Genomic DNA, 46,048 nt, shown 5'->3' on the forward strand with positions numbered 1-46,048 from the left:
CGCCGCAGCGTCTCAGCCAAAGATGTCGGTTGTGATCCCGGCATACCAGCCCAGGCTTTCCTCATAAGTTGCCTTGCGCAGCGCCGCATCCTCGCCAGTCTGGCTGATGAAGCTTTCCACGCTGGCGATCTTTTCAGGCGTCGGCGCGTAGGATGCCCCCACCTTCACCCCGTCGTCGGGCGCGATCAGCGACCAGCAGGTGTTGGAGTATTTCGCCGGGAAGGCTTTTGACCCGGTCAGTTCCGACCGGATCACCATTGCCGCCACCTTGGCCTGACTGTTGGCCGAGAAAGCCGATTTCGGCATGTCGCCCTGATTGCTGGCATCACCCAGAATGAACACATTGGCGTCGATTTTCGACTTCATGTTATCGGGCACAACCGGCGCCCAGTCACCCTCGGTCACACCCGCAGCGGCGGCGATCACACCCGCCTTCTGGCCCGGAATGACGTTGCAGACATCCACCTTTTCGGCGCTGCCGTCGATCACCACCTCCATGGTGTCGGGCCGCACCTCCACAGCGGCGCCGCCCATGTCGGGGCCGATCCACTCCACCATACCGGTATAATGCTTCTGCCAGCCTTCCTCGAACAGTGCCTGTTTCGAATATTTGTCTTTCGGATCAAGGATCAGGATTTTGGCAGTCGGGTTGATCTGGCTCAGCAGATGGGCCACCATCGACACCCGCTCATAGGGGCCCGGCGGGCAGCGGTAGGGGTTAGGGGGGGCAACCATGCAATAGGTGCCGCCCTGCGCCATCGCCTCGATCTGCGCTTTCAACAGTTGCGTCTGCGGCCCGGCCTTGTAGGCGTGCGGCATCTTTTCGGCTGCCTCAAGGCTCCAGCCCGGCACGCTGTCGTCGCGGAAGTCGATCCCCGGCGCGATCACCAGCCGGTCGTAGGTCAGCGTGTCGCCGCTGTCGAGGCTGACGGTGCGGGCATCGCGGTCAACCCCGGCGGCACGGGTGCGCGCAATGGTGATGCCGTAATCCGACGCCAGCTTGTCATAGCGGTGTTCCAGCGTCGAAAACTCGCGGAAGCCGCCGATGTAGAGGTTGGAGAAGAAGCAGGTGGTGTAAACCTCTTGCGGTTCGACCAGAACCACGTCGATCTCGCCCTTGCTGTCCTTGGCCAGATAGCGCGCAATCGTGGCGCCGCCCGCGCCACCGCCAATCACAACCACGCGGGGCTTGCCCTGCCCCAGCACCACAGGCGCATAAAGCGCCGCCGTGCCCGCCGCTACCGTTCCCAGAAAAGTCCGTCGTTTCAAAAGCATGGTCTTCCTCCCGGTTGCTCGCCGTGCTCACTCCTCCAGCGTGGCGAAATAGGCGGCCAAGGCCGCAATCTCTTCGTCCGACAGCCGCCCCGCCATCATCTGCATCACCGGATGGGGCCGCAGCTTCTGCTTGTAGGCATGAAGCGCGATCACGAAATCCTCTTCGGGCCAAAGCGTGATCGAGGGAATGCCCTCATCCGCGCCCGAGGCCTGATGACAGGTCTGGCATTCCGACGACAGATATTCCCCCCAGGCCGGATCACCCTCCAGCGCCAGCACCTCGGGCGACAATTCGGGGATCACCCGGCGCGCGGTCGGCTGGGCTTCGGGAATGTCTTGCGGGCGGTCGGAAAAATCGCGCAGGAACGAAATCAGGTCTGCCCGGTCAACCGGGTCTTTCAACCCCTTGTAGGTCATCCGCGTGCCCGACACGAGCGATTTCGGGTTTTCGACATAAACCTCAAGGGTTTCCCAGGTCCAGGTCAGACCGTCATTGCCCATCCGCGCCATGCTTTTGGAATATTTGAAGCCCGGCACCGTCCCCGCGCGGCGACCAAAGATGCCGGTCAGCGGCGGCCCTATGCGGATTTTTGCGCCGGGGCCGATTTCGTGGCAGCCCTTGCACTGGTTCCAGAACCCCGCACCGCGCTGGGCATCGCCAAATCGTTCGGCGCGAACCCCGGCGGGGCTCGCGCCGTCCTGTGCCCGTGCCGCGCCGGTCAGCGCAAGAATTGCGACGAGAGCAATCAGACCCCGCCGCATCCTCTCACCCCCCGTGCGAGGCGATATAGGCGATCACCGCGTCGATATCGTCCTGCTTTTTCAGGCCGTTGAAGGCCATCTTGTTCTTGGGGACAAAACCTTTGGGGTCGCGCAGATAGGCCGCGATATTGTCAGGCGTCCAGACCAGCCCACCGGCCCCCGCCTCTTGCATCGGCTTGGAGTATTTGAACCCTTCGATCGTTCCCGCCTGACGGCCGACAATGCCGGTCATGATCGGGCCGGTTGCGTTTTTCGCTCCTTCCCCGATCTTGTGGCACGAGGCGCAGGTCTTGAACACCTTTTCCCCCGCCGAAATCAGCGCCGGATCGGTCGAGATGGTGTAGCCCGCCGCAACCGGGGGCTTGGCCACGGCCACCGACACCGGCGCCGGAGAGGCCGCCGGTTCCGGCGCAGGTGCAGCCGCCGCGATCAGGGTTGCCGCATCGTCGGTCGGATCGTCGGGCGTCACATCCAGCACCGCGGCGCGCATCGTGACCTCGGCCTTTTCCTTGCAGTTTTCCATGCACGGCTCGACCGTAAAGGCCGGCACCTCAGTCTGATCGCGGTCGTCGAAAAAGAACCCCTCGGCGTTCGGCAGCACAACCTCGGTAAAGTTCTCGCGGCTCAGGACGAAGTCGTCCTCGACCAGATCGTTGTTGTAAAGGATGTAGGCGACGATCGCATAGACCTCGTCGGCGGCCAGCGTCTGGGCCTGACCAAAGGGCATGGCGCGATGCACATAGTCGAACGCGGTGGACAGATAGGGCCAATAGGATCCGATCGTCTTGTCGGGGTCGTCGCGGTCCAGCGTGCCCTGCCCGCCCGAGAGTTTCGGCCAGTTGTCCACACCTTCGCCAAATTCGCCGTGGCAGACCGCGCATTTTTCAGAAAACAGCTCTTCGCCATCGGCCACGCTGCCCGAACCTTCCGGCAGGCCCTGCCCATCGGGGCGCACGTCGATATCCCAAGCGGTGATCTCTTCGGGCAGGGCTGCCCGCCCCAGACCGATCTTTTCGGCCATGGCCGGCCCAGCCAGCAGCGTGCTGGCCAGCAGGACATTAAGAAATCTCGACATTTTCCGCACTCCCGTCGGGTTTGACCCACCAAGTCGCAATCCCGTTGTTATGATAGACCGAATTCACCCCCCGGAAGGCGCGCAACTGGTTCTTGGTGGGCTGAACATAGCCGGTCGAATCCACCGCGCGGCTTTGCAGCAGCAACTCGGACCCGTCCCAATCGAATTCGTAATAGAAACGATGCATCGACTTATCCAGGGACGGGCCATCCATCCGCGCCGGAAACCAGGTCTTGCCACCGTTCAGCGTGACATCGACCCGCGGGATCGTGCCGCGGCCCGACCAGGCCACCCCGGTAATCACCGTGCGGCCTGGGCCGTGGGTGATCGGGGCCTGCGGGCTGGGGTTGGTGATGACGGATTTGGCGTCCATCACCCAGGTCCAGCGACGCGAGCGGCCATCTTCCATCGTGTCGGTGTATTTCGAGGTTTCCTCGCGCTGTTCCCAAGGCTGGTCGCCCACTTCCAGGCGGCGGATCCATTTGATCCACATGTTGCCTTCCCAGCCCGGCACCACCAGACGCGCCGGATAGCCCTGTTCCTTGCGCAGCATCTCGCCGTTCATCTTGAAGGCGATCATGCAGTCATCCAGCGCCTTTTCCATCGGGATCGAACGCGTCATCCCCGAAGCATCGGCACCTTCGGCCAGCAGCCATTTGCCTTCGGTCTTGACCCCGGCCTCGGCCAGAATGTCTTTCAGCATCACACCGGTATACATGACGTTATGGATCATGCCGTGGGTAAACTGGCAGCCGTTCAACTGCGCGCCGGCCCATTCCATGCCTCCGTTAGCGGCGCATTCCAGAAAGTGGATCTTGTTCACCCGCGGAAACCGCATCAGATCGGCAAAGGTGAACACCAGCGGCGTTTCCACCAGACCGTTGATCATCAGCCGCCAGTCGGATTTGGCGATCTCGGCCGCGCCGCCGTGGTGGCGTTCAAAGCACAGACCGTTCGGGGTGATGATTCCGTCCAGTTCGTGCAGCGGGGTAAAGTTGATCGACGAGGCGGTTTCCGCCGTCAGCCATTCCACATTGCGCCGGATCACATGCTCTTCAAACCGTATCGGCATTCCGTAGGGGGCAACATCCACCCCGTCGCCCAACTGGCTGGCCCAAGGCTGCACCTCGGTGATCAGCGGGTCAGGGCCGCTGGCACGCGCGGCGGTGCCAAGCGCGGTCAGCGCCCCGCCCGCGGCCAGACCTGCGCGCAAAAAGCCGCGGCGGCTGGTGCCTTTGTGGGACATCTCGTCCATGAGATCCTCCTTCGTCTGGCGCCGCTCGGGCGCGCGCGTTCTTGGCTTTTGGCAACGGCTCAGGCGCCGCTGACCACGACAGAAGTATTGGGTTGCAACCGCACCGTGCCGATCTTGCGGATATGCGCCTCGACCACATCCCATATCTGCGGGCCCTCGGTGCCCTCGTTCACGCTGGCCCAGCCCGCGACGGTGTAGGTGCGCGCCGGGTCGATCGCCTCGCCGCTGCGCAGAACCGTCATGTTCGATACCCGGCTGCCGATGGGCTTTGACACGTCAATGGCGTAGCCCATGCCGCCGATCCGCACCATGTCGCCGCCTTGTTGATAATAGGGGTCGGTGTTGAAGATGTTGTCGGCCACGTCTTCCAGAATTTCGTGGATGCGCGCGCCGGTCATCTCGGTCCGGTAGGCTTGGCCGTAGGTCATCGAGGTGGCGTTGTGGATATCCTCACGGGTGATCGGGTCGCCCGGCAAGAGGCTTGGCCCCCAGCGCACGCCGGGGCTCATGGCAATCTCGGCGTCGCGTTCCGACAGCAGCGCCTCGCAGATCAGATCGTCCCAGGTGCCGTTGAAGTTGCCGCGGCGATAGAGCAGGCTTTCGGTCTGGCCCACGACCGTTTCCAGATCGGCCTTGTAGGGTGCGCGTTCGCCGTCGATCAGCGCGGCCATTTCGGGGTCGGGGGTGATGACATCGGCAAAGATCGGGATCAGCTTGTGCCGGAAACCCATCATCCGGCCTTCGCGGACATCCAGATCGACACGGCTGACGAATTTGCCGTTCGAGCCGGAAGCGATCAGGATCGTCTCGCCCACCAGCACCGGTTCGGGCAGCGCGTCATGGGTGTGGCCGGTCAGGATCACGTCGATCCCGGTAACGCCCGCGGCCATCTTGCGATCCACGTCAAAGCCATTGTGGCTGAGGCATACGACCAGATCGACACCCTCGGCCCGAACCTCATCGACCACCGCCTGCATCCGTTCCTGCCGCACACCAAAGCTGTATTCGGGGAACATCCAGCCGGGGTTGGCAATCGGCATATAGGGGAAGGCCTGCCCGATCACCGCCACCCGCACACCGCCGGTTTCAAAGATCTTGTAGGGATCAAACGCAGGTTCGTCCCATTCGGCGTCAAAGATATTGGCGCCCAGGAAGGGGAAGGGCAGCGCCTCGACAAGTTCCTTGACCCGATCAGACCCCAGCGTCCATTCCCAATGCGAAGTCATCGCCTCGACCCCCAGCGCGTTCATGACATTCACCATGTCCTGCCCGCGGGTTTTCAGCGAGGTATAAGACCCATGCCAGGTGTCGCCACCGTCCAGCAAAATGGAATTGGGCCGTTCCGCCCGGATCGCCTTGACCACGGTCGCCACCCGGTCCATGCCGCCCATCTTGCCATAGGCACGACCCAGAATTGAGAAATCCTCATAGGTCAGCGCATAGGCCTCGGGGCTGCCGGGGGTGAGGTTGAACATCTTGATGAAGTCCTTGCCCACCACATGCGGCGGCAAGCCCTTGGCGGCACCGACGCCCAGATTGATTTCCGGTTCGCGGAACCAGATCGGTTTCAGTTGCGCATGAATGTCGGTGATGTGGATCAGCGTGACATTGCCGAAGGCATCGAATTGCAGCAACTGGTCCTGGGTCAGCGCCTGCTGCGCGGCAACCCGCGCCCAGTTGCCCATCCCCGAGCCTGCCAGAATGGCCGAGGCCGCAACGCTGGCCTGAAGAAACTCCCGACGGGAAATCATGCGCCTTATTCTCCTGCTATCGTGCAAGACGCTGCGGGCCATCCCGCGCGTTGCCTGCCCGGCTTGCCGGGTCATCTTTGAAAAACCGGCGCGGGGTGCGCGTTCAGCCCCCGCGCCGCGATGGCCTCAGGGGCGAACGCCCGCGCCCTCGATCGCAAGGCCCACGCCACGCGAGGCGACGTAAAGCTCCAGCGCCTTGAACTCGGGGCTGCCCGCCTCAAAGGTTTCGGCACGGGTATCCCGCACACAGCCCACGAACCGCTGATGGATTGAAACAACGCCCGCATCCTTCAGACGATAGACCGGGAAGGCGTTGATATGGCCCTGGCTCAGGTGGTCGGCCCGGATCATGTTGCCCCAGTTGTCCTCGTGACAGTTGGCGCAAGACATTTCCAACTGACCGTAGCGGGTATAGTAAATCTCGCGGCCTTGTTCCCAATAGGGTTTGGACGGGCCGTCGATGTTGACAGAGATCGGCATCCCGCGCGACTGAATCGACAGCGCAAGCGTCATCGCCTTCATCTTGTCGCTGTTCCACTTCAGCTTTTCAGCGCCCATCCGCTCGGTGCGGCAGGCGTTGATGTATTCCTCAAGCGACCACAGATCGCCCGCCTTTTCGTTGTATTTCGGCATCGCGGCGCGCACACCGGCCATGCTCTCGATCTCGTGGTGGCATGTGGCGCAGGATTTGCCCTCGGTGCCCTCGACCGTATCCCAGGCCTCAAGGCCAGCATCGGTAAAGACCATCGCGGGGTTGTCGAAATCATCCATCTGCATCGCGCGGGTTTCATCCTCGCGGAACAGCCAGCCCGAATACAACTCGGTCAGGTGCCCATCCAGATAGGCGGGCGCCGTGCCGCGGGTGGGAATGGTGATCTCGCCGTTCACCACCAGCTCCGCATCCGGGTGCGGATCGGCCAGCGCCGGGGTCATCCCCAGCGTAACCGCCCCCAGCGCGAGCGCCGCAATTGTCGTTCTGCTTTTGCGCAGCATCATTTTAGCTGATCCTCCCTGGGTGAAGCCCCGCCCCGTGGGGCGGCGCCAGTCCTTGGTCCGCGCTCCCCGACGCGGCGCGCGCCTCAGGCGACTTCGATCGGCTTGGCGTCTTCGTAGACCGAGCCGTCGTCGTCATACCAAGTGAACTTGAACTCACCCGAAGCATCGACCTTGGCGTCAAATTCAATGTAGGGGTTCGTCGAGATCGCCGGCTCCAGCGTCACGTCAACCACGCTCACCCCGTTGAATTCACAGGTAAAGCGGTTGATGATCGAGCGCGGGATCAGGTTGCCGTCCTTGTCCTTGCGCTGCCCCGATTCCATCGGGTGGCTGATCAGGGTCTTGAGCGTGACCACCTCGCCAGCCGCAGCCTTGGAGGGAACTTTCACGCGCGGTTTGACATTTTCTGCCATGATATTCTCCTGTCTCTGACTCAGCCGCCGCAGCCGCCGATGGTGACCTTCACCGTGGACGATGCCTGCACAAAGCTGCCATCCGCCATCTTGGCCACCGCGATCACGTCCTGCGTCTTGGACAGGCGGATCCGGGTCGATGCCATTTGCGAGCCGGCCGCAGGGCCAAAGTTGAAGGTGCAAACCGCAGGCGTCGGGTTGCCCGCCGCCAGCAGCATGATCGCCACAGCGCCGGGCGCATCGACCGACACCGGAACGGTGTTGCCGTTTTCGGCAATTTCGGGCGCGGTCAGGGTGATCCCGCCGGTGCCTGCCGCCGCGCCGCCGGTAAAGGCCGCAATCGCATCCTCGGCCGCGGCGGCAAGGGCGGGCACCGGCAGCATCGTCACCGCAACCCCGCCAAGCGCCAGCCCGAGGGCCTCACGTCTGGAAAACTTCATCGTCATCTCCTCTCGAAAGCTCGCGCCGTCACTCTTTGAGCGTCAGCAGATAAGCGACCACATCCTCAATCTGCTGCGCCGACAGGATCGGCGGCAGATCGGCAGGGGCGGCCTTGCCGGTGTAGGCGTTACCGGGGCGAATGAACCCGCTGGTCTTGTACATCGCGGGCATTTCGGTGCCCTCGAAGGTCTTTTTGCTGTCCACGACGATGCCGCGCAGTTGCGCCTCGGTATAGCGGCTGGCCGCGCCATCCAGCGCGGGGCCGATGTTGCCCTGGAACTGCACGTCAGGCATGGTGCCGATCAGATGGCAGGCCACACAGTTGCCCAGGGCATTGGTGGTCATGATCTTCTTGCCGGACTCAGGATCACCCGGCTGATCCGCAAGCGGCTGCGCGATGGCGCCTTCTTGCCAGACGATATCGGCAGGGGCGATTTCAGCCCAGGTCTGCCCGGCAAGAACTGTGACCGCACAAGCGGCAAACACGGCGTGGCGTAGCATAGAAACCCTCCCGTTTCTTCTCCCGACTCATTGGTAACGGAGTGCGACAGTTTCACGCAACATGTAATTCTGACATATGAATACGTTGCTGCGACGCGGCATCGCCCTATGTCAGTTGCCCGTCATGCGGCTGGCCAGATATTTCTGGAAGTGCTCGCCGCTGTCGTAGCCATGATCCTTGACCCAGGTCAGCAACGCGCTGGTCGTGCCCTTGCCAAAGGCGCCCGGCATCGTGACAACAGCGGCCTCGGCGGCGCCCGCCCCCTCTTCGACCGCTTCAGGCAGGAACATCATGGTCGGCGTGAACATCACGCCCCAGCGCACCGCCATATCCTTTTCCGGCAGTTGGGTGCCGTCGAAATCGGTCACCGGCACATCGCCAAACAGGTTCATCTGCACGACAAAGTAATTGTCCTCGATCAGCTTGGTGATTTCCGGGTCGGGAAACACCTCTTCGTGCATCTTGGTGCAATAGATGCAGCCGCGCTGTTCAAAGATCACCAGCAGCCGCTTGCCCTCGGCATTTGCCTCGGCCAGATCCTCGCGCATGTCCTTGAAGGTGTCGCGCATCCAGGGCGTCTTGTGCAGCCCGTCGTCGCCCAGTTGCGCAGCCCCCACCGGCAGCGCCAGTGAGATGGTCGCCGCAAAGGCCATCACATAATTCCGCATGGTCTCCTCCCTTGCCATGGTCAGCCCAGCGATCCCGCGCCGGGCAGGTATTTTATCATCAGATCGGCGATCAGGCTCAGCGTATCGGTGGCGATCAGGATCGCGAACACGATCAGCATGACACCCATCGCCTTTTCCACATAGCCCAGTTTTGCGCGGTGACGGTTCATGAAGGCCAGAAACGGGCGCGCGAAAAATGCCGCCAGCACGAAGGGCGCGGTCATACCGATGCCGTAGACGAACAGCAGGGCCGCGCCGCGGCTGATGTCGCCCATTCCCGAGGCCACCATCAGAATTGCCGCCAGCGCCGGGCCGACGCAGGGTGTCCAGCCAAAACCGAAGGCCAGCCCCATCACATAGGCGCCCAGCACCGTGGACGGGTCGGACTTGGCCTCGATCCGAGCCTCGCGATACAAAAAACCGATCCGCAACACACCCAGAAAATGCAGCCCGAATAGGAACAGGATCGCCGCGGCCACATAACTCAGCGGTTCCATCCACGCCCGAAAGGCCTGCCCCAGCGCGGTCGCGCCCATGCCCAGCAGCATGAAGATGGTCGTGACCCCCATCGCGAATGCGATCGAGGACCAGATCAGCCGCCGCTGCGCCCCCGGCGCAATCGCACCGCCCCCGCGCAACTCGGACATCGAGATCCCGGCCATATAGCTCAGGTAGAAAGGCACCATCGGCAAGATGCAGGGTGTCAGAAACGACAAGAGCCCCGCGAGAAAGGCACCCCGAAAGTCGGGTCCATCAACATCAGTTCCCCCCAAAGTCCGGGCCTGCCTTGATCGGGGCAGGCAAACACATTACGATCTTCATATGTTAAAAGGGGTGCGTCAATGATCCGCATTGCGTTCACGACCCTGGCCTTGGGTTTTTACCTGTTCGGGGCGGTCGCGGCACAGGCGCAGGCCTTTCGCCTGCTGATGGTGGAACAGGCCGGATGCACCTATTGCATCCGCTGGAATGACGAGATCGGACCGATCTACCCCAAGACCGCCGAAGGCGCGATTGCCCCGCTGGAACGGGTCAATCTGCGCGGGCCATGGCCCGAAGGGTTGGTAATCGGCGCACGTCCGGTCTTCACGCCGACCTTCCTGATCCTTAAAGAAGGGGTCGAGGTCGGCCGGATCGAAGGCTATCCGGGCGAGGATTTTTTCTGGGGCCTTCTGGGGCAGGCGCTGCGCGAGGCAGGGGCCGAGGTGCCAGAGCCGTCAGACTTGCGGCCCCAGCCCTGACCGGGGCCGGGGCAATCAGCCGGGCGGCACCAGAACCGCCCCAACACGAGGGACAAGGCTTGGCCATGGCACAAGACGGGCACAGCGACGACACCCCCGACACCGCCACCGAGGCGGACCGTTGCGCGGCGCTTGACGCCGACGAACTGACCGGGCGCGCGCAGGATGCGTCGCATTTCCTCAAGGCGCTGGCGCATGAGGGGCGGCTGATGATCCTGTGCCATCTGTCGTCGGGCGAAAAGACCGTGACCGAGCTGGAAAACCTGCTCGCCTCGCGGCAGGCCGCGGTCAGCCAGCAGCTTGCGCGGCTGCGGCTGGAGGGGTTGGTGTCGTGTCGGCGCGAGGGCAAGGCGATCTTTTACACGCTCAGCGAACCCAAGGCGGCGCGAATGATCGAACTGATCTATGAAATGTTCTGCGCCCAGCCGCACAGCGCCCAACCGGCGGCCTGATCGGGTCAGCCCCGGCCCAGAACCCGCAGCACCGAACGCGCCGCGCGCAGGCCAGGCGCCTCGCCGCCCGCGCCCAGCCGCTGCATCGTCACCTCCATCGCGGCGTGCTGTGCGGCCACGGCGACGGGGTCGTTCAGCAGCCGTGCCAGTTCGGCTGCGATCGGGCCGGGGCGGCAGGCGCGGCCCAGAAATTCAGGGATCGCGCGCGTCTCTGACACCAGATTGACCAGCGTCACCGTATCGACCCGCAGCAGCCGGCCCAGAATCAGCCGCGTCAGCGGCGCCATGTCATAGGCGATCACCATCGGCGTGTGATTGGCGGCCAGTTCAAGGCTGACTGTTCCGCTGGCCGCCAGTGCCAGATCGGCGGCGGCAAAGGCGGCGCGCTTGTCCTCGGGCGCCTCGATCACGATTGGCGCCACGGGCCAGCGCGCGGCCATCTGCCGCACCATTGCTGCAACGCCGCGCACCGTGGGCAACACCACGCGCAGCCCCGGTTCGCGGTCGCGCAGCCGCATCAGCGCCTCGTCAAAGCGCGGCGCCAACCGCGCCACCTCGCCCCGCCGCGATCCGGGCAGGCACAGCACCAACGGCTGATCGGGGCCGATCATATGGGTTTCTCGAAAGGCCACAGCCTGATCGGGGGTGGCGCGCGGCGCGGCCACCACCGGATGCCCCACGAAATCGCAACTCATGCCCGCGGCCTGCATATAGGGCGGCTCGAACGGCAACAGCGCCAGAACATGGTCGATGACCTGCGCCATCTTGGCGGCCCGTCCCGGCCGCCAGGCCCAGACCGAGGGCGCGACATAGTGGATGGTTTTCAGCCGCGGATTGGCTGCCCGCGCCAGCGCCGCCACTCGCAGGCAGAAATCGGGGCTGTCGATGGTGATCAGCGCATCGGGCGTCAGATCGGCCACGGCACGCGCGGTCTGCGCGATGCGCGCCTTGAGCGCGCGATATTTCGGCAGCACCTCCCAAAGCCCCATCACCGACAGTTCTTCCATCGGAAAGCGGCTTTCCAGACCCTCGGCCTGCATCAGCGGCCCGCCGATCCCGTGAAATTCGACCCCCGGATGCAGCGCCTTCAACCCTGCCATCAGCGCCGCCCCAAGGCTGTCGCCCGAGGCTTCGCCCGCGATCAGGAACAACCTCAGCGCGCCCAAAGAAACAGACCCTTCGCCTGTGCGCTGGCAATTGTGGCGGCACGGTCCAGCAGCAGCACGCCGCCCGCCTCCCAGGCGATGCCGCCAAGTCCCGCGGCGGCGGCGCGCGCCACGGTTTCGGGACCGATGGCGGGCAGGTCAACCCGCCGGTCCTGGCCCGGCTTCGGTGCCTTGTAGAACAGGCCGCGCGCACCGGCGGGGTTCGGGCGCAGGCGGGCGTGAAGTGCGGCGAAATCCAGCATCGCATCGGTGCCGGGCAGCGCCTCGACCGCCAGACACAGGCCCTGGGCCACCACCGCGCCCTGCCCCACATCAACCGCCCCCAACGCTGCCACGATCCCGGCGGCGCGGGTGGCATCGGCATCGTCCGCAGGCGTGGGCGCACCGCACAAAACGCCCGGCCCCGGCACCAGATCGGGGGCGATCGCATCGGCGCCCACCACCTCAAGATCCCACTCCTCAAAGATCCCGATCACCGCGCGCAGCGCCGCATCGTCGCCCGCCTGCATCGCCCCCAGCAGGCGCGGCACCAGCGTGGCGGTGCGCGCATCGAACAGCTCAGGCTCCAGCCGGGGCCGCCGGATGCCCCCGGCAAAGACCACGCGTTTGACCCCACGCTCGATCAGGGTTTCAAGAAACGGCACCAGCCGCTCGATCCGAAACCGGATCGGGTCAGCGCCCGGCACCTCGCTCGGAAAACCCTCCAACTCGGCCAGCACCACCGGCCCGGCGACGTCAGCCAACAGCCGGGGCAGCGTGCCGGTGCCCGCGATGATCGCCAGATCGGTCATTTCGGCGTCAGAAAGCTGCGATCCGACGGACCGAGGATGAAATCGAGCACCTCGCGCACATGATCACCACCCGCACCTTCCTCGGCCAGACGGCGCGCATTGTCGCGGAAATTGCCATCCCCCAGCGCCGCGTAAAGATCACGCAGCGCCGCAATCTCGGCCCGGTCCACCCCGCGCCGTTTCAGCCCCACAAGGTTCAGCCCGTCCAACTGGCCGCGCGGCCCCTGCACCAGACCATGCGGGATCACGTCAGCCGTGACCATCGTCACCGCGCCGATGATCGCGCCGCGGCCGATCCGCACCCATTGATGCACCCCCGACAGGCCACCCACGATCACGTCATCTTCCAGAACGCAATGCCCGGCTACGGCGGAATTGTTCACCAGAATCACACGGTTGCCGATCTGGCAATCATGCGCGACATGAGCGCCCGCCATGAACAACCCGTCATCGCCAACCTGCGTCACGAACCCGCCACCCTCGGTGCCGGTGTTCATCGTCACATGCTCGCGGATGCGGTTGCGCGCGCCGATGATCAGCCGGCTCTGCTCGCCGCGGAATTTCAGATCCTGCGGCACCTCGCCAAGACTGGCGAAGGGAAAGATCACCGTATCCTCACCCACCTCGGTTGCGCCGGTGATCACCGCATGCGATTTGACCTCGACCCGCGCCGCCAGCACAACCTGCGCCCCGATCAGGCAGAACGGCCCGATCCGGCAGCCCGGCCCGATCACCGCGCCGGGTTCGACAACCGCCGAAGGATGGATCTGCGCGCTGAGGGCGATGCTCATCTCTTATCCCTGCAAATCCATCATCGCGGTAAATTCCGCTTCGGCGCACAACTGGCCATCGACCATGCCGCGGCCCTCGAATTTCCAGATCTTGCCGCCACCGCGCTTGACGGCCACGTGCAGTTCCAGCACGTCGCCGGGGCCGACCTTGCGGCGGAACTTGCAGGCGTCGATGCCCATGAAATAGGTCAGCAACGGCTTGTCGATCACGTTCAGGCTGATGCCCACGACCACGGCCGAGGTCTGCGCCATCGCCTCGACGATGGTCACACCCGGCATGATCGGCATCGACGGGAAATGGCCCTGAAAATGCGGCTCGTTGAAGGTCACGTTCTTGATCCCCACGGCGCCCTTGAACGGCACGATGTCGCGCACCTTGTCGATCAGCAAAAACGGGTAGCGGTGGGGAATGATCCGCTGGATCAGCAGGATATCGGCTTCGGTATGGGGGGCGGGTTCGGTCATGTCCGGCCTTTCGATGAGGTGCAGCCCAAGGCCGCGCTTTGCGACTTGCTACCGCCCTGCCCGGCTGTTGGCAAGGCGCGCTCAGTCCTCGGTGGCGGCGGGTGGCGCGGCCTCGGGGCCAGCGCCCAGCGTCGCGTCGATCCGGGCCACCAGATCATCGGTCACGTCGATCGCTTCGGCGGCCAGAAACACCGCCTTGCGTTCCAGAATCGCCACCGCACCGCGCTGAGCCATCACCGCGCCCATCACCGGCAGGGCCGCCTCGTAAAACGCAGCCCTCTCCGCCTCGGCGGCGCGCGAAATGTCGCGGGATTTGGCATCCTGCGCCCGCCGGATACCGGTAACGCGGGCGTCAAAGGCATCGGCTTCGACCCGGAAATCCTCGGGTTTCATGCTGGTCCGGCGTTCGGTGAGCGCCTTTTCCTCGGCGGTCAGACCTTCGGCGATGCGCTGGTTTTCAGCCTCCAGCGCGGCAAGGGAGGCCCGAAACTCGGCCGAGACGCGCTTGCCCCAGGCGCTTTCGCCAAACAGCCGCTCTTGTTCGACGGTCAGCACCGGGCTGACCAGCACGACAGGCCCCCGCCCCTCGGGCGCCTGCTGGGCCAGCGCGGGGCTGACCAGCAGCAAGGCAAGCACCGCAAGGACCGGGGCCAGACGCATTACGCCGCCTCAGAACGTGGTCGAGATGGTCAGGTCGAAATTCTGTTCAAGGTCATAGTCTTCCTTGACCAGTGCCTTGGAGAAGTTGAAGCGCAGCGGACCAATGGCAGTGGTCCAGTAGACCGAGAAGCCGACCGACGAACGCCAGTTGAGACTGTCGTCCACCTCTGCCACGCCAGCGGTATCATCCAGCCCCCAGACCGAGCCCACATCCCAGAACAGGCCGCCGGTGATGCCGTATTCCTCGGGCAGGCCGATCGGGAATTCGGCCTCCAGCCGGGCGACGGCGAAATAGTTGCCCCCGAGCGCGTCCTCGTTCGGCGCGCCCAGATCGCGCGGGCCAAGGCCATTCGGCTCAAAGCCGCGGATCTTGCCGTTGCCGGTAAAGCGGTCGATGATCCGGCTTTCACCGTTCAGCATGTGCAGCGCACCGCCCTCGACCTCGGCGCGCAGCGTGACCTCTTCTTGCCAGACCTTGGTCTGCGCCCGCGCCAGCGCGGTGGTGCGCACCGATTCCACATCGCCACCCAGACCGGCAAAATCCTGCCCGAAGCGCAGCGTCACCGCCGAGGTCGGGTTCAGCCCGGTCAGGCGCGAGTTGTAGCTGTAGGTATACCCGACCGCCGAGGTATACAGTTCGCCCATATCCTGTTCTCGCGACAGGATCGGCGACGAGCCGGTCGCAGGCGGACCGGCATCATAAGGCTCCACGCTATACAGCTTGCCAGCCGACAGTTCATAGCGCAATTCCAGCCGCCCGGTTTCCGAAATCGGGAATTCAATCGACGGCGAAATCCCCACAAAGCGCGTGGAATAATCGGAATTGTCGCTGTCAGAGGTGTTGTAATAGGTGTTGAACCTGAACTTCAGGTCGCGGCCAAGAAAGAACGGCTCGATGAAGGTCAGCGACGAGTTCACGTTGTCGGTGCCGCTGGAAATGTTCACGCCCAGAAACTGACCGCGCCCGAGGAAGTTTGATTCCTGAAGCGACACGTTGACCCCCACCCCGGAGGATACGCCATAGCTGAGACCAAAGCCCAGCGAGCCGGTCGGCTGTTCCTCGACGTTGACATCAACGACGACCTGATCGGCGGCGCTGCCCTGCCGGGTTTCGACATCGGCCTTGGAGAAGAAACCAAGGGCGCGGGTGCGTTCGGCGGCATTGCGAATCTCGCGCGGGTTGAACGGATCACCCTCCACCGTGCGGAATTGGCGGCGCACGACCTGATCCAGCGTGGTGGTGTTGCCCTCGATATCGATCCGTTCGACAAACACGCGCGGGCCGCGGGTCAGCGCCAGTTGCAGATCCAGCGTCTGGTTGCGGTCATTGCGGGTCAGACGCGGCTCCACGCGGATAAAATTAAGCCCCTTCTTCAGCGCCAGCGCCTCCATCCGGGTGATCGCATTGTCGATCGCCAGCGGCGAATAGGTGGTGCCGGGGCGCAATTTGACCTGGCTCTGGAACTCGGCGGCATCAACCCCCTCGATCTCGCTGACTGCGCTGACCGAGGCAAAGCTGTAGCGCTGGCCTTCGCGGACGTTGAAGGTCATGAAGAAGGCATCGCGTTCGCGCGTGAACTCTGACGCCACGCCCGACACCTGCGCGTCGATATAACCGCGCGAGCGATAGAAATCGACGAGCAACTGGCGGTCGAATTCCACCCTTTCGGCCACGAATGTGTCGCGCTGGATGATGCGGCGGAACAGGCCCGCCTGTTTCGTGCCCAGCACCTGACGCAGCCTGCGGTCCGAAAACGCGCGGTTGCCGGTGAACGAAATCCGCTCCACCTCGGTCACGGTGCCTTCGCGAATTTCAAAGGCAACGTCGATGCGGTTGCCATCACGACGGATCACCTTGGGATCGACGCGCGCGGCCATCCGGCCCGACTGGGCATAAGCCTCGACGATCTTGCCCGCATCGGCCTCGACCTGCGAGGGGGAATAGACCCGGCGCGGTTGCGAGGCGATGATCTTGGCCAGATCCTCATCCTTCAGGCGCTTGTTGCCCTCAAAGTTGATGATGTTGACGGTTGGATATTCCTGCACCCGGATTACCAGCGTGCCACCCTGCGGGACGATTTCGACCGTCTCGAACAGGCCCGAGCCCTGAATGCGCTGATAGGCGTCGTTCAGATCGCCCGCGCTGATCGTGGCGCCGCGGGAAATCGCCGCGTAGGACAGAACGGTGGCAGGTTCGATCCGGTCCAGCCCCTCGATCTTGACCTGATCGAAGCGATAGGATTGTGCCGCAGCCACATCAGGAAGCCCCGATGACAGCGCCGCCAGCGCCAGCAGGAAAACAACCGAGCGAATCTGCCGCGACGGCGTGTTATGTCCAGCGCGGCCCAACTGCTGCCCGATTGCCATCATCTTCTCCCCGAACAGATCACAACTAGTTGTCGAACTGACTACCGGGAAACCCACCGCTTGTCAAAAGCGCCGCGCATCCCCCGCCCTGAAAGATCGCAGCTGCGACAGCCCGACCACACCCCGGCCTCAAGGGCAGAACAGATCGTTGCTCAGCCCGAAGGCCATCAGCATCAGGATCAGCGCCAGACCCACCGTCATCAGCGCGTTCAAAACCCGATCCGAGGGCGGTTTGCCCGTCACCGCTTCCCAGGCGTGAAACACCAGATGCCCGCCATCAAGAACCGGGATCGGAAACAGGTTCAACAAGCCCACCGCCGTCGAAAGCACCGCGATGAACCAGATGAAATTGCCCGCCCCGGTCGAGGCCGCCGCCGCCGAGGTTTCGGCAATGCCCAGAGGGCCGCGCAAGTTGCAACTGGAAATCGCGCCGGTGATCATGTTCCACAGCCCCGATAGCGACGACACGATGATGAACCGCACCTCGCCCACCGCATCGCCCGCAGCCTCCAGCAGACCCGTGGGACGGGTCTGCGGCGCAAAAAAGAAATTGCCGTTGGCGCCCATCAGAAACCGCGTTTCAAAGCCACCATCGCGCAGCGGCAGATCGGTGGATCGTGGGGTCAGCGTCACGGTCATCGTCTCGTCCGCGGCCATGCCGGGGCGCCAGATTTCCAGCGTCATCGGCTGCCCGCCCGAGGCGCCGACCGCGTTCTGCAACTCGACAAAGCCGTAGATCGGCTTGCCTTCGGCGCGGACCAGCACATCACCCGCCTTCAGCCCCGCATCCATCGCCGCCGATCCGGCCCCGATCCCGGCCAGCCGCGCCGGATAAAGCACCGGCCCCGGCACCGTGATCTGCTGACCCGCCCGTTCAACCAGATAGTCGAACAGCGGCGCAGGCGGCAGGCTGCGCATGGCCTGATCAAGCGCCTCATAATCGGGGGTCGGCATCCCCTCGACCGCCAGGATGCGGTCGCCAACCATCACCGCGCCGCTGCCGCCCGGCAGGTCGAACAGGCTGCCCACCTCGGGCCGGTCGGTTGCGGTGCCGCTGTAGAGGAAAACGCCGGTAAAGATCGCCAAAGCCAGAATAAAGTTGAACACCGGCCCCGCCGCCACCGTCGCCGCCCGCGCCCACAGCGGCGCGCCATGCATGGTGTGGCGACGATCTTCTGGCGACAGGGCCGCCATTTCGGCCTCGTCGGCCTTGGCGGATGCGGCGTTGGCATCACCCAGAAACTTCACATAACCGCCCAGCGGCAGCAGCGCCACCTGCCAGCGGGTGCCGTGCCGGTCAACCCGGCTGAACAGCCGCGGACCAAAGCCGATCGAGAACACCTCGGACCGGATACCCGACCAGCGGCCCACGATGTAATGACCGAATTCATGGACCGTCACGATGATCGACAGCGCAACCACAAAGGCCGCGATGGTGTAAAGCAGGTTGCCGAAATCCGGCAGAAGGCCGATCAGATCCACGGATTATGTCCTTGTGTCGATGATCTGGCGCGCGACGCGGCGCGCCTCGGCATCCATGTGCAACACATCATCAAGGCTGCCGGGCGCCTTTCCAAGCCCCCCGCACGATGACAACTGCGCGAGCGTCTCCTCGACCACCGCCGCCATGTCGAGAAAGCCGATGCGACTTGCGATGAAACCGTCCAGCGCACATTCCTTGGCCGCGTTGAACGCGGCCCCCGCCAACCCGCCGGTTGCCATCACCTCACGCGCCAGACGCAGGGCGGGAAAACGGTCCAGATCGGGCGCGCGAAAGGTCAGTCGGCCGATCTGCGCCAGATCGAGCCGCGCCACCGGCAGGTGGCTGCGCTCGGGCCAGTTCAGTGCGTAGCCGATGGCGTGGCGCATGTCGGGCGCGCCCAGATGCGCCATCAGCGCCCCATCGGCAAAGCCAACCAGCGCGTGAACCAGCGATTCCGGGTGAACCAACACCTCGATCTTGCTGGCGTCGACGCCAAAGTATTCATAGGTTTCAATAACCTCTAGCGCCTTATTGAACATCGAGGCGCTGTCGATGGTGATCCGTTGCCCCATCGCCCAGTTGGGGTGGGTCGAGGCTTCGGCGACGGTGGCCTTGGCCAGTTTCTCGATCGGCCAGTCGCGGAACGCCCCGCCCGAGGCGGTGATGATGATGCGTTCCACCGCCGCCATGTCTTCGCCCACAAGGGCCTGAAACACGGCGGAATGTTCGCTGTCCACCGGCAGGATGCGGGCCGAGTGCGCCCGCGCCTCGGCCAGCAGCAGCGGGCCCGCGGTGACAAGGCTTTCCTTGTTGGCAAGGGCCAGCGTGGTGCCATGGCGCAGCGCGCGGAAACCGGGCACCAGACCCGCGGCCCCCACGATGCCCGACATGATCCAGTCGGCCGGGCGGTCGGCCGCCTCGATCAGCGCCTGCGCGCCTGCCGCGGCCTCGATGCCCGTGCCCGCCAGCGCCTCACGCAGCGCGGGCAGGCAATCGTCATAGGCGGTGACGGCTACCTCGGCCCCCAGCGCGCGCGCCTGCTCGGCCAACCGCGCCACCTGCCGCCCGCCGGTCAGCGCCACGACCTGCGCCGCCTCGCGCCCGCCCTGCCGCATCAAAAGGTCGAACGTGCTTTCGCCGATAGAGCCGGTGGCCCCGAAAACCGTGATCCTGCGCATCTGTCCGCCTGTCAAAATCCACCCCCCGGCAGCGGCACCGAGCCGAAAAAGCCCAGAACCAGCACTGCCACCACCGCACCTGTCAGCGCATCGAACCGATCCAGCACGCCGCCATGGCCGGGGATCAGCCCCGAGCTGTCCTTAACCCCGTTGCGCCGCTTGATCGCGCTTTCTGCGATATCGCCCATTTGTCCGGCAAAGGCCACCGCCGCCGACAGCGCCACGATGCCCCAGCCCGCCAGCCCTGCCGCCGCAAAGCCCGCCCCCAACACCGCCGCCGCCAGCCAGCCTGCGACCGTGCCCGACCATGTCTTTTTCGGGCTGACCTTGGGCCAGAACTTGGGCCCGCCAAAGGTGCGGCCCGCAAAATAGCCCGCCACATCCGACACCACGACGACCGCCACCAGCCACAGGATCGCGGCCACCCCCAACCCTTCGCGCAAGGCGACCAGACCATAGCCCGTCAGCATCACGGCAAAGGCATAGCCCAGCACCACCGCCCGGTCACGCCGCGGGCGCAGCGCGGCCACAAGCCCCGGCAGCGGCAACAGCACCAGCGCAAAGGGCGAGTGCAGCGCCAGCACCGCCGCCAGAACGCCCGCCCCCAGCGCCCCCAGCGCCCGCGCCTCGGCGGCGCGGTCGGGTGCGGTCATCCGCGCCACTTCCCAGATCATCAGCCCGGTGACGGCAATAGCCAGAACCGCAAACCACAGCCCCCCGGCCCAGATCGCCGCAGCCCCCACCGCCAGCATCGCCACGCCAGAAATCGCGCGCGCCCGCAGATCGCCCCATTGCCCGGCGGTGCTCATGCCTTCACCACCCCGCCGTAGCGCCGCTCACGCGAGCTGAACCGCGCAAGTATCGCAGCCATCTCGGCTGCGGTGAAATCGGGCCAGAGCGTCGGCGAAAATTCATACTCGGCATAGGCCGCCTGCCAGGGCAGAAAGTTCGAGGTGCGCGCCTCGCCCGAGGTGCGGATGATCAGATCCGGATCGGGCAGATCGGCGGTATCCAGCCGCGCCGAAATCGCCGCCTCTTCCACCTGCGCGGGCGCGATCCGGCCCGCGGCCACATCCTCGGCCAGACGGCGCGCGGCGCGGACCAGCTCATCGCGGCCGCCATAGTTGATCGCCACGGTCAGGTTCAGCCGACTGTTGCCCGCGGTGCGCGCCTCGATCCCGGCCATCAGTGCCTGCAACCGCGGCTCCAGCCGTTCGCGCCCGCCGATGAAGCGCACCCGCACACCTTCGGCCGAAAGCCGGTCTGCCTCGGACTGGATGTAGCGGCCGAACATGCCCATCAGGCCGATCACCTCTTCGGTCGAGCGTTTCCAGTTCTCGGTCGAAAAGGCGTATAGCGTCAGCCAGCGGACGCCCAGATCGGGGCAGGCGCGCACGATCTGGCGCACTCGTTCGGCACCACGTCGATGGCCCACCAGCCGCGGCCAGCCGCGCAGCTTGGCCCAGCGACCGTTGCCATCCATGATGATGGCCACATGTTCGACGCCATGGCCCGAAGGCTGCTCCACCAGCTCCCCCGCGCCCGAGACATCCTTTGCAGCCATCGCCACGCCCTTTCCGAAACCTGCACCACCAGCCACCGTAACCCGGCAGGGTTAACCAGACCCTGCCGCCGTCCGAAGGCTCAGACCTGCATGATCTCGGCCTGCTTGGCCTCCAGCGCCTTGTCAACCAGCGCGATCATCTTGTCGGTCAGGCTTTGCACCTCGTCGGACCAGAATTTCTGATCGTCTTCCGACATGCCCGCGGCCTTGGCCTTCTTGATCTGGTCCATGCCGTCGCGGCGCACGTTGCGGATCGCGACACGGGCATGTTCGGCATATTGCGCGGCGACGCGGGTCAGATCGCGGCGGCGTTCCTCGTTCAGCTCGGGGATCGGCAGCATGATGATGGTGCCGTTCAGTTGCGGGTTGATCCCCAGCCCCGAATCGCGAATGGCCTTTTCGGCCTTGTTCACCAGAGCCTTGTCCCAGATGTTGATGGTCACCATCCGCGGTTCCGGCACGTTGACGGTGCCGATCTGGTTCAGCGGCGTGGGCGAGCCATAGGCATCGACCATGATCGGCTCCACCATCGAGGCCGAGGCGCGGCCGGTGCGCAGCGAGGCGAATTCGTGCTTGAGCGAACCCATCGCCCCGTCCATCCGGCGCGAAAGGTCGTCGATGTCGATCTCGAGATCGTCGGACATGAAACAGTTCCCGTCTTGATTATGGCATGAATGCGGGCATTCGCGGCGTGTCTAGCGGGTTTGCGGGGCGTTGGCCAGTTGACGCAGCGCCCCACCCCGCCATGTCAGCCCTGAACCCGCGTGTAAGTGCCCTGCCCCGACAGGATGCCGCGGAAGCCGCCCGGCTCATCAAGGCTGAACACGATGATCGGCAGGTTGTTGTCGCGTGCCAGCGCAATGGCCGAGGCATCCATCACCCCAAGGTGCTTTTGCAGCACCTCGTCATAGGTGACGGTGTCATAGCGTTTGGCATCGGGAAATTTCTTCGGGTCTTTGTCATAGACCCCGTCCACCTTGGTGCCCTTGAAGATCGCCTCGCAGCCCATTTCGTTGGCGCGCAGTGTGGCCGCCGTGTCGGTGGTGAAATAAGGGTTGCCGGTGCCCGCTGCAAAGATGCAGACGCGCTTCTTCTCCAGATGGCGCACGGCGCGGCGGCGGATGTAGGGCTCGCAGACCTGATCCATCGGGATCGCCGAAATCACGCGGGTATGGATGTTCAGCGCCTCCAGCGCGGCCTGCATCGCCAGCGCGTTCATCACCGTGGCCAGCATCCCCATGTAATCGGCGGTGGTGCGTTCCATCCCCTGCGCGCTGCCCTGCAACCCGCGAAAGATGTTGCCGCCGCCGATCACCATGCAGATTTCCACGCCCAGATCACGGACAGACTGCACCTCGCGTGCGATCCGCGCCACTGTGGGCGGGTGCAGGCCATAGCCCTGATCGCCCATCAGCGCCTCGCCCGAGATCTTCAGCAGAACCCGTTTGTAAGCCACCTTCGGACCGGTTTCGTCGGTCCCGCTGTCAGCGCCCATGCTTGCCCCATATGACTGTTGTAACACCCGCGCAAAATGTCGGAAAAGGGGCGCAGGTTCAACCGCCCCTTTGGCGCAAATTCCGCCCGCCATCGGCGCAACAGGGCAGACCTTTGGAAACATTCGACAACATAGACCCGGCCCGGCATGTCGTGCTGGCAGGCCCCACCGCCAGCGGCAAGTCGGCGCTGGCGCTGGCGATTGCGCGGGCGCAGGGCGGCGTGGTGGTCAATGCCGATGCGTTGCAGGTCTGGTCGTGCTGGCGGGTGCTGAGCGCGCGGCCCTCACCCGAGGATGAGGCCACCGTGCCGCATCTGCTCTATGGCCACCGCGCGCCGGGACAAGATTATTCGGTAGGCCACTGGCTGCGCGAGGTGGCGGGGCTGCTGGCCAGCGGGCAGCGGCTGATCGTGGTGGGCGGCACCGGGCTTTACCTGACCGCGCTGACCGAAGGGCTGGCCGAAATCCCCGCGACACCGCCTGCGGTGCGCGCGCTGGCCGACCGGCGGCGGGCCAGCGAAGGCGCCGCGGCGCTGCTGGCCGAACTTGACCCCGAGACGGCAGCACGGATCGACCCGCTCAACCCCGCCCGCATCCAGCGCGCCTGGGAGGTGCTGGCCGCCACCGGCCGCGGGCTTGCCCGCTGGCAGGCCGAAACCCCGCCGCCGCTGCTGCCGCCGGCCACCTGCACCGCGCTGCTGATCGAGACCGACCGCGACCGCCTGGCCGCCCGCATCGAGGCGCGGTTCGACGCGATGCTGGCCGCCGGCGCGCTGGAAGAGGCGCGCGCGGTGCTGCCAATCTGGGCGCCCGCCGCGCTTTGGTCCAAAGCGATCGGGGCGCCGGAACTGATCGCGCATCTGCGCGGCGAGATCACGCTGGCGGCCGCGACCGAGGCCGCCAAGGCTGCCTCGCGCCAATATGCCAAGCGGCAACGCACCTGGTTTCGTGCCCGGATGAGCGGCTGGCACAAGATCATGCGGGGCTGACAGGCACCGGCCCGTTTCCGCCCATATCGGCAAAAACGGCTTGGTTTCAAAGGGCTTCGCACTTATCCTGCGCCCCGTTGCCGTCGCATTTCCCGCCCCCTCCGCAAGGTTGCCCTGCCGTGAAGCTGTTCACCGGAACGCCCCTGTCGCAATTTGCCCCGGCGCAGCCGCAGCCTGTGGTGGCTGCCACATCCGCGCCGCGCGTGGTTCTGGCCCTGCCGGAACCCCCTTCGCGGGTGCGACTGATGCCGGTGATGCGGCTGGCGGCGGGCGGGCGCTGGCGGGTCGAGGCGATGCGCGCGCTGTCAGAGCCGCTGCTGTTGTGGTTCACCCGTGGTCAGGGCCGCATCACGCTGGGCGGATCGACCCGCGGCTATGGCACGCATAACGCGATCTTCATTCCCGCAGGCGTCATGCACAGCTTTGATCTGGCGCCGCAATCGCATGGCACGGCGCTGTTCTTTGGCGCGGGCACCGATGTCGCGCTGCCCCCCTCGGCGCAGCATCTGCGCATTCGCGAGGCCGGGCCGCAGGCCGAGCTTTCGGGCATTCTCGACCAGATCCAGCGCGAACTGGACAGCGCCCGCCCCGGCGCCGAACGGGCGGCACAGCACCATCTGGGCCTGCTGTCGGTCTGGCTGGAACGCCAGATCGCGGCCCAGGCCGACGAGCCGCGCGCGATCCCCGCCGCGCGCCGCCTTGCCGCCCGCTTTACCGCGCTGCTGGAACGCGATTTCCGCTCGGGTCATGGCGTGGCCGACTACGCCGCCGAACTGGGCGTGACACCGACGCATCTGACCCGCGCCTGCCGCGAGGCCTGCGGTCGCACCGCCTCGGACCTGTTGCAGGACCGCAGGCTTTATGAGGCGCGGCGCCTGCTGGCCGAAACCCGCGCGCCGGTCAAGGCGATATCGGAGGGGCTGGGCTTTGCCAGCCCTGCCTATTTCACCCGCGCCTTCCACGCCCGCATCGGCAAGACTCCGTCAGCCTTCCGCAAAGGCGTCTGAGGCCCCTTTTCGCCGCAGCCCGGACGAATTACATCGACGTCAGACCCTGCCGGAGACGATGATGGAAAAAGCGATTGAACGGTTCCTGTTTGCCAGCCGCTGGCTGATGGCACCGATGTATCTGGGCCTTGTGGGCGCCCTTATGATCCTGCTCTACAGCTTTGTCGTGGAACTGGTCCATTTCGCCATGGCGCTGCCCACGCTGGGCGTCGATGACGCGGTGATGGGGGTTCTGGCGCTGATCGACCTCAGCCTTGCGGGCAATCTGGTGCTGATCGTGATCTTTTCGGGCTACGAAAACTTCGTCAGCCGGATGGACACCGCCGACCACGAAGACCGCCCCGACTGGCAGGACGAGGTCGATTTTTCGGCTCTGAAGCTGAAACTGGTGGCCTCGATCGTCGCAATATCGGGGATTCACCTTCTCAAGGTGTTCATGGACATTGAAAAATACAGCCCCGAAAAAATCGAATGGATGGTGATCATCCATCTTGTGTTCATCATTTCGGGTGTGCTGCTGGCGGCGATGGACTGGATCACCAACCACGCCAAGACCCTGAAAAAGAAAAAATATGACACCAAAGGGCTGATCCAGCCCTAAGCCCGCAGGGGGAATTCACGATCCCCGCAGGCCCGCCCTAGCCGTTTGCCGGTGCGGGCGGGCCGAACCTGCCCAGCATCCGCGCCATGATCTGGTCGCGGGTCTGGCGATAGGCGGCCAGTTTCGCCTCTCGCCCCTCGGCCAGGCCGGTCGGGTCCATGATCGGCCAGTATTCGACTTCCAGATGGACATAGCGCGTCAGTTCCAGCGCCCGGCGCTGGCTGGCGGGCGACAGCGCGATCACCAGATCAAAGCTGGACAGATCATCGCCCCAATCCAGCATTTCATCAAAAGAGCGCGCCCGATGGCGCCCCAGTTCCACCCCGATTTCCTGACAGACGGCAACGGCAAAGCCGTCCACCTCGCCCTCGCTTTTCACGCCGACCGACTGCACATAGAATATGCGGCCATAGAGCTTTTTCATGATCCCCTCGGCCATAGGCGACCGGATGGTGTTGTGATCGCAGCAAAACAGCACCGAATGGGGAAGCCCGGCCATCACGCCACCGGGGTCAGCACGCAGATCAGCGTGAACAGGCGCCGCGCGGTGTCGATATCCAGTTCCGCCTTGCCGTCCAGCCGTTCCTGCAACACCCGCGCGCCTTCGTTGTGGATGCCGCGGCGGGCCATGTCGATTGCCTCGATCTGGCTGGGGGGCAGGCGTTTGACCGCCTCGAAATAACTGTGGCAGATCTGGAAGTAATCCTTCACCACCTGCCGAAACGGGCCGAGGCTCAGGTGAAACTCGGCCACCTTCTCGCCAGTCTCGGAACAGGTGTCAAAGACCAGCCGCCCCTCGCGGATCGACAGATTCAGACAGAACGGCCCCTCGGGCGGAGCAGCCCCGTTGCGCCCCGGAAGGGCAAAGGAATTATCCTCCAGCAGATCATAGATGGCGACCTTGCGCTCCTGCTCGATCTCGGGGCTGGGCGCGGGCAGGCCCGCATCGTCGATCTCGACCCGGCTGATGCGGCTCATGCCCCGTCCCCTCCGTTCAGCGCATCCAGCCGGGCGCGCACCGACAGGCCGTGCGCCTGCAGGCTTTCCGAAATCGCCAGCCGTTCGGCAGCGGGACCGATGGCCGCCAGAGCCGCGGGGGTCATCTTGGCCAGCGTGGTGCGCTTGAGGAAATCGAGCACGCTCAACCCCGAGGAGAACCGGGCCGAGCGGGCGGTGGGCAGAACGTGGTTCGGCCCGCCGACATAATCGCCGATGGCCTCGGGCGTGTAGGCGCCCAGAAAGATCGCCCCGGCATGGGGGATCTTGTCGGCCAGGGCCTCGGGGTCGGCCACGCACAGTTCCAGATGTTCGGCGGCGATGCGGTTGGCCAGCTCCGCCGCCTCGTCCAGATCGCGCACCACGATCACCGCGCCATAGTCGCGCCAGCTTGCCCCCGCGATGGCGCGGCGTTCCAGCGTCTCCAGCCGTTTTTCCACCGCCGCCACCACGGCGCGACCGAAATCGGCACTGTCGGTAATCAGGATCGACTGCGCGCTTTCGTCGTGTTCGGCCTGGCTCAGCAGGTCGAGCGCGATCCAGTCGGGGTTGTTGTCGGCATCGGCGATGACCAGAATTTCCGACGGCCCGGCGATCATGTCGATCCCCACCCGGCCAAAGACCCGGCGCTTGGCGGCGGCGACATAGGCATTGCCGGGACCGGTGATCTTGTCCACCGGGCGCACGGTTGCGGTGCCATAGGCCAGCGCCGCAATCGCCTGTGCGCCACCGATGCGATAGATCGTATCGACCCCGGCGATCTGCGCAGCGGCCAGCACCAGCGGGTTCACCACCCCGCCCGGCGTCGGGCAGGCGATCACCAGCCGCCCCACCCCTGCGACCCGCGCCGGAATCGCGTTCATCAGCACCGAGGACGGATAGGACGCAAGCCCCCCCGGCACATACAGCCCCGCCGCCGATACCGGCGTGAACCGCCAGCCCAGCGTCGCGCCGTCAGGGTCGGTCCAGATCGCATCGGCGGGCATCTGACGAACGTGATAGGCGCGGATGCGTTCGGCCGCCAGTTCCAGCGCGGCGCGGTCGGCGGACGACACCTTGGCCACCTCGGCTGCGATCTCTGCGGCCGAAAAGGCCAGCGTCTCGGGCGTCAGGTCGAGCCGGTCAAAGCGCGCGGTCATCTCGATCAGCGCCGCATCGCCGCGGACACGCACATCGGCGATGATCGCGGCCACCGTGGCATCGACATCGGGCGCATCCTCACGCTTGGCCGACAAAAGCGCCTCAAAGGCTGTGGCAAAGCCGGGCTCGGTGGTGGACAGGGTCTGCGGCATGGCGGGCCTCCTCATGACTGCCTTCGATTAGTCGCTGACGCCCCGCCCCGCAAGCCCGGCCAGCAAACAAGGCCGGTTTGACCGCGCCTCAGATACAAGACGGTTGGCACCGCCGCCATGAACGGATGGCTGCGGCCCCTTGCGCAAAGCCCCCGCGCGCGGCATGACATCTGCATGACCCAGACCCTTCTCTTTGTCACCGGCACCCGCGCCGATTTCGGCAAGCTTGAACCTCTGGCCGCCGCCGCCCGCGACGCGGGGTTTTCGGTGGGCTTTTTTGTCACCGGCATGCACATGCTTGACCGTTACGGCCTGACCAAGCTTGAGGTGCACCGAACCCCCGGCGTGACGGTGCATGAATACCTCAACCAGCGGCCCGGCGACGCGCAAGACATCATTCTGGCAAAAACCGTGACCGGGTTTTCCGACTATGTGGCCGAACATCGCCCCGACCTGATCGTGGTGCATGGCGACCGGGTCGAGGCGCTGGCAACTGCGCTGGTCGCGGCGACGAACTACATCCGCTCGGCCCATGTCGAGGGCGGCGAGGTGTCGGGCACGATCGACGAGGTGTTCCGGCACTGCAACACCAAGCTGGCAAGTCACCACTTCGTGTCGTCGCAGCAGGCAGCGCGGCGGGTGATGGCGCTGGGCGAACCCGAAGAAACGATCCATGTGATCGGCTCGCCGGAACTGGATTTTCACTCGCAGCCCTCGGGCGTCGGCATCGCGGCGGTGCGCGCGCACTACGCCATTCCGTTTGACGATTACGGCATCTGCGTGTTTCACCCGGTCACGTCAGAGGCCGAGACGATGGGCGCGCAGGCCCGCGCGCTCTATGGTGCGCTGGCGGCCTCGGGGCGCAATTTCGTGCTGATCGCGCCCAACAACGATCCCGGCTCGGAGGCGATCTTTCAGGTGATCGACGCCTTGCCGCGGGATCGGTTCCGCGTGATCCCCTCGATGCGGTTTGCGCATTTTTCCGAATTGATGAAAAATGCCAAATGCATGGTGGGCAATTCGTCCGCCGGGGTGCGCGAGGCGCCGTTTCTGGGCCTGCCCTCGCTGGATGTGGGCACACGCCAGACGAACCGGGCCGATGCACCCTCGATCAGGGCGGTGGATGCCGGCGATGCAGCAGGAATTTCAGATTTCCTGAAAACCGAATGGGGCCGCAGTCACCCCCGCCACACCGGCTTTGGCGAGGGCCGCGCGGCGGACCGCTTTGTTCAGGTTCTGCGCGACCCCGCCTTCTGGTCGCGCTCGCTGCAAAAAGAGTTTCGTGACATTGGCTGAGGCCCCCACAGGGCCGCTGCTGCGCGCCTATCTGGCGGCCAGCCGCGCGCTGGTGCCGCTGGCGCCCGTGGTGCTGCACCGCAGGCTGGCGCGCGGGCGCGAGGATGCGGCGCGCTGGCGCGAAAAGCTGGGCGAAGCAACGGCGGCACGGCCAGATGGCCCGCTGATCTGGTTTCATGCGGTGGGTCTGGGCGAGGTTCTGGCGCTGTCGGGGCTGATCGGGGCGCTGGCGGCGGCGCGGCCCGACCTGCATTTCCTGGTGACCTCGACCGCGCGCTCCTCGGCCGAGGTATTTGCGAAAAACGCACCTCCCCACACGCAGCATCAGTTTTTGCCGCTGGATGCCGCGCCCTTCATCGCGCGGTTTCTGGACCATTGGCGCCCCGATCTGTCGGTCTGGGCCGAACAGGATCTGTGGCCGGGTCTGGTGGTGGAAACGCATCGCCGTGGCATCCCGCTGGCGCTGATCAATGCGCGGATGAACGCGCGGGCCTACACCGCGCGGGCGCGGGCGCGTGGACTGTATCGCGACCTTTACGCGCGCTTTTCCCATATCTCGGCGCAAGATGAGATGACCGCCCGCCATCTGGGCTTGCTGGGGGCAAAAGGGGTTGCTGTCACCGGCTCGCTCAAGGCCGCCGCCGCGCCCCTGGCCGACGCGCCCGAGGCGCGGGCAGCCCTTGCGCCGCTGGCCGCGCGTCGGCCCTGGCTTGTGGCCTCAAGCCACGCCGAGGATGAGGCGGTGGCCTTTGCCGCCGCCAGCGCCCTGCCGGAACGGCTGCTGATCGTGGCGCCCCGCCTGCCCGCCCGCGCGGCCCAGATCATCGCAGCCGCCCGCGCCGCGGGCCTTAGCGTTGCGCAACGCTCGGCAGGCACCCTGCCCGGAGCGGAGACGCAACTCTATCTGGCCGATACCTTCGGCGAGATGGGGCTGTGGTATCGGCTCTGCCCCGTCGCGCTGGTCGGCGGCAGCTTTGGCGCCGTCGAGGGCCACAACCCGTGGGAGCCCGCGCGGCTGGGCTGCGCCATCCTGCACGGGCCGCGCACGGCGAATTTTGCCGCCGATTACGCCGCGCTGGATGCCGCGGGGGGGGGCCGACCGGTGGCGGATGCCGCAGCCCTTGCCGCGGCGATCACCGCCCCTGACCTGCCCGACATGGCCGCCCGTGCCCGCGCGCTGGCCGACCGGGGCGCCGCCGCCCTGCCGGGCCTGTGTGCCACGCTGATGGGGCTGATGCGATGAACTTTCCCTCGTCCCGCCTGCGGCTGGCACTGGCGCTTTACGCCGCGCTTTGGTGGCTGGGGCTGCCGCTCGCGCTTGCCTATCTTCGTCGCCGCGCGCGCCGCGATGCCGATTATGGCGCACATCTGGCCGAACGCTTTGGCCGCCACGCGCCCTTCCCCGGTGCAGTCTGGGTCCATGCCGTATCCTTGGGCGAAATGCGCTCGGCCACACCGCTTGTTCGCGCGCTGCTGGAGCGGGGCGAGCGGGTCGTGACCACCCATTTCACCCCCGCCGGTCGGCGTGAGGCCACCCGCGCCTTCGCCCCCGAGATTGCCGCGGGGCAGTTGCGCGCGGTCTGGGTGCCGTTCGAACTGGGCTTTGCCTTTCGCCGCTTTTTCAAGGCGTTCCGGCCAAAATACGGGCTGGTGATGGAAATCGAGATCTGGCCGGGCATGATCATGGCCGCCCGCCGCGCGGGCGTGGCGCTGTTCATGTGCAATGCGCAATATCCGTCGAAAAGCTTTGCCCGCGACACCACGCGCACCGGTTTCAGGGCCGAACTGATGCGCGGCTTTGCCGGGGCACTGGTGAAATCCGACCTTCAGGCCGAACGGTTCGCCCGCGTCGGCGTGGCGGCCATCGCGGTGACGGGCGAGTTGCGCTTTGACCAGCCGATCCCGCCGGCGCAGGTCATCGCCGGGGTCGCCGCGCGGGGCTGGCTTGCGCCAAGCCGCCCGGTGGTGACGCTCGCCTCGGTCGTGGCGGGCGAGGATGCGGTCTACCTCGCCGCGATCCACGCCAGCCTTGCCGCGCATCGCGCAGCGGGCTTGCCCGCGCCGCTGTTTGTCTATGTTCCCCGCGCGCCGGAACGGTTTGATGAAACCGCGCAGCTTGTGGCTGGCGCGGGTCTGTCTTGCGCGGCCCGGTCCCACCTTTTCGATGCGGCGCTTGCCCCGAAAGGCGCGGCGCCCGATATCGACGTGCTCTTGGGCGACAGCTTGGGCGAGATGTATTTCTACCTGGCGATGGCCGACCGCGCGCTGGTGGGCGGCGGGTTTACCCCCAAGGGCGCGCATAACATCATCGAGCCGCTGGCGCTGAAAAAGCCGGTGATCGTCGGCCCCGAGATCTGGACGATCGAATATCCCGCAACCGAGGCGATTGCCGCAGGCGTCGTGCTGCGGGTGGAAACGCCCGGCGCGTTGGCCGCCGCCCTGTCACCCGGCGCGGGGTTCACCCCCGCGCCCGAGATGATCGACGCCTTCTTTGCCGCCCATGCAGGGGGCGTGGCCCGCACACTGGCCGCGATCGACCGGTTCACCAGCCGCTGAACCCGCCATCGACATTGACCAGTTGGCCCGTCATGTAGCCCGCCTGCGGACTGCACAAGAACAGCATCGCATCGGCAATCTCGTCGGGCTGGGCCATCCGGCCCGCCATGATCAACTGGCCCACGCGGCGCTGGAATTCTTCGGAATGGCCGTTGAATACCGCCCCAGGCGCGATTGTGTTGACGGTGGCGCCCCGCCCCGCCCAATAGCCCGCCAGCCACAGCGTCAGCCCGTGAATGCCCGCCTTGGTGGTGGAATAGGCCGAGAACGACTTGAACGGCATCCCCTCGTAGATCGCGTGATGCGGCCCGTTCAGCGCATACATCGAGGCCACGTTGATCAGCGTCGCGGGGTATTTGCCCACGATGTCGCGGTCCATCTGGCGGGCGATCATGAAGGCGCCGGTCAGGTTGGTGCGCAGCGTGCGTTCCCAGTCGCTGACCGAGGTATTGGCGAAATCTGGAAAGGGCTTGCCCGCGCCCATCAGCAATTCGCCCGTGATCGCGGCATTGTTCAGCACCACGTTGGGTTCCCAGCCGTCGGCCATGATGCGGGCAAATATACCCGTGACCTGATCCTCGTCGCCCACGTCGAGGTCATAGAAGCGGAAATTTGCCTGGCCCTCATGCGCGGCCTTCAGCGTCTCGGCCCGGTGGCCCGGCAGGTCCGAGGCCACCACCCGCGCCCCCGCGGCCAGCATTCGCCGCACATAGGTCGAGCCCAGCACCCCGCCCGAGCCGGTGATGAAGATCGTGCGCCCCGCCAGTTGCTTATCCATGTTTCGCCTCCTTCAGGCGTTCGGTCATCAGGAATTCGACCAGACGAAAGTCAAATTCGGTGTCGATATCCACGCAGGCCTCGGGCGGCATCAGATAGGGGATGACCCGCCCCTCATAGAGGCTATGCGCGCGTTTGAGATAGGCCGGGTCCAGCACATAGGTGCTGGCCGCATGTTCATAGACGACGGGCGCCTGCTGGCGCGCGACCACGCCGCCCGGCAGCGGCTTTGACACATGCAGCGCGCCGGTGGCGTCAGGCTCCACCAGGTTGAAATAGGGGTTCTTGCGCGCCTCGCAGCACGACATCACCATGTCGGGGCGCTGCGCGCGAAACAGCGCGATGGCGTCCACGATGTCGTGGGGCCGGCGCAACGGCGAGGTGCAGTCCAGATCGACGAACAGATCGACCGGCCCCGCCAGCGCCTCGGACGCCGCCAGCGCGTGCTGCCAGACCCCCCATTTGCCCGCGCTGTCGGTGGCCAGATGCGCGGGCCGCAGGCCGATGGCCAGCGCCCCTTTGGCGACCGCATGATCATAGATGCGTTCGTCATCGGTGGACACCACCACCGCATCTATCGCCGGGCAGTCGAACAGCTGATCCAGCGACCAGTCGATCAGCGGCTTGCCGCAGAGCGGGCGAAAGTTCTTGCCCGGAACGCCCTTGGAGCCTTTTCGGGCGCCGATATGACCCAGGATCATGGGATCTCCTTCGTGATCTGTCCGGTGAAGCGGCGAGCCTCCCACGCCGCGGCGATCAGGGCGCAGCTTTCCTGCACCGCATCGAACCGCGGCAGATGCTCGACGCCCGAGGTGGGCCGGCCTTCGGCCAGCGCCAGAAAATCGCGCATCGCTGACAGGAACATCTCGTTGCGCTCGAACGGCAGCGCGAACGCGCGCGCGCCCGCGCCGCCGATGCGGCAGCGGCTGGCGACAAGATCGGCATCCTGCGTCTGGCGCAGGCCGCGGATTGCCACGGTGCGGTTGAACACGGGCGAAAGGTAATCCATCGCCACCGCTCCCATCGCCCCCGACGGCGCCACCAGTTCGATGCGGGTGGCGAAATCGACGCCCGGATAGGCGGCATGGCCAAGGCATTGCACCGTGCCCAGCGTCAGGCCGGGAAACAGCGCAGCCGCCATGTCAAGTTCATGGCACAGGTCCAGCAGCACCCCGCCGCCTTCCGGCAGCGCGGCGTAGCTTTGCGAAAAACGCCAGTTCTGGCGCCATTGCGTCACGTCATGGCCGATCTCGAAGGCAAAGCCGAAGCTGTCCGACAGGTCGGCCTGCGCCAGTTCCCGAAACAGCGGATGATAGCGCATCATGAACCCCGCGACCGACCGCGCCGCGACCGGGGCCGCGGCGACCGTGATCGCCGCCAGATCGGCGGCGCGAAAGGCCACCGGCTTTTCAACATAAAACGGCACCCCTGCCGCAGCGCAGACAGTGATCAGTTCCAGCCGCACCTGCGTGGCGGTGGCGATCACCACGGCCCCCACATCGGGGTCCGCCGCCAGACGCTCGCCCAGCGCCGCCGCCGAATAGCCGCGCCAGCCGATATGTTCGGCCGCCACACCCAGCGCACCCAGATTGTTGAAATGCCGCGTGCCGATCGAGCCTTTGCCGATCACCAGAACCTTCATGCGCGCCCCCGATCCTTTGCACCCTGTCTAGCCCCGGCATCGGGGCCGCGCAAGGAAGCCAGACCCGCGCGCCCTCAGGCGGCGTAAAGCGCCTGCGCACGGGTTTCAAACGCGCGCACCACGCGGCGCATCGCCTCGTCAAAGACCACGCCGATCACCCTTTGCAGAATCGCGTTGCGAAATTCGAAATCCACGAAGAATTCCGCCTCGCACCCGCCCTGCGGCAGATCGCGGAACTGCCACCAGCTTTTCAGATAGCGGAACGGGCCATCCAGATATTCGGTATCGATCCGGTGCCGTTCGGGCCACAGCGTCACCCGGCTGCCAAAGCGTTCGCGGAACACCTTGAACGAGATCACCAGATCGGCCTCCATGATTTCAGAGCCGTCGGGCTGGGGCCGGCGCGTGCGAATGCGGGCTGCCGCGTTCCACGGCAGAAACTCCGGGTAGCGCGCCACATCGGCGACAAGGGCATACATCTGGGCGGCGCTGTAGGGCATCGCCCGTTTTTCCGAATGGGTCGGCATGAGGTTCCGATGGTTCGTGACTCCGCGCGCCTGTTTCGGTAACAAACGCGCAGAAAGCAAGAGGAACCCATGCCGCAGCGCGCCTATGTGATCGACGAGATGATTTCGGCCAAGACCATCGCGGCGCGGGTCGAGGCGCTGGCGCGCGAGATCACCGACAGTTTCGCGGGCACCGACAAGCTGGTGGTGGTGGGCCTGCTGCGCGGCTCGTTCATCTTCATCGCCGATCTGGTGCGCGAGATCGGCCTGCCGGTCGAGGTGGATTTTCTCGAAGCCTCGTCCTACGGCGACGAGATGACCTCAAGCCGCGAGGTGCGGATATTGAAAGACCTGCGATCCGGCATCGAGGGGCGCGATGTGCTGGTGGTCGAGGATATTGTAGATACCGGTTTCACGCTGAGCCATGTGCTGACCATCCTGCGCGCGCGCGGCCCGAAACGGCTGGAGGTCTGCGCGCTGCTCGACAAACCCGCCCGGCGCGAGGTGCCGGTGCGCGCCACCTGGACCGGCTTTGAGATCCCCGATGAATTCGTGGTGGGCTACGGCATCGACTTTGCCCAGCGCAACCGCAACCTGCCCCATATCGGCAAGGTGCGGTTTCTGGAATGACCCTGCCCGATCTGGTCGGCCCCGATCTGGACGTTCTGTTTTGCGGCACCGCGCCGGGCTGGACCTCGGCGGCGCGGGGGCATTATTACGCCCGCCCCGGCAACCGGTTCTGGCCAATGCTGGCCGAAACCGGGCTGACGCCCCGGCTGTTGACCCCTGACGAGGACCACCTGCTGCCCGGCCTTGGCCTCGGGCTGACAGATGTTGCCGAAAAGGGCGTGGCGGGGATGGATGCCGATATCCCGCGCACCGCCTACGCCCCCGACCGGCTGGCTGGGTTGCTGGCCGGGTTGCAGCCTGCGGCCATCGCCTTCACCAGCCTGACGGCGGCGCAGATGGCGCTGGGGCGGCGGCTGGCGGCGGGGCGGCATGATGATGCCCTGCCGGGGCTTGCGGTCTGGGTGCTGCCCTCGCCCTCGGGCCGGGCGCGCAGCCATTTCCGGCCCGAGCCGTGGCACGATCTGGGCTGCTGGGTCGCGCTGCGGCGACAGCGGCGAGACCAGGGGCGAGACCAGAGGCGAGATCGGGGGCGCACGCAATGAACCCGCTGGTGTGGCTGATGCGCATGTCGCGCTGGGCGCGCAATCCGCCCTCGCCGCAGCGGGTGAAGATCGTGCTGGGCGCCATCGCACTGGCCTTTGCGCTGTGGGGGCTGGAACTGGCGGGGCTATGGCCCGACTGGGCCACGCTGGACAAACCCGCGCGCCCCCCACGCCTGCCCTGAGGCGGTGGCATTGCACCCAACCCTTTGGGCGGCTATAGTCTGCGCCAACCAAATCTGGCGCCGCCAGAGCCATCTGACGAAGGGCCATCCCTGTGACCGACACCCCGGAAATCCCTGACACCGCAGACGAATTGCCCCATCGCATGGCGCATGCCGGCCCCTCTGTCTCGATCGCTGCCGAGATGAAGACCGCCTATCTCGATTACGCAATGAGCGTGATCGTCAGCCGCGCGATCCCCGACCTGCGCGACGGGTTGAAGCCCGTCCACAGGCGCATTCTTTATGCGATGCACGAAACCGGCAACACGCATGACAAGGCCTATCGCAAATCGGCCCGGCCGGTGGGCGATGTGATGGGGAAATACCACCCCCATGGCGACGCCGCGATCTATGACGCGCTGGTGCGGATGGCGCAAAGCTTTTCGATGTCGCTGCCGCTGCTGGACGGTCAGGGCAACTTCGGCTCGATGGACGGCGACTCGGCCGCGGCCATGCGTTACACCGAGGTGCGGATGGACAAGCCCGCCTCGGCGCTGCTGGCCGATATCGAAAAAGACACCGTCGATTTTCAGGACAACTACGACGGCAAGGACCGCGAGCCGACGGTTCTGCCCGCGCGCTTTCCCAACATGCTGGTCAACGGCGCGGGCGGCATTGCGGTTGGCATGGCCACCAACATTCCGCCGCACAATCTGGGCGAGGTGATCGACGCCACGCTGGCGCTGATCGAAACCCCCGATCTGACATCCGAAGACCTGATGACCTATGTGCCCGCCCCCGATTTTCCGACCGGCGCACAGATCATGGGGCGGGCGGGCGCGCGCAAGGCCTATATCGAGGGTCGGGGCAGCGTGATCATCCGAGCCAAAACCCGGATCGAGGAACTGCGCAAGGACCGCTACGCGATCATCCTGGACGAGATCCCCTATCAGGTGAACAAGGCCACGATGATCGAAAAGATCGCCGAACTCGTGCGTGACAAGAAACTGGAGGGCATCGCCCATATCGCCGACGAATCCGACCGCGTCGGCGTGCGCGTGGTGATCGAGTTGAAACGAGACGCCACCCCCGATGTGGTGCTGAACCAGCTTTACCGATTCACGCCGATGCAGACCTCGTTCGGCTGCAACATGCTGGCGCTGAACGGCGGCCGGCCCGAACAACTGACGCTGCGCGATTTTCTTGCGCATTTCATTACCTTCCGCGAAGAAGTTGTGGCCCGCCGCACCGCGTTTGAATTGCGCAAGGCGCGCGAGCGCAGCCATGTGCTGTGCGGTCTGGCGGTGGCGGTGTCGAATGTCGATGAGGTGGTGGCGACGATCCGATCCTCGGCCGACCCCGCCGAGGCGCGCGAACGTCTGATGACCCGGCGCTGGCCTGCCCATGACATCGCCGAATACATCCGTCTGGTCGATGACCCGGCCCACAAGATCAACGACGATGGCACCTATAACCTCAGCGAGGTTCAGGCCCGCGCCATCCTTGATCTGCGGCTGCAACGGCTGACCGCGATGGGGGTCAAGGAAATAACCGACGAATTGCAGGAACTGGCCGCGAAAATCCGCGACTATCTGGCGATTCTGGCCAGCCGTGAGCGGATCATGCAGATCATCTCGGACGAACTGCGCGACGTGAAGGCCAACTTCGCCGTGCCGCGCCGCACCGAGATCGTGGACTGGGCCGGCGATCTGGACGACGAAGACCTGATCGAACGCGAGGATATGGTCGTGACCATCACCTCAGGCGGCTATATCAAGCGCACGCCTCTGGCCGAATTCCGCGCGCAGCGCCGCGGCGGCAAGGGCCTGTCGTCGATGGCGACCAAGGAAGACGATGTGGTGACCACGCTCTTTGTGGCCAACACCCATACCCAGCTTTTGTTCTTCACCACCGATGGCATGGTCTATTCGCTGAAATGCTGGCGCCTGCCGCTGGCCGGGCGCAATGCCAAGGGCAAGGCGATGGTCAACATCCTGCCGATCGTGCCCGGCGTTTCCATCGCAGCCCTGATGCCGGTGGACGCACCCGAGACGGAATGGGACAACCTTCAGATCGTCTTTGCGACCTCCGAGGGTGACGTGCGCCGCAACGCGCTGAGCGATTTCGCAAATGTCATGCGCAACGGCAAGATCGCGATGAAGCTGCCCGAGGGTGTCAGCCTCGTGAATGCGCGCATCTGCACCGAGTCCGATGACGTGATGCTGGTCACCGCGATGGGGCGGGCGATCCGCTTCCCCACCACCGATGTGCGGGTGTTCCAGGGCCGGTCGTCCACCGGCGTGCGCGGTATCCGGCTGGCGACGGGCGACCGCGTCGTGTCGATGTCGATCATCCGCCATTTCGAGGCGACCCCCGAAGAACGCGTGGCCTTCATCCGCATGAAACGCGCGGTGATGGGCGCCGAGGATGAGCCCACCGAAACCGACGAGGACGAAACAACCACCGAGGCCGGGGCGCTGAGCCCCGAACGCTATGCCGAAATGTCGGCGGCCGAAGACCTGATCCTGACGATCACCGCCAAGGGCGCGGGGAAACTGTCCTCCAGCCACGACTACCCGGTCCGCGGCCGCGGTGGCCAAGGCGTGACCGCGATCGAGAAATCCATGCGCGGCGGCGCGCTGGTGGCCTCGTTCCCGGTGGACCTGTCCGATCAGGTGATGCTGGCAACATCTACCGGCCAGTCGATCCGGGTGCCGGTCGAGGGGATTTCGTTCCGCTCGCGCTCGGCCGGGGGGGTCAAGGTGTTCGACACCGGCGCGGGCGAAGAGGTCGTCTCGGTCGCGCGCATCGCCGATCAGGGTGACGAGGGCTGAGCGGGTTCAGGGCCGCGAAATCTTTGGGCTGACTGTCGGGGCCGCATCTTCGGGTGCGGCCTTTCTCGTTGGTGCCCTCACGACATTAACCAGTTAACCCTCTGGCAATATTAATGTTTCATTAACGCCTTCGCTCTGGCATCAAGGCTGCAACCGGGGTCGTTCCCCACCAGGTTGCAGAAGGCAGCCACCCCCTTGCCGGAGTTTTCCAGATGCGTGCCCAAGCCGCCGTTCTGGCCAGTGCCCTGTGCCTGGCCGCCCTGCCCGTTCATGCCCAGTCCAGCAGCCCGCTGGGCTTTTCCTGGGCCGAGGCCGAAATCGGCCTGTCCAGCTTTCGATCGGATGATCCGCGCGGCTTTGCGCGCCTCACCGGCGATTTCGCCGTGACCGAGGCGCTGGGCTTTCAGCTTGACCTGTCGCTGCGCGATTTCAGCGGCGGGATGCTGGGGCAGATCGACAGCCACCTGTATCTGATGCCGGGGGACCAAAACAAATATGGCCTGTTCCTCAGCCTCGCCGATGTGGACGGGCGCGAGGCGACCATCGGCATGGCCGGGGTCGAGGGAATTTTTGCCATCACCGAAACCACCCGGATCGAGGCGCGCGGCGGCATCGGCTATGCCCGGCCCGGCTCGATCGACTTCATCGCGGCCAGCCTTGGCGTCGATCACGATCTGGGCCCGCGCGACACGCTGTTTGCCACCCTCAGCGTCAGCGAATTTGACGAAGTTTCGCTGCGTGGTCAGGGCTATGACGCCGAAATCGGCTGGCGCCATGCGCTGGCCAGCCATCCGGTCGAACTGACCGCAGCCGTGGGCGTCAGCGGCATGAGCGGGCGCGATGATCTGCCCTCGGAAACCCGCGTCAGCCTTGGGCTGACCTGGCGCTTTGGGGCCGAACCGGGCCGAAGCCGCACGACCGCCACCCAGGCCTTCCGCCCGGTGCGCCCGTTCGACCCGCTTTTGCTGACCGGATCGTTCTGATCCTTTCCAAATGCGGCCCGCCGGGCTAGAGGACGGGCCATGAGCGATACACTTCACATCATCGGCGCCGGGCTTGCCGGGTCCGAAGCCGCCTTTCAGGCGGCCGAGGTCGGCGTGCCCGTGGTGCTGCACGAAATGCGCCCCGCGGTCGGCACCTTTGCCCATCGCAGCGGGCTGTGCGCGGAAATGGTCTGTTCCAACTCGTTCCGGTCGGACGATGATGAACGCAACGCCGTGGGTCTGCTGCACTGGGAAATGCGCGCGGCGGGCGGGCTGATCATGGCCATGGCCGGGGCGCACCGCCTGCCCGCAGGCGGCGCGCTGGCCGTCGACCGCGAGGCCTTTGCCGAGGCCGTCACCGCCCGCCTGACCGCACACCCCAACATCAGCTTTGCCCCCGGCGAGATCACCGATCTGCCGCGCGACGGACACTGGATCATCGCCACCGGCCCGCTGACCTCGGGCGCTCTGGCTCACAGCATCCGGGCCGAAACCGGGGCGGAGCATCTGGCCTTTTTCGACGCCATCGCCCCCATCGTCCACGCCGACACCATCGACATGTCGGTGGCCTGGCGCCAAAGCCGCTATGACAAGGGCGACACCGAAGAAGAGCGCACCGCCTATATCAACTGCCCTATGACGCGCGACCAGTATGAGGCCTTCATCGACGCGATTCTGGCCGCCGAAAAGACCGAGTTTCACGCCGGCGAAACCGCAGGCTATTTCGACGGCTGCCTGCCGATCGAGGTGATGGCCGAACGCGGCCGGGAAACGCTGCGCTTTGGCCCGATGAAACCCGTGGGCCTGACCAACCCACACCAGCCGGAGGCCAAACCCTATGCCGTGGTGCAGTTGCGCCGCGACAATGCGCTGGGCACACTCTACAATATCGTGGGCTTTCAGACCAAGATGAAATACGGCGCACAAACGTCTGTTTTCCGTATGATTCCGGGTCTGAACAATGCCTCTTTCGCGCGTCTTGGCGGGATCCACCGCAACACCTTCCTGAACTCGCCCAGGCTGCTGGATGACCGGATGCGTCTGCGCAACCGCCCGAACATCCGGTTTGCCGGGCAGGTAACAGGGGTCGAAGGCTATGTCGAAAGCGCCGCGATGGGCCTTCTGGCGGGGCGGATGGCGGCGGCCGAGATTTTGGGCCGCGACCTGCCGCCACCGCCGCCCGACACCGCGATGGGAGCGCTGGTGCATCACATCACTGGCGGGGCCGATGCCAAGACATTCCAGCCGATGAACGTCAACTTCGGCCTGTTTCCCCCGATTGACGCCAAGGGCGGGCGCCGCGGCCGGAAAGACCGCTACAAGGCCTACACTGACCGCGCGAAAGACGCGTTTACCCAATGGCTTGCAGCGCAAGCCTGAGGCGCACCCGGTTTGCGCCCTCGCCAACCGGCTGGCTGCATCTGGGCCATGCCTATGCCGCGCTGGTGGCGGCCGGTCGCGCCGATCCGGGGCAATTTCTGCTGCGGATCGAGGATATCGACCGCGCCCGATGCCGGACCGACTATGAACAGGCGATCTTTGACGATCTGGAATGGCTGGGCCTGAAGTGGCCGCGCCCCGTTCTGCGCCAGTCCAACCGGATGGATTCCTATGAAACGGCCCTGAACCAACTGATTTCGCTGGGGCTTTGTTACCCGTGCTGCTGCACGCGGGGCGACATTCGCGCGGCTCTTTCGGCACCGCAGGAAGGCGCGCCGATGATCGGCCCCGATGGTCCGGTCTACCCCGGCACCTGCCGCGCGCGGCCCATGGCCGCGGCCGGGTCGGGTGATGTGATCCGGCTGAACATGGCGCGCGCGCTGGACCATCTGGGCGACTTGCCCGATTTCACAGAAACCGGCCCCACCCATGCCGGGCACCACCGGCTGCACCCCGACTGGCTGCGGCGCCAGGCAGGCGATGTGGTGCTGGCGCGGCGAGGCTTTGGCACCTCTTATCACCTTGCCGTCGTGGTCGATGACGCTGCGCAGGGCATCACCGATGTCACCCGCGGCGAAGACCTGTTCGAGGCGACATTCGTGCATGTCCTGCTTCAGGCGGCGCTAGAGCTTCCGACGCCAAGCTACCACCACCACAGCCTTATTCGAGACAGCGAGGGCAAGCGTCTGGCCAAGCGCGACGATGCGCGCGCCCTGCGCAGCCTGCGTGCCCAGGGCGCCACGCCCGCCGATATCCGCCGGCTGATCGGGCTTTAGCCCAGGGCGCGCAGCCGGGCGATCAGGCTTGACGTATCCCAGCGCCCGCCGCCCATCTTCTGCACATCCTTGTAGAACTGATCCACCAGCGCCGTCACCGGCAGGCTGGCGCCGGTGTCATTGGCGGTGGCCAGGCAGATGCCCAGATCCTTGCGCATCCAGTCCACCGCAAAGCCGAAATCGAAACGGTTTTCTTCCATGGTCTTGTAGCGGTTCTGCATCTGCCAGCTTCCGGCTGCGCCCTGGCTGATGACCTCGACCACCTCGGAAATCGACAGCCCCGCCTTTTCGGCGAAATGCAGCGCCTCGGACAGGCCCTGCACCAGCCCGGCAATGGCGATCTGGTTGCACATCTTGGCCAACTGGCCCGCGCCCGACGCGCCCATCCGGCGGCAGATCCTGGCATAGGCCGCCATCACCGGCTCGGCCCGCGCATAATCGTCGGCAGAACCGCCGCACATGATGGAAAGCTGCCCGTTCTCGGCCCCCGCCTGCCCGCCCGACACCGGCGCATCGACAAAGCCCAGCCCCTGCGCCGCCGCAACCCCGGCCAGCTCGCGCGTCACCTGGGCCGAAACCGTGGTGTGATCGACGAAAACCGCCCCAGCCGTCATCGCGGCGAATGCGCCCGCGTCGCCCAGACAGACCGCGCGCAGATCATCATCGTTGCCCACGCAGGCCATGACAAATTCGGCATCGCGCGCGGCATCGGCGGGCGTTGCGGCCCAGTCGCCCTTGTGGCGTTTCACCCAGGCCTCTGCCTTGGCGGCGGTGCGGTTGTAGACCGTCACCTCATGCCCCTTGGCCGCCAGATGGCCCGCCATCGGAAAGCCCATCACCCCCAGCCCCAGAAACGCAATCCGTGCCATGACACCCCCCGTTCGCGCAAACGCGCGTTGATCATTGTCGCGTGCTGACTTAGTTACGCAAGCGCCCCAAGGCGTCAACCTTTCCCGCTTCCACGCCCATTTCGAGGTTCCATGCTGATCGCCTTTCGCTGGCTTGTGCGCCTGATCTCGGCTGTCCTGATCCTGTCGGTGCTGGGGCTGGCGGGGGCGTGGTATTTCGCGGCGCGATCCTTGCCGGATTACAACGAGGCGCTGGAGGTCGCGGGGCTGGGCGCGCCGGTCGAGATCGTGCGCACCACCGATAACGTGCCCCATATCTTTGGCGCCTCCGATGACGATGTGTTCTTCGGGCTTGGCCTGGCCCATGCCCAGGACCGGCTGTGGCAGATGGTGATGTTGCGCCGCACCGTGCAGGGGCGGCTGGCCGAGGTGTTCGGCCCCCGCGCCCTGCCCACCGACGAATTGATGCGGCGGCTGGATCTTTACACGCTGGCGACCCAATCGGTGACCGCGCAGGACGCCCGCACCCGCGCCGCCCTTGATGCCTACGCCCGTGGCGTGAACGCCTGGATCGAAGAGGTCAACACAGGCGCTCGCGGTCGCGGCGCGCCCGAATTCTTCGTGTTCAACGCCGAAATCGCCTATTGGCAGGCCGCCGATTCGATCGCGATCCTGAAGCTGATGGCGCTGGAACAGTCGGGCAACCTGCATGACGAGGTGCTGCGCGCGCGGATTTCGCTGCAAAACCCCGCCTGGGTCGCCGATCTGATGCCTGACATGCCCGGCCCTGGCATCGCCGCCCTGCCCGATTATGCCGCGCTCTTTCCGCAGGCCCCCGCCCCGATCCGGCAGGCGGCGGGCACCTCCGATCCGTTCCTGCCGCTGGCCCCGCGCGGTCTGGGCGGCGCGTCGAACGCTTGGGCGGCGGCGCCCAAACGCGCGGCCGCGGGCGGGGCGCTGCTGGCCAATGACCCGCATCTGGGCCTGTCGGCGCCGTCGGTCTGGTATCTCGCCCGGCTGGAGCTAGCCTCGGGCGGGGTGATCGGTGGCACCATCCCCGGCATTCCTGCGGTGCTGACGGGGCGCAATGGCGATCTGGGCTGGGGCATCACCACGGCCTATGCCGACGATCAGGATCTGTTCATCGAGGAACTCGACCCCGCCGACCCCGAGCGTTACCGCACCCCCGAGGGCTGGGCCGGGTTCGAAACCCGCCGCACGATCCTCAAGGTCAAGGATCAGGCCCCCGTCACCCTGACCCTGCGCTGGAGCGATAATGGCCCGATCCTGCCGCCCGCGCAGTTCGATCTGGCCGCGGTCACACCGCGCGGCCATGCGGTCGCGCTGTCGTGGACGGGGCTTGACCCGGCCGACACCTCGATGAGCGCGGCCGTCGCGCTGATGGCGGCCCGCAGCGTGGCCGAGGCCGAGGCGGCGGGCGCCGCCTTCATCGCCCCGGCCCTGAACCTGACGCTGGCCGATGCCACGGGCAAAGTGGGGCAAATTCTGATTGGTGCGTTGCCCCGGCGCGACGCCGCCCACCAAAGCCAGGGCCGGATGCCCAGCCCCGGCTGGATCGCGACCAACCGCTGGCAGGGGCGGCTGGCCTATGCCACCAACCCGCGGGTGATCGCGCCGCAGGGCGGGATCGTGGGCAACACCAACAACAAGACCGTGGACCGGCCGTTCCCGGTGCATGTCAGCTTTGACTGGGGCGACAGCCAGCGGGTTCTGCGCTGGCTCAAACTGATGCAGGACCGCGAGGTGCATTCGCGCGAAAGCTTCATCGCGGCGCAACTGGATGCCGTCAGCCCCGCAGCGCGCGGCCTGCTGCCGCTGGTGGGGGCCGATCTGTGGTTTACCGGGCAGGCCGCCCCCGAGGGCACACCCGAACGCCGCCGCCAGCGCGCGCTGGAACTGCTGGCGAACTGGGACGGCGAGATGAACGAACATCTGCCAGAACCGCTGATCTATGCGGCCTGGATGCGCGCGCTTCAGGCGCGGCTGCTGCGCGACGAACTGGGGCCGCTGGCACCCGCCTTCCTCCATCTCGAACCGCTGTTCATCGAGCGGGTGTTCCGCAACGTCCAGGGCGCAGGCAAATGGTGCGACGTGATCCAGTCGGCGCCGGTCGAGACCTGCACCGATATTGCGCGCATCGCGCTGGATGATGCGCTGCTGGATCTGTCGTCGCGCTTTGGCGCCAATATCGAAAGCTGGCGCTGGGGCGATGCGCATCAGGCGCAGCATGATCATGCGGTGCTGGGCCGCTTGCCTTTTCTGGGCGCGCTGGTCAACATCCGCCAATCGACCTCGGGGGGCGATTTCACGCTGATGCGGGGCCGCACCGCGGGCACCGGCCCCGAGCCTTTTGCAAATGTCCATGGCGCGGGCTATCGCGGGGTTTACGATTTTGCCGACCCCGACAGTTCGGTCTTCGTGATTGCCACCGGCCAGTCGGGCCACCCCCTCAGCCGCCACTATGACGATCTGGCGGGGCTGTGGCGGCGGGGCGAATATATCCCGATGTCGCTTGATCCGGGGCTGGCGCGGGCCGCCGCCGCCGGGATCACCGTGCTGACCCCCGCTCCGGGCCTCGCTGCGCGGCAGGATTGAGGCCGCCCAGACACCTGCCCGCCGGGTGCGGAACAATAAGTCGCACCATCGCGGCCCTGATCCGATCAAGTTAGCGTTGAGATTATCACAGTGTCGTGAAATGATGCACTGCGATAAACCGGTCCCAGGGCGCCGGGCGCGAACGGTCGGCTGCACGACCCCACCGGGTATCACGCAGCCGAAGCCAGCGAGCAGCCCTACATGCAAAGTCGAATACCAGATTGGGGAGACGACACGATGGATGACATGAACAAAGTCTGGCCGAGCGGCCTGACCCTTGCCGAAGCGGAAGAAGTGCAGAAGCAACTCGTGCTCGGCACCCGCGTTTTCGGCGGCATCGCGCTGCTGGCGCACTTCCTGGCGGCGATCGCCACACCGTGGCTCGGCTAAGGGAGAATTGATCATGAACAACGCGAAACTCTGGCTTGTTGTCAAACCGACGACTGGCGTTCCCCTGTTCCTCAGCGCCGTCGCAATCAGCTCGTTTGCCGTGCACTACATGCTGGTGAAAGACACCACCTGGTTTGCCGCTTACCACAACGGTAGTGCGGCGGTTGCGGCTCCGGCTGCGGCCCCGGCGGAAGAAGCGGTTGCCGAAGAGGCTGTTGTCGAAGCCCCGGCTGCTGAAGCTGCCCCGGTCGCGGAAGAACCCGCCGCTGAGGCCCCGGCTGCCGAAGCCGCCCCGGTCGCGGAAGAACCCGCCGCTGAGGCCCCGGCTGCTGAAGCTGCACCCGCCGCCGAAGAGCCCGCCGCTGAGGCCCCGGC

General features: G+C 65.7%; 49 protein-coding genes. 18 read left to right on the top strand and 31 right to left on the bottom strand.

Translation table 11 applies throughout. The annotated features are described in order from the left end of the window. Positions 1-12 precede the first annotated feature (12 nt). The 11 genes from C5F46_RS10830 to C5F46_RS10880 form a co-directional block, all read right to left on the bottom strand. A complete protein-coding gene (locus tag C5F46_RS10830; protein ID WP_107325371.1) occupies positions 13-1,275 on the bottom strand; it encodes an NAD(P)/FAD-dependent oxidoreductase in 1,263 nt (420 codons plus the stop codon). Between the two features lie 27 nt (positions 1,276-1,302). Beyond that, on the bottom strand, positions 1,303-2,037 hold the full coding sequence (locus tag C5F46_RS10835; RefSeq protein ID WP_107325372.1) for a c-type cytochrome: 735 nt from the start codon (positions 2,035-2,037) through the stop codon (positions 1,303-1,305). Positions 2,038-2,041: 4 nt separating this feature from the next. Then, a complete protein-coding gene (locus tag C5F46_RS10840; RefSeq protein ID WP_107325373.1) occupies positions 2,042-3,112 on the bottom strand; it encodes a c-type cytochrome in 1,071 nt (356 codons plus the stop codon). Continuing rightward, positions 3,096-4,367: a sulfite dehydrogenase gene (soxC, locus tag C5F46_RS10845; protein WP_107325374.1), complete on the bottom strand. Its 1,272-nt coding sequence runs from the start codon at positions 4,365-4,367 to the stop codon at positions 3,096-3,098. Before soxC ends, C5F46_RS10840 begins: the two co-directional genes overlap by 17 nt. Positions 4,368-4,426: 59 nt before the next feature. Continuing rightward, complete coding sequence (gene soxB / locus C5F46_RS10850; RefSeq protein WP_107325375.1) at positions 4,427-6,118, bottom strand: thiosulfohydrolase SoxB; 1,692 nt, start codon at positions 6,116-6,118, stop codon at positions 4,427-4,429. A gap of 126 nt (positions 6,119-6,244) precedes the next feature. Next, positions 6,245-7,114: a sulfur oxidation c-type cytochrome SoxA gene (gene soxA, locus C5F46_RS10855; protein WP_407947323.1), complete on the bottom strand. Its 870-nt coding sequence runs from the start codon at positions 7,112-7,114 to the stop codon at positions 6,245-6,247. A gap of 83 nt (positions 7,115-7,197) precedes the next feature. Continuing rightward, positions 7,198-7,527: a thiosulfate oxidation carrier complex protein SoxZ gene (gene soxZ, locus C5F46_RS10860; RefSeq protein WP_107325376.1), complete on the bottom strand. Its 330-nt coding sequence runs from the start codon at positions 7,525-7,527 to the stop codon at positions 7,198-7,200. 20 nt (positions 7,528-7,547) lie between these two features. Beyond that, positions 7,548-7,967 (bottom strand): thiosulfate oxidation carrier protein SoxY, encoded by a 420-nt coding sequence (gene soxY / locus C5F46_RS10865; protein ID WP_107325413.1) that lies wholly within the window; start codon positions 7,965-7,967, stop codon positions 7,548-7,550. Positions 7,968-7,995: 28 nt separating this feature from the next. After that, positions 7,996-8,469 carry a sulfur oxidation c-type cytochrome SoxX gene (gene soxX / locus C5F46_RS10870; protein ID WP_107325377.1) on the bottom strand — a complete coding sequence of 158 codons (474 nt, stop codon included), beginning with the start codon at positions 8,467-8,469 and terminating at the stop codon, positions 7,996-7,998. Between the two features lie 111 nt (positions 8,470-8,580). Next, complete coding sequence (locus C5F46_RS10875; RefSeq protein WP_107325378.1) at positions 8,581-9,138, bottom strand: thioredoxin family protein; 558 nt, start codon at positions 9,136-9,138, stop codon at positions 8,581-8,583. A gap of 20 nt (positions 9,139-9,158) precedes the next feature. Next, complete coding sequence (locus C5F46_RS10880) at positions 9,159-9,911, bottom strand: cytochrome c biogenesis CcdA family protein (RefSeq protein WP_107325379.1); 753 nt, start codon at positions 9,909-9,911, stop codon at positions 9,159-9,161. 69 nt (positions 9,912-9,980) lie between these two features. Here C5F46_RS10880 and C5F46_RS10885 point away from each other — a divergent pair, with 69 nt between their 5' ends. Then, positions 9,981-10,379, top strand: a complete 399-nt coding sequence (locus C5F46_RS10885) for a thioredoxin domain-containing protein (RefSeq protein ID WP_107325380.1) — start codon at positions 9,981-9,983, stop codon at positions 10,377-10,379. A gap of 65 nt (positions 10,380-10,444) precedes the next feature. Further along, complete coding sequence (locus tag C5F46_RS10890) at positions 10,445-10,831, top strand: ArsR/SmtB family transcription factor (RefSeq protein WP_107325381.1); 387 nt, start codon at positions 10,445-10,447, stop codon at positions 10,829-10,831. Positions 10,832-10,836: 5 nt separating this feature from the next. On the opposite strand, the gene lpxB is transcribed toward C5F46_RS10890, so the two are convergent. The 12 genes from lpxB to pyrH all read right to left on the bottom strand — a co-directional run bounded on the left by lpxB (position 10,837) and on the right by pyrH (position 22,791). After that, positions 10,837-11,988 (bottom strand): lipid-A-disaccharide synthase, encoded by a 1,152-nt coding sequence (gene lpxB, locus C5F46_RS10895; protein ID WP_107325414.1) that lies wholly within the window; start codon positions 11,986-11,988, stop codon positions 10,837-10,839. Beyond that, entirely contained in the window at positions 11,985-12,788 is an 804-nt protein-coding gene (locus C5F46_RS10900; protein WP_107325382.1) for an LpxI family protein, read from the bottom strand. Before C5F46_RS10900 ends, lpxB begins: the two co-directional genes overlap by 4 nt. Then, entirely contained in the window at positions 12,785-13,579 is a 795-nt protein-coding gene (gene lpxA, locus C5F46_RS10905) for an acyl-ACP--UDP-N-acetylglucosamine O-acyltransferase (protein WP_107325383.1), read from the bottom strand. Before lpxA ends, C5F46_RS10900 begins: the two co-directional genes overlap by 4 nt. A gap of 3 nt (positions 13,580-13,582) precedes the next feature. Further along, positions 13,583-14,044: a 3-hydroxyacyl-ACP dehydratase FabZ gene (fabZ, locus tag C5F46_RS10910; RefSeq protein ID WP_107325384.1), complete on the bottom strand. Its 462-nt coding sequence runs from the start codon at positions 14,042-14,044 to the stop codon at positions 13,583-13,585. 81 nt (positions 14,045-14,125) lie between these two features. After that, positions 14,126-14,704: an OmpH/Skp family outer membrane protein gene (locus C5F46_RS10915; protein ID WP_107325385.1), complete on the bottom strand. Its 579-nt coding sequence runs from the start codon at positions 14,702-14,704 to the stop codon at positions 14,126-14,128. 9 nt (positions 14,705-14,713) lie between these two features. Beyond that, on the bottom strand, positions 14,714-17,071 hold the full coding sequence (bamA, locus tag C5F46_RS10920) for an outer membrane protein assembly factor BamA (RefSeq protein ID WP_168796763.1): 2,358 nt from the start codon (positions 17,069-17,071) through the stop codon (positions 14,714-14,716). A gap of 129 nt (positions 17,072-17,200) precedes the next feature. Further along, a complete protein-coding gene (gene rseP, locus C5F46_RS10925; RefSeq protein WP_107325387.1) occupies positions 17,201-18,553 on the bottom strand; it encodes an RIP metalloprotease RseP in 1,353 nt (450 codons plus the stop codon). A 3-nt stretch (positions 18,554-18,556) separates the two neighbouring features. Further along, positions 18,557-19,732 (bottom strand): 1-deoxy-D-xylulose-5-phosphate reductoisomerase, encoded by a 1,176-nt coding sequence (gene dxr / locus C5F46_RS10930; RefSeq protein WP_107325388.1) that lies wholly within the window; start codon positions 19,730-19,732, stop codon positions 18,557-18,559. Between the two features lie 11 nt (positions 19,733-19,743). Further along, positions 19,744-20,541 (bottom strand): phosphatidate cytidylyltransferase, encoded by a 798-nt coding sequence (locus C5F46_RS10935; RefSeq protein ID WP_107325389.1) that lies wholly within the window; start codon positions 20,539-20,541, stop codon positions 19,744-19,746. Continuing rightward, positions 20,538-21,296 carry a polyprenyl diphosphate synthase gene (gene uppS, locus C5F46_RS10940; RefSeq protein ID WP_107325390.1) on the bottom strand — a complete coding sequence of 253 codons (759 nt, stop codon included), beginning with the start codon at positions 21,294-21,296 and terminating at the stop codon, positions 20,538-20,540. Before uppS ends, C5F46_RS10935 begins: the two co-directional genes overlap by 4 nt. 80 nt (positions 21,297-21,376) lie before the next feature. Next, entirely contained in the window at positions 21,377-21,940 is a 564-nt protein-coding gene (frr, locus tag C5F46_RS10945) for a ribosome recycling factor (protein ID WP_107325391.1), read from the bottom strand. Between the two features lie 104 nt (positions 21,941-22,044). Then, complete coding sequence (gene pyrH / locus C5F46_RS10950; protein ID WP_107325392.1) at positions 22,045-22,791, bottom strand: UMP kinase; 747 nt, start codon at positions 22,789-22,791, stop codon at positions 22,045-22,047. Positions 22,792-22,904: 113 nt separating this feature from the next. On the opposite strand from pyrH, the gene miaA reads away from it, so the two are divergent. The 3 genes from miaA to C5F46_RS10965 all read left to right on the top strand — a co-directional run bounded on the left by miaA (position 22,905) and on the right by C5F46_RS10965 (position 25,388). Then, positions 22,905-23,780, top strand: coding sequence for a tRNA (adenosine(37)-N6)-dimethylallyltransferase MiaA (miaA, locus tag C5F46_RS10955; RefSeq protein ID WP_235820150.1), 876 nt, complete (start codon positions 22,905-22,907; stop codon positions 23,778-23,780). Positions 23,781-23,899: 119 nt separating this feature from the next. Continuing rightward, the gene (locus C5F46_RS10960; protein ID WP_235820151.1) at positions 23,900-24,787 is read left to right on the top strand and encodes a helix-turn-helix domain-containing protein; all 888 of its coding nucleotides are present in this window, start codon (positions 23,900-23,902) and stop codon (positions 24,785-24,787) included. A gap of 61 nt (positions 24,788-24,848) precedes the next feature. Continuing rightward, complete coding sequence (locus tag C5F46_RS10965) at positions 24,849-25,388, top strand: TIGR00645 family protein (protein ID WP_107325416.1); 540 nt, start codon at positions 24,849-24,851, stop codon at positions 25,386-25,388. A 37-nt stretch (positions 25,389-25,425) separates the two neighbouring features. Here C5F46_RS10965 and C5F46_RS10970 read toward each other — a convergent pair whose 3' ends face one another. Genes C5F46_RS10970 through hisD form a run of 3 tightly spaced genes read right to left on the bottom strand, consistent with a single transcriptional unit; the run spans position 25,426 to position 27,676 of the window. Further along, positions 25,426-25,887 (bottom strand): arsenate-mycothiol transferase ArsC, encoded by a 462-nt coding sequence (locus tag C5F46_RS10970; RefSeq protein ID WP_107325394.1) that lies wholly within the window; start codon positions 25,885-25,887, stop codon positions 25,426-25,428. Beyond that, the gene (locus tag C5F46_RS10975) at positions 25,887-26,366 is read right to left on the bottom strand and encodes a UPF0262 family protein (RefSeq protein WP_107325395.1); all 480 of its coding nucleotides are present in this window, start codon (positions 26,364-26,366) and stop codon (positions 25,887-25,889) included. The genes C5F46_RS10970 and C5F46_RS10975 overlap by 1 nt, the downstream gene beginning before the upstream one ends. Further along, positions 26,363-27,676, bottom strand: a complete 1,314-nt coding sequence (gene hisD / locus C5F46_RS10980; RefSeq protein WP_107325396.1) for a histidinol dehydrogenase — start codon at positions 27,674-27,676, stop codon at positions 26,363-26,365. Before hisD ends, C5F46_RS10975 begins: the two co-directional genes overlap by 4 nt. A gap of 174 nt (positions 27,677-27,850) precedes the next feature. On the opposite strand from hisD, the gene neuC reads away from it, so the two are divergent. Genes neuC through C5F46_RS10995 form a run of 3 tightly spaced genes read left to right on the top strand, consistent with a single transcriptional unit; the run spans position 27,851 to position 31,528 of the window. Continuing rightward, on the top strand, positions 27,851-28,972 hold the full coding sequence (gene neuC / locus C5F46_RS10985) for a UDP-N-acetylglucosamine 2-epimerase (RefSeq protein ID WP_107325417.1): 1,122 nt from the start codon (positions 27,851-27,853) through the stop codon (positions 28,970-28,972). After that, positions 28,959-30,215 carry a 3-deoxy-D-manno-octulosonic acid transferase gene (locus C5F46_RS10990; protein WP_168796762.1) on the top strand — a complete coding sequence of 419 codons (1,257 nt, stop codon included), beginning with the start codon at positions 28,959-28,961 and terminating at the stop codon, positions 30,213-30,215. The genes neuC and C5F46_RS10990 overlap by 14 nt, the downstream gene beginning before the upstream one ends. Next, complete coding sequence (locus C5F46_RS10995; RefSeq protein ID WP_107325398.1) at positions 30,212-31,528, top strand: 3-deoxy-D-manno-octulosonic acid transferase; 1,317 nt, start codon at positions 30,212-30,214, stop codon at positions 31,526-31,528. The genes C5F46_RS10990 and C5F46_RS10995 overlap by 4 nt, the downstream gene beginning before the upstream one ends. Here the strand turns inward: C5F46_RS10995 and C5F46_RS11000 are convergent. The 4 genes from C5F46_RS11000 to C5F46_RS11015 all read right to left on the bottom strand — a co-directional run bounded on the left by C5F46_RS11000 (position 31,515) and on the right by C5F46_RS11015 (position 34,474). After that, positions 31,515-32,306, bottom strand: coding sequence for an SDR family NAD(P)-dependent oxidoreductase (locus C5F46_RS11000; RefSeq protein ID WP_107325399.1), 792 nt, complete (start codon positions 32,304-32,306; stop codon positions 31,515-31,517). The genes C5F46_RS10995 and C5F46_RS11000 overlap by 14 nt on opposite strands. After that, entirely contained in the window at positions 32,299-33,006 is a 708-nt protein-coding gene (locus C5F46_RS11005) for an acylneuraminate cytidylyltransferase family protein (protein WP_107325400.1), read from the bottom strand. Before C5F46_RS11005 ends, C5F46_RS11000 begins: the two co-directional genes overlap by 8 nt. Next, complete coding sequence (locus C5F46_RS11010; RefSeq protein WP_107325401.1) at positions 33,003-33,947, bottom strand: Gfo/Idh/MocA family protein; 945 nt, start codon at positions 33,945-33,947, stop codon at positions 33,003-33,005. Before C5F46_RS11010 ends, C5F46_RS11005 begins: the two co-directional genes overlap by 4 nt. 74 nt (positions 33,948-34,021) lie before the next feature. Further along, positions 34,022-34,474, bottom strand: a complete 453-nt coding sequence (locus C5F46_RS11015; protein ID WP_107325402.1) for a type II toxin-antitoxin system RatA family toxin — start codon at positions 34,472-34,474, stop codon at positions 34,022-34,024. A gap of 69 nt (positions 34,475-34,543) precedes the next feature. On the opposite strand from C5F46_RS11015, the gene hpt reads away from it, so the two are divergent. From hpt to gluQRS, 7 genes are all read left to right on the top strand, one after another. Further along, positions 34,544-35,083, top strand: coding sequence for a hypoxanthine phosphoribosyltransferase (gene hpt / locus C5F46_RS11020; protein WP_107325403.1), 540 nt, complete (start codon positions 34,544-34,546; stop codon positions 35,081-35,083). Continuing rightward, positions 35,080-35,625, top strand: a complete 546-nt coding sequence (locus tag C5F46_RS11025; RefSeq protein ID WP_107325404.1) for a mismatch-specific DNA-glycosylase — start codon at positions 35,080-35,082, stop codon at positions 35,623-35,625. The genes hpt and C5F46_RS11025 overlap by 4 nt, the downstream gene beginning before the upstream one ends. Next, on the top strand, positions 35,622-35,807 hold the full coding sequence (locus tag C5F46_RS11030; RefSeq protein ID WP_107325405.1) for a hypothetical protein: 186 nt from the start codon (positions 35,622-35,624) through the stop codon (positions 35,805-35,807). The genes C5F46_RS11025 and C5F46_RS11030 overlap by 4 nt, the downstream gene beginning before the upstream one ends. A gap of 92 nt (positions 35,808-35,899) precedes the next feature. Then, a complete protein-coding gene (gene gyrA, locus C5F46_RS11035; protein WP_168796761.1) occupies positions 35,900-38,620 on the top strand; it encodes a DNA gyrase subunit A in 2,721 nt (906 codons plus the stop codon). Between the two features lie 212 nt (positions 38,621-38,832). After that, positions 38,833-39,603: a hypothetical protein gene (locus tag C5F46_RS11040; protein WP_107325406.1), complete on the top strand. Its 771-nt coding sequence runs from the start codon at positions 38,833-38,835 to the stop codon at positions 39,601-39,603. Positions 39,604-39,642: 39 nt separating this feature from the next. Next, positions 39,643-40,983 (top strand): methylenetetrahydrofolate--tRNA-(uracil(54)-C(5))-methyltransferase (FADH(2)-oxidizing) TrmFO, encoded by a 1,341-nt coding sequence (trmFO, locus tag C5F46_RS11045; RefSeq protein ID WP_107325407.1) that lies wholly within the window; start codon positions 39,643-39,645, stop codon positions 40,981-40,983. Next, positions 40,962-41,819: a tRNA glutamyl-Q(34) synthetase GluQRS gene (gene gluQRS / locus C5F46_RS11050; protein WP_107325408.1), complete on the top strand. Its 858-nt coding sequence runs from the start codon at positions 40,962-40,964 to the stop codon at positions 41,817-41,819. Before trmFO ends, gluQRS begins: the two co-directional genes overlap by 22 nt. Here gluQRS and C5F46_RS11055 read toward each other — a convergent pair. Then, positions 41,816-42,688, bottom strand: a complete 873-nt coding sequence (locus tag C5F46_RS11055; protein ID WP_107325409.1) for an NAD(P)-dependent oxidoreductase — start codon at positions 42,686-42,688, stop codon at positions 41,816-41,818. The genes gluQRS and C5F46_RS11055 overlap by 4 nt on opposite strands. 111 nt (positions 42,689-42,799) lie before the next feature. Between C5F46_RS11055 and C5F46_RS11060 the strand changes: the two genes are divergently transcribed. The 3 genes from C5F46_RS11060 to C5F46_RS11070 all read left to right on the top strand — a co-directional run. Beyond that, positions 42,800-45,283 (top strand): penicillin acylase family protein, encoded by a 2,484-nt coding sequence (locus tag C5F46_RS11060; RefSeq protein WP_107325410.1) that lies wholly within the window; start codon positions 42,800-42,802, stop codon positions 45,281-45,283. Between the two features lie 237 nt (positions 45,284-45,520). Next, the gene (locus C5F46_RS11065) at positions 45,521-45,673 is read left to right on the top strand and encodes a light-harvesting protein (RefSeq protein ID WP_107325411.1); all 153 of its coding nucleotides are present in this window, start codon (positions 45,521-45,523) and stop codon (positions 45,671-45,673) included. A 13-nt stretch (positions 45,674-45,686) separates the two neighbouring features. Continuing rightward, a partial coding sequence (locus C5F46_RS11070) for a light-harvesting protein (RefSeq protein ID WP_146160223.1) occupies positions 45,687-46,048 on the top strand: 362 nt, incomplete at its 3' end.

Origin of the sequence: Phaeovulum veldkampii DSM 11550, assembly GCF_003034995.1 — a bacterium.
Taxonomy (GTDB): domain Bacteria; phylum Pseudomonadota; class Alphaproteobacteria; order Rhodobacterales; family Rhodobacteraceae; genus Phaeovulum; species Phaeovulum veldkampii.

What these genes read in the sequence shown, in the direction of transcription:
- C5F46_RS11065 (WP_107325411.1), top strand. Translation starts at nt 45,521, where the DNA reads ATGGATGACATGAACAAAGTCTGGCCGAGCGGCCTGACCCTTGCCGAA.
- C5F46_RS10835 (WP_107325372.1), bottom strand. Translation starts at nt 2,037, where the DNA reads ATGCGGCGGGGTCTGATTGCTCTCGTCGCAATTCTTGCGCTGACCGGC.
- C5F46_RS10830 (WP_107325371.1), bottom strand. Translation starts at nt 1,275, where the DNA reads ATGCTTTTGAAACGACGGACTTTTCTGGGAACGGTAGCGGCGGGCACG.
- neuC (WP_107325417.1), top strand. Translation starts at nt 27,851, where the DNA reads ATGACCCAGACCCTTCTCTTTGTCACCGGCACCCGCGCCGATTTCGGC.
- C5F46_RS10890 (WP_107325381.1), top strand. Translation starts at nt 10,445, where the DNA reads ATGGCACAAGACGGGCACAGCGACGACACCCCCGACACCGCCACCGAG.
- soxX (WP_107325377.1), bottom strand. Translation starts at nt 8,469, where the DNA reads ATGCTACGCCACGCCGTGTTTGCCGCTTGTGCGGTCACAGTTCTTGCC.
- C5F46_RS11025 (WP_107325404.1), top strand. Translation starts at nt 35,080, where the DNA reads ATGACCCTGCCCGATCTGGTCGGCCCCGATCTGGACGTTCTGTTTTGC.
- soxA (WP_407947323.1), bottom strand. Translation starts at nt 7,114, where the DNA reads ATGATGCTGCGCAAAAGCAGAACGACAATTGCGGCGCTCGCGCTGGGG.
- C5F46_RS11000 (WP_107325399.1), bottom strand. Translation starts at nt 32,306, where the DNA reads ATGGATAAGCAACTGGCGGGGCGCACGATCTTCATCACCGGCTCGGGC.
- C5F46_RS11010 (WP_107325401.1), bottom strand. Translation starts at nt 33,947, where the DNA reads ATGAAGGTTCTGGTGATCGGCAAAGGCTCGATCGGCACGCGGCATTTC.
- C5F46_RS10965 (WP_107325416.1), top strand. Translation starts at nt 24,849, where the DNA reads ATGGAAAAAGCGATTGAACGGTTCCTGTTTGCCAGCCGCTGGCTGATG.
- C5F46_RS10915 (WP_107325385.1), bottom strand. Translation starts at nt 14,704, where the DNA reads ATGCGTCTGGCCCCGGTCCTTGCGGTGCTTGCCTTGCTGCTGGTCAGC.
- gluQRS (WP_107325408.1), top strand. Translation starts at nt 40,962, where the DNA reads ATGGCTTGCAGCGCAAGCCTGAGGCGCACCCGGTTTGCGCCCTCGCCA.
- trmFO (WP_107325407.1), top strand. Translation starts at nt 39,643, where the DNA reads ATGAGCGATACACTTCACATCATCGGCGCCGGGCTTGCCGGGTCCGAA.
- C5F46_RS11060 (WP_107325410.1), top strand. Translation starts at nt 42,800, where the DNA reads ATGCTGATCGCCTTTCGCTGGCTTGTGCGCCTGATCTCGGCTGTCCTG.
- hisD (WP_107325396.1), bottom strand. Translation starts at nt 27,676, where the DNA reads ATGCCGCAGACCCTGTCCACCACCGAGCCCGGCTTTGCCACAGCCTTT.
- soxC (WP_107325374.1), bottom strand. Translation starts at nt 4,367, where the DNA reads ATGGACGAGATGTCCCACAAAGGCACCAGCCGCCGCGGCTTTTTGCGC.
- C5F46_RS10885 (WP_107325380.1), top strand. Translation starts at nt 9,981, where the DNA reads ATGATCCGCATTGCGTTCACGACCCTGGCCTTGGGTTTTTACCTGTTC.
- C5F46_RS11040 (WP_107325406.1), top strand. Translation starts at nt 38,833, where the DNA reads ATGCGTGCCCAAGCCGCCGTTCTGGCCAGTGCCCTGTGCCTGGCCGCC.
- soxZ (WP_107325376.1), bottom strand. Translation starts at nt 7,527, where the DNA reads ATGGCAGAAAATGTCAAACCGCGCGTGAAAGTTCCCTCCAAGGCTGCG.
- pyrH (WP_107325392.1), bottom strand. Translation starts at nt 22,791, where the DNA reads ATGGGCGCTGACAGCGGGACCGACGAAACCGGTCCGAAGGTGGCTTAC.
- soxB (WP_107325375.1), bottom strand. Translation starts at nt 6,118, where the DNA reads ATGATTTCCCGTCGGGAGTTTCTTCAGGCCAGCGTTGCGGCCTCGGCC.
- C5F46_RS10840 (WP_107325373.1), bottom strand. Translation starts at nt 3,112, where the DNA reads ATGTCGAGATTTCTTAATGTCCTGCTGGCCAGCACGCTGCTGGCTGGG.
- bamA (WP_168796763.1), bottom strand. Translation starts at nt 17,071, where the DNA reads ATGGCAATCGGGCAGCAGTTGGGCCGCGCTGGACATAACACGCCGTCG.
- dxr (WP_107325388.1), bottom strand. Translation starts at nt 19,732, where the DNA reads ATGCGCAGGATCACGGTTTTCGGGGCCACCGGCTCTATCGGCGAAAGC.
- C5F46_RS11005 (WP_107325400.1), bottom strand. Translation starts at nt 33,006, where the DNA reads ATGATCCTGGGTCATATCGGCGCCCGAAAAGGCTCCAAGGGCGTTCCG.
- C5F46_RS10935 (WP_107325389.1), bottom strand. Translation starts at nt 20,541, where the DNA reads ATGAGCACCGCCGGGCAATGGGGCGATCTGCGGGCGCGCGCGATTTCT.
- hpt (WP_107325403.1), top strand. Translation starts at nt 34,544, where the DNA reads ATGCCGCAGCGCGCCTATGTGATCGACGAGATGATTTCGGCCAAGACC.
- C5F46_RS10995 (WP_107325398.1), top strand. Translation starts at nt 30,212, where the DNA reads ATGAACTTTCCCTCGTCCCGCCTGCGGCTGGCACTGGCGCTTTACGCC.
- C5F46_RS10875 (WP_107325378.1), bottom strand. Translation starts at nt 9,138, where the DNA reads ATGCGGAATTATGTGATGGCCTTTGCGGCGACCATCTCACTGGCGCTG.
- soxY (WP_107325413.1), bottom strand. Translation starts at nt 7,967, where the DNA reads ATGAAGTTTTCCAGACGTGAGGCCCTCGGGCTGGCGCTTGGCGGGGTT.
- C5F46_RS11030 (WP_107325405.1), top strand. Translation starts at nt 35,622, where the DNA reads ATGAACCCGCTGGTGTGGCTGATGCGCATGTCGCGCTGGGCGCGCAAT.
- lpxA (WP_107325383.1), bottom strand. Translation starts at nt 13,579, where the DNA reads ATGAGCATCGCCCTCAGCGCGCAGATCCATCCTTCGGCGGTTGTCGAA.
- C5F46_RS11055 (WP_107325409.1), bottom strand. Translation starts at nt 42,688, where the DNA reads ATGGCACGGATTGCGTTTCTGGGGCTGGGGGTGATGGGCTTTCCGATG.
- C5F46_RS10900 (WP_107325382.1), bottom strand. Translation starts at nt 12,788, where the DNA reads ATGACCGATCTGGCGATCATCGCGGGCACCGGCACGCTGCCCCGGCTG.
- fabZ (WP_107325384.1), bottom strand. Translation starts at nt 14,044, where the DNA reads ATGACCGAACCCGCCCCCCATACCGAAGCCGATATCCTGCTGATCCAG.
- frr (WP_107325391.1), bottom strand. Translation starts at nt 21,940, where the DNA reads ATGTCCGACGATCTCGAGATCGACATCGACGACCTTTCGCGCCGGATG.
- C5F46_RS10975 (WP_107325395.1), bottom strand. Translation starts at nt 26,366, where the DNA reads ATGAGCCGCATCAGCCGGGTCGAGATCGACGATGCGGGCCTGCCCGCG.
- uppS (WP_107325390.1), bottom strand. Translation starts at nt 21,296, where the DNA reads ATGGCTGCAAAGGATGTCTCGGGCGCGGGGGAGCTGGTGGAGCAGCCT.
- C5F46_RS11015 (WP_107325402.1), bottom strand. Translation starts at nt 34,474, where the DNA reads ATGCCGACCCATTCGGAAAAACGGGCGATGCCCTACAGCGCCGCCCAG.
- C5F46_RS10970 (WP_107325394.1), bottom strand. Translation starts at nt 25,887, where the DNA reads ATGGCCGGGCTTCCCCATTCGGTGCTGTTTTGCTGCGATCACAACACC.